This is a genomic window from Micromonospora sp. NPDC007230 (assembly GCF_042869115.1).
Taxonomy (GTDB): Bacteria; Actinomycetota; Actinomycetes; order Mycobacteriales; family Micromonosporaceae; genus Micromonospora.
The window spans coordinates 1-57,671 of the sequence record NZ_JBIAFE010000010.1 but is presented as its reverse complement, the minus strand read 5'-3'; the positions used below and the strand labels follow the sequence as shown (position 1 = coordinate 57,671).

49 protein-coding genes and 2 pseudogenes (1 of these 51 running past the window's edge) are annotated in these 57,671 nt (G+C 73.3%); 32 read left to right on the top strand and 19 right to left on the bottom strand.

Annotation, left to right across the window (positions count from 1 at the left end):
• Positions 1-704, top strand: partial view of a GH25 family lysozyme gene (locus ACFYML_RS16155; protein ID WP_357437692.1) — the 3' portion only. It extends 49 nt beyond the left edge of the window; only the last 704 of its 753 coding nucleotides appear in the window; its start codon lies off the left edge, out of view; its stop codon occupies positions 702-704.
• A gap of 88 nt (positions 705-792) precedes the next feature.
• Here ACFYML_RS16155 and ACFYML_RS16150 read toward each other — a convergent pair whose 3' ends face one another.
• Both ACFYML_RS16150 and ACFYML_RS16145 read right to left on the bottom strand, forming a co-directional pair.
• The gene (locus ACFYML_RS16150; protein WP_387421361.1) at positions 793-1,023 is read right to left on the bottom strand and encodes a hypothetical protein; all 231 of its coding nucleotides are present in this window, start codon (positions 1,021-1,023) and stop codon (positions 793-795) included.
• 89 nt (positions 1,024-1,112) lie between these two features.
• On the bottom strand, positions 1,113-3,116 hold the full coding sequence (locus tag ACFYML_RS16145) for a protein kinase (protein WP_387273249.1): 2,004 nt from the start codon (positions 3,114-3,116) through the stop codon (positions 1,113-1,115).
• 91 nt (positions 3,117-3,207) lie between these two features.
• Between ACFYML_RS16145 and ACFYML_RS16140 the strand changes: the two genes are divergently transcribed.
• Together ACFYML_RS16140 and ACFYML_RS16135 are read left to right on the top strand one after the other, a co-directional pair.
• Positions 3,208-3,420, top strand: coding sequence for an acyl-CoA carboxylase subunit epsilon (locus ACFYML_RS16140; protein ID WP_387421360.1), 213 nt, complete (start codon positions 3,208-3,210; stop codon positions 3,418-3,420).
• Positions 3,421-3,520: 100 nt separating this feature from the next.
• Positions 3,521-3,973, top strand: a complete 453-nt coding sequence (locus ACFYML_RS16135; protein WP_387421359.1) for a hypothetical protein — start codon at positions 3,521-3,523, stop codon at positions 3,971-3,973.
• A 74-nt stretch (positions 3,974-4,047) separates the two neighbouring features.
• Here the strand turns inward: ACFYML_RS16135 and ACFYML_RS16130 are convergent, their stop codons facing one another.
• Positions 4,048-4,515 carry a hypothetical protein gene (locus tag ACFYML_RS16130; protein ID WP_387421358.1) on the bottom strand — a complete coding sequence of 156 codons (468 nt, stop codon included), beginning with the start codon at positions 4,513-4,515 and terminating at the stop codon, positions 4,048-4,050.
• An 866-nt stretch (positions 4,516-5,381) separates the two neighbouring features.
• Here ACFYML_RS16130 and mycP point away from each other — a divergent pair.
• Genes mycP through ACFYML_RS16115 form a run of 3 tightly spaced genes read left to right on the top strand, consistent with a single transcriptional unit; the run spans position 5,382 to position 7,827 of the window.
• On the top strand, positions 5,382-6,497 hold the full coding sequence (gene mycP, locus ACFYML_RS16125; protein ID WP_387421522.1) for a type VII secretion-associated serine protease mycosin: 1,116 nt from the start codon (positions 5,382-5,384) through the stop codon (positions 6,495-6,497).
• 10 nt (positions 6,498-6,507) lie between these two features.
• Positions 6,508-7,164 carry a Maf family protein gene (locus ACFYML_RS16120; protein WP_387421357.1) on the top strand — a complete coding sequence of 219 codons (657 nt, stop codon included), beginning with the start codon at positions 6,508-6,510 and terminating at the stop codon, positions 7,162-7,164.
• 9 nt (positions 7,165-7,173) lie between these two features.
• A complete protein-coding gene (locus ACFYML_RS16115) occupies positions 7,174-7,827 on the top strand; it encodes an O-methyltransferase (protein ID WP_387421355.1) in 654 nt (217 codons plus the stop codon).
• Between the two features lie 254 nt (positions 7,828-8,081).
• Here ACFYML_RS16115 and ACFYML_RS16110 read toward each other — a convergent pair whose 3' ends face one another.
• The 4 genes from ACFYML_RS16110 to ACFYML_RS16095 all read right to left on the bottom strand — a co-directional run bounded on the left by ACFYML_RS16110 (position 8,082) and on the right by ACFYML_RS16095 (position 11,912).
• The gene (locus ACFYML_RS16110; protein ID WP_387421354.1) at positions 8,082-9,383 is read right to left on the bottom strand and encodes an MFS transporter; all 1,302 of its coding nucleotides are present in this window, start codon (positions 9,381-9,383) and stop codon (positions 8,082-8,084) included.
• 63 nt (positions 9,384-9,446) lie between these two features.
• A complete protein-coding gene (locus ACFYML_RS16105; RefSeq protein WP_073839888.1) occupies positions 9,447-10,202 on the bottom strand; it encodes an ABC transporter permease in 756 nt (251 codons plus the stop codon).
• An 18-nt stretch (positions 10,203-10,220) separates the two neighbouring features.
• On the bottom strand, positions 10,221-11,180 hold the full coding sequence (locus tag ACFYML_RS16100) for an ATP-binding cassette domain-containing protein (RefSeq protein WP_387421353.1): 960 nt from the start codon (positions 11,178-11,180) through the stop codon (positions 10,221-10,223).
• Positions 11,181-11,300: 120 nt separating this feature from the next.
• Complete coding sequence (locus tag ACFYML_RS16095; RefSeq protein WP_387421521.1) at positions 11,301-11,912, bottom strand: PadR family transcriptional regulator; 612 nt, start codon at positions 11,910-11,912, stop codon at positions 11,301-11,303.
• Between the two features lie 146 nt (positions 11,913-12,058).
• On the opposite strand from ACFYML_RS16095, the gene ACFYML_RS16090 reads away from it, so the two are divergent.
• Entirely contained in the window at positions 12,059-13,810 is a 1,752-nt protein-coding gene (locus tag ACFYML_RS16090) for an acetyl/propionyl/methylcrotonyl-CoA carboxylase subunit alpha (protein ID WP_387421352.1), read from the top strand.
• A gap of 58 nt (positions 13,811-13,868) precedes the next feature.
• Here ACFYML_RS16090 and ACFYML_RS16085 read toward each other — a convergent pair whose 3' ends face one another.
• Positions 13,869-14,765, bottom strand: a complete 897-nt coding sequence (locus ACFYML_RS16085) for a LysR family transcriptional regulator ArgP (RefSeq protein WP_387421351.1) — start codon at positions 14,763-14,765, stop codon at positions 13,869-13,871.
• Between the two features lie 78 nt (positions 14,766-14,843).
• Here ACFYML_RS16085 and ACFYML_RS16080 point away from each other — a divergent pair, with 78 nt between their 5' ends.
• The 5 genes from ACFYML_RS16080 to ACFYML_RS16060 all read left to right on the top strand — a co-directional run bounded on the left by ACFYML_RS16080 (position 14,844) and on the right by ACFYML_RS16060 (position 21,575).
• A complete protein-coding gene (locus ACFYML_RS16080) occupies positions 14,844-15,440 on the top strand; it encodes a LysE/ArgO family amino acid transporter (RefSeq protein ID WP_387421520.1) in 597 nt (198 codons plus the stop codon).
• A gap of 77 nt (positions 15,441-15,517) precedes the next feature.
• Entirely contained in the window at positions 15,518-16,957 is a 1,440-nt protein-coding gene (locus ACFYML_RS16075) for a GuaB1 family IMP dehydrogenase-related protein (protein ID WP_387421350.1), read from the top strand.
• 181 nt (positions 16,958-17,138) lie between these two features.
• Positions 17,139-17,666, top strand: a complete 528-nt coding sequence (locus tag ACFYML_RS16070; protein ID WP_387421349.1) for a MarR family winged helix-turn-helix transcriptional regulator — start codon at positions 17,139-17,141, stop codon at positions 17,664-17,666.
• Positions 17,660-19,393 (top strand): ABC transporter ATP-binding protein, encoded by a 1,734-nt coding sequence (locus tag ACFYML_RS16065; RefSeq protein WP_387421348.1) that lies wholly within the window; start codon positions 17,660-17,662, stop codon positions 19,391-19,393. The genes ACFYML_RS16070 and ACFYML_RS16065 overlap by 7 nt, the downstream gene beginning before the upstream one ends.
• 256 nt (positions 19,394-19,649) lie before the next feature.
• Positions 19,650-21,575: an ABC transporter ATP-binding protein gene (locus ACFYML_RS16060; protein WP_387421519.1), complete on the top strand. Its 1,926-nt coding sequence runs from the start codon at positions 19,650-19,652 to the stop codon at positions 21,573-21,575.
• Positions 21,576-21,640: 65 nt separating this feature from the next.
• Here ACFYML_RS16060 and thrS read toward each other — a convergent pair whose 3' ends face one another.
• Positions 21,641-22,873, bottom strand: coding sequence for a threonine--tRNA ligase (thrS, locus tag ACFYML_RS16055; RefSeq protein WP_387421518.1), 1,233 nt, complete (start codon positions 22,871-22,873; stop codon positions 21,641-21,643).
• A 553-nt stretch (positions 22,874-23,426) separates the two neighbouring features.
• Between thrS and ACFYML_RS16050 the strand changes: the two genes are divergently transcribed.
• The 3 genes from ACFYML_RS16050 to ACFYML_RS16040 all read left to right on the top strand — a co-directional run bounded on the left by ACFYML_RS16050 (position 23,427) and on the right by ACFYML_RS16040 (position 25,847).
• On the top strand, positions 23,427-24,074 hold the full coding sequence (locus ACFYML_RS16050; RefSeq protein ID WP_387421347.1) for a DedA family protein: 648 nt from the start codon (positions 23,427-23,429) through the stop codon (positions 24,072-24,074).
• Between the two features lie 144 nt (positions 24,075-24,218).
• Entirely contained in the window at positions 24,219-24,974 is a 756-nt protein-coding gene (locus tag ACFYML_RS16045) for a DUF998 domain-containing protein (protein WP_387421346.1), read from the top strand.
• 36 nt (positions 24,975-25,010) lie between these two features.
• Positions 25,011-25,847, top strand: coding sequence for an SDR family oxidoreductase (locus ACFYML_RS16040; RefSeq protein ID WP_387421345.1), 837 nt, complete (start codon positions 25,011-25,013; stop codon positions 25,845-25,847).
• 40 nt (positions 25,848-25,887) lie between these two features.
• Here ACFYML_RS16040 and ACFYML_RS16035 read toward each other — a convergent pair whose 3' ends face one another.
• Positions 25,888-27,291 (bottom strand): NAD(P)H-quinone dehydrogenase, encoded by a 1,404-nt coding sequence (locus ACFYML_RS16035; RefSeq protein WP_387421344.1) that lies wholly within the window; start codon positions 27,289-27,291, stop codon positions 25,888-25,890.
• A gap of 106 nt (positions 27,292-27,397) precedes the next feature.
• Here ACFYML_RS16035 and ACFYML_RS16030 point away from each other — a divergent pair, with 106 nt between their 5' ends.
• Positions 27,398-27,853 (top strand): gamma-glutamylcyclotransferase, encoded by a 456-nt coding sequence (locus ACFYML_RS16030; RefSeq protein ID WP_357437637.1) that lies wholly within the window; start codon positions 27,398-27,400, stop codon positions 27,851-27,853.
• A gap of 74 nt (positions 27,854-27,927) precedes the next feature.
• On the opposite strand, the gene ACFYML_RS16025 is transcribed toward ACFYML_RS16030, so the two are convergent.
• From ACFYML_RS16025 to ACFYML_RS16010, 4 genes are read right to left on the bottom strand one after another with little or no spacing between them, the layout of a single operon-like run.
• Positions 27,928-28,890, bottom strand: a complete 963-nt coding sequence (locus ACFYML_RS16025) for a GNAT family N-acetyltransferase (protein ID WP_387421343.1) — start codon at positions 28,888-28,890, stop codon at positions 27,928-27,930.
• Between the two features lie 42 nt (positions 28,891-28,932).
• Entirely contained in the window at positions 28,933-29,673 is a 741-nt protein-coding gene (locus ACFYML_RS16020) for a hypothetical protein (RefSeq protein WP_387421342.1), read from the bottom strand.
• Positions 29,674-29,716: 43 nt separating this feature from the next.
• Positions 29,717-30,655: a hypothetical protein gene (locus tag ACFYML_RS16015; RefSeq protein ID WP_387421341.1), complete on the bottom strand. Its 939-nt coding sequence runs from the start codon at positions 30,653-30,655 to the stop codon at positions 29,717-29,719.
• A gap of 5 nt (positions 30,656-30,660) precedes the next feature.
• Positions 30,661-31,290 (bottom strand): MBL fold metallo-hydrolase, encoded by a 630-nt coding sequence (locus ACFYML_RS16010; RefSeq protein ID WP_387421340.1) that lies wholly within the window; start codon positions 31,288-31,290, stop codon positions 30,661-30,663.
• 272 nt (positions 31,291-31,562) lie between these two features.
• Here ACFYML_RS16010 and ACFYML_RS16005 point away from each other — a divergent pair, with 272 nt between their 5' ends.
• Positions 31,563-32,555 (top strand): DUF4349 domain-containing protein, encoded by a 993-nt coding sequence (locus ACFYML_RS16005; RefSeq protein WP_387421339.1) that lies wholly within the window; start codon positions 31,563-31,565, stop codon positions 32,553-32,555.
• Here the strand turns inward: ACFYML_RS16005 and ACFYML_RS16000 are convergent.
• A complete protein-coding gene (locus tag ACFYML_RS16000) occupies positions 32,512-33,771 on the bottom strand; it encodes an amidohydrolase (protein WP_387421338.1) in 1,260 nt (419 codons plus the stop codon). The two genes, ACFYML_RS16005 and ACFYML_RS16000, sit on opposite strands and share 44 nt — an antisense overlap.
• A gap of 743 nt (positions 33,772-34,514) precedes the next feature.
• Positions 34,515-36,098: a methylmalonyl-CoA mutase gene (locus tag ACFYML_RS15995; RefSeq protein WP_387421337.1), complete on the bottom strand. Its 1,584-nt coding sequence runs from the start codon at positions 36,096-36,098 to the stop codon at positions 34,515-34,517.
• 203 nt (positions 36,099-36,301) lie between these two features.
• Between ACFYML_RS15995 and ACFYML_RS15990 the strand changes: the two genes are divergently transcribed.
• Complete coding sequence (locus tag ACFYML_RS15990) at positions 36,302-38,404, top strand: protein kinase (protein ID WP_387421336.1); 2,103 nt, start codon at positions 36,302-36,304, stop codon at positions 38,402-38,404.
• A gap of 49 nt (positions 38,405-38,453) precedes the next feature.
• Positions 38,454-40,121: a phospho-sugar mutase gene (locus tag ACFYML_RS15985; RefSeq protein WP_387421335.1), complete on the top strand. Its 1,668-nt coding sequence runs from the start codon at positions 38,454-38,456 to the stop codon at positions 40,119-40,121.
• Positions 40,122-40,202: 81 nt separating this feature from the next.
• Here ACFYML_RS15985 and ACFYML_RS15980 read toward each other — a convergent pair whose 3' ends face one another.
• A complete protein-coding gene (locus ACFYML_RS15980) occupies positions 40,203-40,880 on the bottom strand; it encodes a GPP34 family phosphoprotein (RefSeq protein WP_387421334.1) in 678 nt (225 codons plus the stop codon).
• A 156-nt stretch (positions 40,881-41,036) separates the two neighbouring features.
• Positions 41,037-41,669 (bottom strand): uracil phosphoribosyltransferase, encoded by a 633-nt coding sequence (gene upp, locus ACFYML_RS15975; RefSeq protein ID WP_387421333.1) that lies wholly within the window; start codon positions 41,667-41,669, stop codon positions 41,037-41,039.
• A gap of 136 nt (positions 41,670-41,805) precedes the next feature.
• On the opposite strand from upp, the gene deoC reads away from it, so the two are divergent.
• The 10 genes from deoC (at position 41,806) to ACFYML_RS15925 (ending at position 53,480) form a co-directional block, all read left to right on the top strand.
• On the top strand, positions 41,806-42,765 hold the full coding sequence (gene deoC, locus ACFYML_RS15970) for a deoxyribose-phosphate aldolase (RefSeq protein WP_387421332.1): 960 nt from the start codon (positions 41,806-41,808) through the stop codon (positions 42,763-42,765).
• Between the two features lie 5 nt (positions 42,766-42,770).
• Entirely contained in the window at positions 42,771-44,201 is a 1,431-nt protein-coding gene (locus ACFYML_RS15965; protein WP_387421330.1) for an aldehyde dehydrogenase family protein, read from the top strand.
• On the top strand, positions 44,194-45,018 hold the full coding sequence (locus tag ACFYML_RS15960) for an aldehyde dehydrogenase family protein (RefSeq protein WP_387421328.1): 825 nt from the start codon (positions 44,194-44,196) through the stop codon (positions 45,016-45,018). Before ACFYML_RS15965 ends, ACFYML_RS15960 begins: the two co-directional genes overlap by 8 nt.
• Positions 45,019-45,304: 286 nt before the next feature.
• Positions 45,305-45,736 (top strand): BlaI/MecI/CopY family transcriptional regulator, encoded by a 432-nt coding sequence (locus ACFYML_RS15955; RefSeq protein ID WP_357437597.1) that lies wholly within the window; start codon positions 45,305-45,307, stop codon positions 45,734-45,736.
• A gap of 10 nt (positions 45,737-45,746) precedes the next feature.
• Positions 45,747-46,652, top strand: a complete 906-nt coding sequence (locus ACFYML_RS15950; protein WP_387421326.1) for a M56 family metallopeptidase — start codon at positions 45,747-45,749, stop codon at positions 46,650-46,652.
• Positions 46,653-46,751: 99 nt separating this feature from the next.
• Positions 46,752-47,999 carry a cytochrome ubiquinol oxidase subunit I gene (locus ACFYML_RS15945; RefSeq protein ID WP_387421325.1) on the top strand — a complete coding sequence of 416 codons (1,248 nt, stop codon included), beginning with the start codon at positions 46,752-46,754 and terminating at the stop codon, positions 47,997-47,999.
• A gap of 11 nt (positions 48,000-48,010) precedes the next feature.
• Positions 48,011-49,018 carry a cytochrome d ubiquinol oxidase subunit II gene (locus tag ACFYML_RS15940; RefSeq protein WP_387421324.1) on the top strand — a complete coding sequence of 336 codons (1,008 nt, stop codon included), beginning with the start codon at positions 48,011-48,013 and terminating at the stop codon, positions 49,016-49,018.
• The gene (gene cydD / locus ACFYML_RS15935) at positions 49,015-50,691 is read left to right on the top strand and encodes a thiol reductant ABC exporter subunit CydD (RefSeq protein WP_387421323.1); all 1,677 of its coding nucleotides are present in this window, start codon (positions 49,015-49,017) and stop codon (positions 50,689-50,691) included. The genes ACFYML_RS15940 and cydD overlap by 4 nt, the downstream gene beginning before the upstream one ends.
• Positions 50,691-52,748 (top strand): thiol reductant ABC exporter subunit CydC, encoded by a 2,058-nt coding sequence (cydC, locus tag ACFYML_RS15930; protein ID WP_387421322.1) that lies wholly within the window; start codon positions 50,691-50,693, stop codon positions 52,746-52,748. The genes cydD and cydC overlap by 1 nt, the downstream gene beginning before the upstream one ends.
• A gap of 60 nt (positions 52,749-52,808) precedes the next feature.
• Positions 52,809-53,480 carry a permease prefix domain 1-containing protein gene (locus ACFYML_RS15925; RefSeq protein WP_387421321.1) on the top strand — a complete coding sequence of 224 codons (672 nt, stop codon included), beginning with the start codon at positions 52,809-52,811 and terminating at the stop codon, positions 53,478-53,480.
• Positions 53,481-53,562: 82 nt separating this feature from the next.
• Here ACFYML_RS15925 and ACFYML_RS15920 read toward each other — a convergent pair whose 3' ends face one another.
• Entirely contained in the window at positions 53,563-53,904 is a 342-nt protein-coding gene (locus tag ACFYML_RS15920) for a PadR family transcriptional regulator (RefSeq protein WP_387421320.1), read from the bottom strand.
• Positions 53,905-54,051: 147 nt separating this feature from the next.
• Between ACFYML_RS15920 and ACFYML_RS15915 the strand changes: the two genes are divergently transcribed.
• The 3 genes and pseudogenes from ACFYML_RS15915 to ACFYML_RS15905 all read left to right on the top strand — a co-directional run.
• Positions 54,052-54,990 (top strand): DNA primase, encoded by a 939-nt coding sequence (locus ACFYML_RS15915; RefSeq protein WP_387421319.1) that lies wholly within the window; start codon positions 54,052-54,054, stop codon positions 54,988-54,990.
• Between the two features lie 40 nt (positions 54,991-55,030).
• Positions 55,031-56,831: pseudogene (locus ACFYML_RS15910) on the top strand (transposase); the annotation flags it as partial.
• A 74-nt stretch (positions 56,832-56,905) separates the two neighbouring features.
• A pseudogene (locus tag ACFYML_RS15905) lies at positions 56,906-57,370 on the top strand (transposase); the annotation flags it as partial.
• Between the last annotated feature and the right edge of the window lie 301 nt (positions 57,371-57,671).

Here is a 57,671-nt window from a genome sequence, read left to right as displayed (position 1 = left end):
CCGTCGCCGCCACCGCGATGGCGGCCCTCGTCGCCACCGCCGGACCGGCAACGGCCGCCACCACCCCCGGCATCGACGTCTCGAACTACCAGGGCAGCATCAACTGGACCAGTGTCCGGAACGCCGGCATCCAGTTCGCCTTCATCAAGGCCACCGAGGGCACCACCTACAAGGACCCGAGGTTCGGCGCCAACTACGTCGGCGCGTACAACGCGGGCGTGATCCGCGGGGCGTACCACTTCGCCCGGCCGAACATCTCCTCCGGGGCCACCCAGGCCAACTTCCTGGCCAGCAACGGCGGCGCCTGGTCGGCTGACAGCCGCACCCTGCCCGCCGCGCTCGACATGGAGGCCAACCCGTACAGCGGCGGCTACTGCTACGGCCTGAGCACCACCGGCATGCGCAACTGGATCCAGGACTTCCTCAACACCTACAAGTCCCGGACCAGCCGGTACGCGGTCATCTACACGACCACGAGTTGGTGGAACCAGTGCACCGGCAGCTGGACGGGACCGTGGGCCAACCACCCGCTCTGGCTGGCCCGCTGGGCGAGCACGCCCGGCACCCTGCCGGCCGGCGCCCCGTTCTGGAGCTTCTGGCAGTACACCAGCACCGGCAGCGTCTCCGGGATCAGCGGCAACGTGGACCGCAACTACTGGAACGGTGACCGGACCCGCCTGATCGCGCTGGCCAACAACACCTGACGGCCCTCACGAACCGGTCGGCGGCAGCGGGACCGGCTGTCACGTGACAGCCCGTCCGGCTGCCGCCGATGTCGTCTGTGGCGCCCGGTCAGGCCCGGCGTCGCGTGCCGGCCGGCACGGGAATCGCAGCCCGCCCGGCCAGGGTGGTGCGCCGGGCCAGCCGCCAGGCCACCACCCCCGCGACGACGAGAGCCACGACCGCGAGCACCGCGACCGGCGCGGCGAGGCCGGCGCTCACCAGCAGCAGGACGATGTCCCCGAGCGCGACCAGCATCCACAGTGCCAGCCGGGGCCCGGTGTCCTTGTGTCGGTAACCCATGTCGTACCTCCTTCCGTCGTCGCAACTTCCATTACCCTCGACGACGGAAGGCCATGCGGATCAGTTTGGCGATGCCGCCCGACCTGGTCTCAGTTCGCTCGGTCCGGCTTGAAGTTCTTGGTGATCACGTCCCAGTTGGCCAGGTTGGCCGCCCAGTCCTTCTCCGGCACCTCCCACCGGAGCGCGTAGCCCCGGTTGCTGGCCGTGGCCACACCCCGGTTGCGCACGTGGATGCGCATGCCGTCCCGGGTCTCCAGCCAGTCCCAGTCGGCGCAGGTGCGGTAGTAGCCGTCACAGCGCTTGATGTCCAGGTACTGATAGTTGTTGACGTAGTTCTTGCGCGCCGGCTCCTTCGACTTCCAGTCAGCGTACGCGTCCTTCTCGGGCCGGTCGGTCCACTGGATGAACAGCTCACGCAGACCGTTGGGCTCGGTGATGGTGACGGAGCCGGAGCGGGCGCTGGCGTGCCAGCCGTCCGGAATCGGCACCTGAAAGCCGTTCGAGCCCTTGTAGTAGTGCCAGCCGGTGGGCAGGGTGCCGGCGGAGGCCGAGGGGGTCGCGGACGGGGTTTGGCTGGGGGCGGCGCTGCTCGGGGTGGCCGAGGTCGGCACGGCACCTGTCGGGGGCGGCACGGCGGCCGAAGTCGCGGCAGCCGGAGGATTATCGTCACCGCCGTCATCGCCGCTGTTGAGCAGTGGCACGGCCACCGCGAGGCCGATCAGCAGCACCGCGACCAGCGCACCGATCAGCAGGTTGCGGCGGTTGCGCTCCGGCTTCGTACCCGGGACGACCGCGGCCCGGCCGGTCGACGGCGCCGGACTCACCGGCGCCGCCAGAACCGAGGTCGGATTCTTCGGCGGGGCCAGCGGCTCCGCCCGGTCGTCGGCGACAGGCTCGCCGTCCACCTGCGTCTCGTCGAGGGCCGGATCGATTCCGTCCACCCGGGTCTCGCCGGCGGCCAGTTCCGGTCCGTCCACCCTCGTCTCGTCGAGGACGGGCTCCGGCGTGGGATCGAGTTTCGCGGTCGGCTCGGCGGCCGGCGGGGTCAGCTTCGCGGTGGCCGCCTCCGCGCCGCCGGAAACCTTCGCGGTGGCGGCGGCCGCGCCCGCGGCAGCGGCCGGGCCCAGGTTGGGCTTGCGCGGGGCCGGGGTGGACGACCGTTCGGCGCGGCCGTCGACCGGACGCGGCCCCGGGACCAGCGGCGGGCGCGGCTCGCGCGGACCGTTCGGCCCGGGCCGGCGTACGCCGTCCAGCAGCGAGATGCTCTTCGCGCGCCGCCCGGCAGCCTTGCGGAGCAGGCGTTCCGCCACCTCGGCGGTGATCCGCTCGGCCGGGTCCTTGCGCAGCAGGCCCTGCAGGACCGGCTTGAGCGGCCCGGCGTTCTTCGGCGGCGGCATCGGCTCGGTGGCGAGCGCGGCCAGGGTGGCGATCGCCGACGGCCGGGCGTACGGCGACTTGCCCTCGACCGCCGCGTAGAGGGTCGCGCCCAGCGACCAGAGGTCGGCCTCCGGCCCCGCGGTGCCGTCCCGCGCCCGCTCCGGCGCGATGTACGCGGGCGAACCGAGCACCATGCCGGTGCGGGTCACGTTCGGGTCGCCGGGGATCGTGGCCAGGCCGAAGTCGGTGAGCACCACCCGGCCGTCGTTGCCGAGCAGCACGTTGCCCGGCTTGACGTCGCGGTGCATGATGCCGGCCTTGTGCGCGGCCTTCAGCGCGCCCAGCACCCCGAGGCCGATCTGGACGGCCTTGGCCGTGGACACCGGACCGTCCTCGGCGATGGTGTCCTGCAACGACCTGGACGGCACGTACTCCATGACGATCCACGGATCGCCGTCGGTGCGCAGCACGTCGAAGATGCGGACCACGTTGATGTTGTTGAGCCGGGCAATCGCCCGCGCCTCCCGCAGCGAGCGTTCCCGCATCTCGCGGCGCTCCTCCGGGGTGAGGCTCGGCGGCGGGACGAGCTCCTTGATGGCCACGTCCCGGTGCAGCACCTCGTCACGCGCCTTCCACACCCGACCCATGCCGCCCTGGCCGAGCGGCGAGATGAGCCGATACCGGTCAGCAACGAGTTGGGGAAGCGCGTCAGACATCGCTGAGACGGTACCCGGATGCTCCGACGGTCACACCGCCGGCACGCCACTGTGCGGCGAAGGTCAAGTTCTCGACGCGTACCCTTGGGCCATGTCTGCCGAAGAGCCGCTGTTCCGGATCGTCCGCGGGGTGCCCACCGCCGAGGAGCTGGCCGCCCTGGTCGGGGCGCTCGTGGTCCGGACCCGGCCGGCCGCCGCTCCCGCCCCGGCCGCCGTGTCGCGGTGGACGCGCAGCGCCCGTCCGGTGGGCACCGCGCTTGTCGCGAGCCCGGGCGCGTGGCGCGCCTCCGGCCTCCCCCGCTGACCCTTCCCGGGGCACGACCAGGCGGGCGGGACTGCCGAGATCCGTGGTGAGCCATTAACCTCACTCAGGGAGACGGTGCGGTGACAGGCAGGGAGGGTCGATGATCCCCGAGGAGAGCCAGCCAGCGGGTTGGTTGCGTGGCTACGGCGGCATCGAGGCGGACATCCGGCAGATGCGCGAGTTCGCCGACCGTCTCCAGGACGAGGTCGTCCGCAACTACGCCCCACACCTGTCGTACATCGCCGACGACATGAAGGCGGCTGTCCCCAACCCCGCCGACGCCTTCATCGAGCTGGTGCAGTTCCTCCAGGCGCACCACGAGACGCAGACGGCGACCGCCGAAGTGGTCTGGGGCCTGGTGCCCGCCACCGGCCACCTGGCCGGCGCCGCACACCTGATCGCCACCAGGTACGCGGACTCCGACGCGTTCTCCTCCGCCCGGGTCGCGGACGTGCAGGAGGCCCTCGCCCGCTCCGCCAGCGGCGGGAGCCGCCCACTGCCGGCGCTCACCGACCCCACGGCCGATGACGACCGGCCGGTGGTGCTGCCGTGATCGAACGGGGCGGCGGGCGCACCTCCGGGCTCACCGACTGGCACCTGATGGACGTGCTCAGCATGTGGGCGTGCCTACAGGACCAGGACACCAGCGGGCAGTGGAAGCAGGTCGCCGGTTGGCGCAAGGTCTGCGACCTCGCCCTGACCCACCTCGGGCGGTTGCAGGAATACCGCCGCGGCCTCGCCGCGGCATGGCCGCCGGACACCAACGCCGCCGCGCGCGCGTACCTCGGCGAGCTGGACCAGCTCATCGACAAGGTGCAGCGCACCCACGACGCCGCCGCCGCGAACTACGACGCGCTCGCCGCCGCCACCCGCGCCATCGGCAGCACCCGGGCCGAACTCAAGCCGCTCTACGACGAGTACGCGTCCAAGCTCGAGCAGAAGCAGGCGTACGAGGCGACACTCGCCGACCCGAAGGCCGTGGCCGGCAGCCGCCTGCCACAGCAGCCGCCGGTGACGGACGCGGACCTGGAACGGCTGAACGTGCAGGCGCGGGGGTTGATGACGGGGTTGAGCGGCGAACTCCAACAAGCCCAAGTAATGCTCCGCCAACCCCCACCGCGAACTTGGCCAAGCATCGATCATTCAGCAGGGCCATCAGAGCCTTCAGCGCAGCCTCCCGTCATCCCCCCGGTGGTGCCTGTTCCTTTCGCAGCCTCCAGGACTGCAGGTCGCGTTAACCCGCGAACGTCGGGAGGGCAGCCCGTATCGGCTCCTGTCGCACCCGGCATCGGTCCCATCCTTGGCGGGGCAGGAGCAGGGCTAGCACCGGCTAACCCAGGCGCAGCCCCTCTCATGCCGTCAACATCGCCGTCTCAGCCAAGCGTCGGCGCCCCACCATCCCCTCCAACGTTCCCAGGTTCCCCAGGCCGCCCGACGTCGCCAAGCCAGTTCCGCGAACCGAGTGGGCCCATGAGCCGGCCAAAGGCAGAAAGCGCGAAGGGTCTCACCTCTGCCAGCCCGGTTAAGGGCCTACCGCCTGGTGGACTGATCGGCGGCGCGCTTGGGAACAACCTTGGCCACCCAGGAGCGGCTGTACCTCCGCGTCGTATAAATCCGGTTGGCGGAGTCATCGGTGGCGGCGGCGCAGGGACCGCGCCGTCAGGTGCCGCTGGTTCCCGCCCGGGCGCAGGGAGAGCTTCGCAACTTGCTGGACCGCATGGCATCACTCCCATCGGGGGATCGCCCGGCTCAGTTAATCCGGGAGGTGGTGGCACTTCCACTCGTTTGCCGCAGGGATCTCGCGGGGACGATTGTCCTCGACCATGGGATCCAGATAATCCATGGGAGACCGACAAAGGGGTACCGCCTGTCGTTCGCCCACCAGATGACAAGGGCCCCATCGATCCCGGTCCGGCCATCGGGTTTGATAGGTGAAGGGCCCTAGAGCTCAAGTCGCCGCCATATCAGCTATATGTGCAATAGCGCTTACCTCGACGCCGCCCGCCTTCGCGACTCCCTCATCGCCTGACACTGCAACGGTTCGGCAAAATCAATGGCATCTGCGCTACTTGAAGGCAGAGGAGGCACAGAAAATAACTCAAGGGGCCGGCGTCACTGTAGCTGTTCCCGACACAGGTGTGGCACCCCACCCAGACCTACAAAGGAACTTGCTTGTGGGCATGGAAACCACAGCAGGCAGTGCAGGTGATGGGCGCACCGACTCCGACGGTCATGGAACTGGCATGGCAGGCCTCATCGCTGCGCATGGCCAAAACGGCAATGCCGGCGCCTTGGGGGTAGCACCCGAAGCGAAGATACTTCCAATCCGCGGAAAAAACTCGAGTGAAGGCGGAGATACAGAAGACCTAGCAGCAGGCATCGAATTCGCCACAGCTCAAGGGGCCGATGTAATCAGCATTTCCGCCGTTGCTGGCGCAACCATCCGTCTACAACGAGCAATAAGGGCGGCCCTGCAAGCAAACATTGTAGTTGTCGCTGGCGCAGGAAACTTCCCCGCTGATCTCAACGTCGGCTATCCGGCTAGTGAGCCGGGCGTTATTGCCGTCGGGGGCGTCGACAGGAAGGGGAATCATGCGGCCATCTCGGTCACTGGTCCACAGATCGACGTGGCGGCCCCGGCGGAGGACATCTACAGCACCAGCATCAACGGCACGTATCGCGTGGGGACCGGCACTTCTGATGCGACAGCGATCGTTGCCGGGGCCGCTGCGCTCATCCGGTCCAAGTATCCCCACCTCCCCGCCGAGGAAGTCGCGCACCGGCTGACCGCCACCGCGATCGACAAGGGGCCGCCCGGCCGGGACGACGAGTACGGCTACGGCGTCATCGACCTGGTCGCGGCGCTCACGGCGGACGTACCCCCGCTGGGTTTCGGGTCGACGGCGGCGACCGCGCCCGTTCCGACCAGGGCGGCGCCGGAGGATGAGGGCGGGGACGGCGGCGCGACTGCGCGTGGCCTGGCGACGCTGGGCGTCCTGCTGGCGGCGGGCGGTGGCTATCTCGTGTGGCGGCGGCGTCGACGTGCCGACGACCCGCCACCGCGGATCAGCCGGTAGCGTCGCTCACGTGTCGACCTCCATGCCGCTGCGCCTCGTACTCGCCTCGCAGAGCCCTGCCCGCCGCAAGCTGCTCCAGGCTGCCGGGATCGAACCCGACGTGCTGGTCAGCGGCGTTGACGAGTCGCAGGTGGTCAGCGACCGGGCGGAGGAGCTGTGCCTGGAGTTGGCCCGGCTGAAGGCGCAGGCGGTGCGGGGCCGGTTGCGCGTCACGCCGGATGAGCGGACGCTGGTGCTCGGCTGCGACTCGGTGCTGGCGTTCGACGGGGAGATTCTGGGCAAGCCGGCGGACGCGGCGGACGCCACCCGCCGTTGGCAGCGGATGCGCGGGCGTAGCGGGGTGCTGCACACCGGGCACTGCCTGATCGACGTGCGCCACGGGTCGCGGGCGGAGGCGGTCGCGTCGACCACGGTGCACTTCGCGGACATCAGCGACGAGGAGATCGCCGCGTACGTGGCGACGGGCGAGCCGCTGGCGGTGGCCGGGGCGTTCACCATCGACGGGCTGGGCGGCGCGTTCCTGACCGGCATCGAGGGCGACCCGGGCACGGTGGTGGGGTTGAGCCTGCCGCTGCTGCGCAGTCTGCTCGGCGAACTGGAGCTGAGTGTCACCGACCTGTGGACGAAGGTCGCGCCTGGCGGCCAGGAGATCGAGCATCTCGGTTAACGTCCGGTCATGACCACCAAACCGCTGCCGCTCACTCCGGAACTTCACGCGTACCTCGTCGCGCACGGGTCGGCGCCGGACGAGATCGTCCGTGAACTGACCGAGGAGACCCGGGCTGCCCTGCCGGAGCAGGCCGGCATGCAGGTCGCGCCGGAGCAGGCCGCGTTCCTGACCTTCCTCACCCGACTGCTCGACGTGCGGCGGGCGGCGGAGGTGGGCACGTTCACCGGGCTGTCCGCGCTGGCGATCGCCCGCGGGCTCGCCGATGGCGGCCGGCTGACCTGCTTCGACATCTCCGAGGAGTACACCGGCATCGCCCGGCGGTACTGGGCGCGGGCCGGTGTGCAGGACCGGATCGACCTGCGGATCGGCCCGGCCGCGGACCGGCTGCGGGAGCTGCCCTGGGAGCGGCATCTCGACCTCGCGTTCATCGACGCGGACAAGGTCGGCTACCCGGTGTACTGGGACGAGCTGGTGCCCCGGATGCGGCCGGGCGGGGTCATCGCGGTGGACAACACCCTGCGCGGCGGCCGGGTGCTCGCCCCGGAGAATGCCGACGACCGGGCCATCGCCGCGTTCAACGACGAGATTCTGGCCGATGTCCGGGTCGACGTGGTCATGCTGCCCATCGCCGACGGCGTCAGCCTCGCCCGGGTGCGCTGAGACGCGACCCGCCGGATCGCCGAGCTGGCGGTGTCCCGACCCACCGGAAGCCGCCACCTCGGCGAACTGGACGCCTACCGTCGGGGCTCCCGTGGCGCATCGCCCCGCGATACCGCCACATCGGCGACGTGTGCCGGCGCACGCGAGGTCGGCGAAGTCGCGGTATCCACTGGCCCGCGATACCGCCATATCGGCGAACTGAGCCGGCGGCAGCGAGGGCGCCAGCGACGTGGGCCGACGCCGACGAGGGGCGGTCAGGCGGCGAGCGGCTGGGGGGTGGCGGCCGGGGCGCGCAGCGCCCGGCCGAGCCGCAGGGTGAGCAGCACGGCGGCGGCGATGAAGCCGGGCAGCAGCAGGAAGGCCAGGTGCGGTCCGATGCCGTCGGCCACCCAGCCGAGGGCGACCGGCGCGATCCCGAAGCCCACCCCCATCGAGTACGACGACCAGCCGGCCGCCTTGTCCGCGCCCGGCCCGGCGGCGGCGAGGGCGATGGAGAGCGCCAGCGGGTAGTGCAGGGCGTTGCCCAACCCGAGCACGACCAGGCCGGTGACCGCCAGCCAGCCGACCGGGGCGGACCAGAAGACGAGGAACCCGACCAGGGAGACGGCCAGCGCGGCGAGCAGCAGCGGCACCGGCGGCCAGCGCAGCGCGAACCGGCCGCCGACCACCCGGCCGACGAACATCCCGCAGACGATCGCGGCGACGGCCGCCGAGGCGCCGCCGGCGCCGAGCCCGGCGTGGGTACGCAGCACGTCGGCGGTCCAGAGCGACAGGCACACCTCGATCGAGCCGGTGACCGACATGAGCACCCAGGCGATCCAGTACGCCCGGGGCAGCCGGTGGGCCGCCCGGTCACCGGCACGTCCGTCCGGTGCGGCGGGAGCCGGGGCGACCAACGCAGGATCGGCCGCCGAGGAGGGCACAACCGGGTCGGCGGCGGCCGGGGCGGTCACGCCGACCGGGTCGGCGGCAGCCGCGGCGGCGGGGCCGTTCTTCGGCAGGCGTACCCGGAAGGTCAGGGCGGCGAGGGCGACCAGCGCGATCAGCCCGACCTCGACGGCCAGCACCGGCCGCCAGCCCAGACCGGCGTTCACGGTGGCACCGATGACCAGCGGGGCGAGGATGCCCATGCCGGCGCCGACGGCGTTGGCCTCGGTGAGCGCGGCGGGCGCCGCCGGCCCGTGGTGGGCGGTGAGCAGCACGCTGACCCCGCTGATCACCATCATGCCGAAGGTCGCGATCACCGCGACGGCGGCGAGGGTGGCGGGCAGTGGGCGCAGCAGCCCGAGGGCGGTGACGCCGGCCGCCACGCCGGCGAGGCCGAGCCAGGTGGCCCGGCCGCGGCCGAGGCGGCGGGCGGCCGGTGCGAAGAGGGCCCCGCCGAGGATCGCGCCGACGGCGATGCCGGTGCTGTGCAGGCCCGCGACGGCGGCGCTGGTGCCCTGTTCGTCACGGAGTAGCGGTACGACCGGGCCGAAGCCGTAGAGGAAGAAGCCCCAGAGCCCCAGCTGGGCATAGGTCAACCAGGTCGTCTTGTCACGGCTGAGGTGGGGCACTGGCCTTACGCTACGCGCGTCGGGCCGGCGCCCCACCTCTGGTGAGAGGCAGCTCTCGTCGGGTCAGCGGACGCTGCGGGCGAACTGCCGCGCGGCCCAGACCACCCCGGCGACGGCGAGCACCGCGATGATCGTCAGCCCCTGCCAGACCTTGTCGTTGCTCAGGTCACCGGCGAAGAGCGCGCGGACCCCGTCGACCGCCCACGAGAACGGGTTCCAGTTGGCGATGCCCTGGAGCCAGCCGGGGGCCAGGGCGAGCGGCAGCAGGATGCCGGAGAGCAGCAGCACCGGCTGGGCGACGGTGTTCATCAGCGGGGCGAGTGCGTCCTCGCTCTTGACCTTGAGCGCGACACCGTAGGAGACGGCCGAGGTCATCAGCGCGATCAGGGCCAGCATCAGGTATGCCAGCAGCAGGTAGCCGATGAAGACGCGCAGGTCGAACAGGAGCGCCAGCAGCGTGATGATGATCGCCTGCGCGATCAGCGAGACCACGTCCCGCAGCGAACGGCCGAGCAGCAGGGCGAGCCGGCTGACCGGGGTGACCCGGGAGCGTTCGATGACCCCGGCGCGCAGCTCGGCGATCAGGCCGAAGCCCTGGAACAGGCCGCCGAAGATGGCCAGCAGCACCAGCAGGCCGGGGACGAAGATCTTGTACGCCGCGGCCTGGGTCGGCGCGTTCAGCGCCGCCTTGAGCAGCGGGGCGAAGAGCAGCAGGTACATCACCGGCTGGAAGACGCCGACGAAGAGCCAGACCGGGTTGCGGAGCAGCAGCTGGAACTGGCGCTGGAAGATCAGCCAGGTGTCGCGGGCGAATTTCATGACAGCTTCTCCGGTTGGTCAGGACTCGCGCAGCGAGCGGCCGGTCTTGGTGAGGAAGACGTCGTCGAGGCTGGGGCGGTGCAGCTCGATGGAGCGCAGGTCCAGTCCGGCGCCGTCGAGGCGGCGCAGCACCTGCGGGATGGCGGTGGCCCCCTCGTCGACGTAGAGGCGCAGGCCACCCTCGTCGACGGTCTCCAGCTTGCTGACGTACGCCTCGGTGTCGAGCAGTTCGGCGGCGCGCGGGGTGGCCGCGGCGTCGAGGCCGACGAGCACCACCTCGCCGGAGATCTCCCGCTTCAGCTCGGCCGGGGTGCCCTCGGCGACCACCTCACCGTGGTCCATGATCGCGATCCGGTCGCAGAGCGCGTCCGCCTCGTCGAGGTAGTGCGTGGTGATGAAGACCGTCATCCCCTCGGCGCGCAGGCGGCGGATCTCGTCCCACATGTGCGCCCGGCTCTGCGGGTCCAGGCCGGTGGTCGGTTCGTCCAGGAAGACGATCTTCGGCTCGTGGATGATGCCGAGCGCGATCTCGACCCGCCGGCGCTGGCCGCCGGAGTAGGTCTTGCACTTGCGGTCCGCGTAGTCGCTGAGCTGGAAGGCGTCCAGGGCGCGGGCGGCGCGGCGGTGCGCCTCGGCCTTGCCGATGCCGTAGAGCCGGGCATGCAGCACCAGCTCCTCGCGGGCGGTGGACTCGTCCCAGGTGCTGCCGCCCTGGGCCACGTAGCCGATCCGGCGGCGCACCTCGGCCGGATCCTTGCGCAGGTCCGCCCCGGCGATGGTGGCCTCGCCACCGTCGGGCTCGATGAGAGTGGCGAGCATCCGCAGCGTGGTGGTCTTGCCGGCGCCGTTCGGGCCGAGGAAGCCGAAGATCTCCCCCTCGGCGACGTCGAGGTTGACGCCCCGAACCGCGTCCACGGTCTTCGTCTCGCGACCCGCGCGGGAGCGGAACGACTTCCGCAGCCCCCTGGTCTCGATCATCTCTGCTCCTGGTCGTCCGGGCCGGACGTGACCGGCCGCTGATCGTCCGCAGGGAGGACACACCACTCCCCGCGGTTCACGCCGACACTAACGCGATATAGCTCGCGTGGTCAACGTTGATTATTTCGCGTCTTCGTCCCGAGATGCGGCCCGGTCCTTCCACTCGGACCACTCCGCAGCCTGCTCAATGGAAGCGGGCAGGTACGACACTCCTGACTCGATCCGCTCGGCGATCCGCCCGCACCAGGCCATGTCGGCCTCGGCCCGAGCCAGCCACAGCTCGAACATCCAGCCGACGTGCACCGGCTTCGAGTTGCGCACCCAGTCCGACTCCAGCGAGGCACGCATCGACTCGATGCCGGCCCGGATCAGGTTCGCCCGGTTCCGCAGGGCCGCCGCCGCCTCGTCCCGCGGCATGGCCGGCAGGAAGGAGAAGGCCGCCACGAACGGATCCGGCACCTCGTGGAGCTGCCACCACTGCGCGCGCAGCAGGCTCTCGAACTCGTCCACCCCCTTGGCCGTCACCTCGTACGTGGTGCGGGCCGGACGAGCCCCGACCTGCTCGGTCGACACCGCGCGCAGCAGCCCCTCGTCGGTGAGCTTGCGCAGCGCGTGATAGATCGACCCCGGCTGCACGTTGGCCCACTTGTCCGCGCTCCAGCTCAGCAGCTCACGGCGTACGTCGTAGCCGTGCACCGGCTGCATCCACCTGACCAGACCCAGAATCATCATCCGCGTTGCCGACACCGGACAAGCGTAATAAGCAAATTTGACTAAGGCGCGGTGCGACAGTGCCGCATCCCACACTGAGCGATCGTTAGGGCCGCCAGGCCGGCCGATAAACTCCCGGCATCGACCTCCGGGGAGGAGCCACCAAGGTGCGCAAGGTACTCATCGCCAACCGCGGCGAGATCGCCGTACGCGTCATCCGCGCCTGCCGCGACGCCGGTCTGCGGAGCGTCGCCGTCTACGCGGACTCCGACCGGGACGCCCTGCACGCCACCCTCGCCGACGAGGCGTACGCCCTGGGCGGCGACACCGCGGCGGACAGCTACCTGCGCATCGACAAGCTGATCGACGTGGCGGCCCGGTCCGGCGCCGACGCGGTGCACCCCGGCTACGGCTTCCTCTCGGAGAACGCCGATTTCGCCCAGGCCGTCATCGACGCCGGGCTGACCTGGATCGGCCCGACCCCGCAGGCGATCCGCGACCTCGGTGACAAGGTGACCGCCCGGCACATCGCCCAGCGCGCCGGCGCGCCCCTGGTCCCCGGCACCCCGGACCCGGTCGGCAACGCCGACGAGGTGATGGCCTTCGCCGTCGACCACGGCCTGCCGGTCGCCATCAAGGCGGCCTTCGGTGGTGGCGGACGCGGCCTCAAGGTGGCCCGCACCATGGAGGAGATCCCGCACCTGTTCGAGTCGGCCACCCGCGAGGCGGTCGCCGCGTTCGGCCGGGGCGAGTGCTTCGTCGAGCGATACCTGGACCAGCCCCGCCACGTCGAGGCGCAGGTCCTCGCCGACCAGCACGGCAACGTGATCGTGGTGGGCACGCGTGACTGCTCGCTGCAGCGCCGGCACCAGAAGCTGGTCGAGGAGGCCCCCGCGCCGTTCCTCACCGAGGCGCAGCGCACCCAGATCCACACCAGCGCCAAGGCGATCTGCCGGGAGGCCGGCTACCACGGCGCCGGCACGGTGGAATACCTGGTCGGCGCCGACGGCACCATCTCCTTCCTGGAGGTCAACACCCGGCTCCAGGTCGAGCACCCGGTCACCGAGGAGACCGCCGGCATCGACCTGGTCCGCGAGCAGTTCCGCATCGCCGACGGTGAGAAGCTGCGCTTCACCGAGGATCCGACCCCGCGCGGGCACTCGATCGAGTTCCGGATCAACGGCGAGGACCCGGGCCGCAACTTCCTGCCCGCCCCGGGCACCATCACCGCGCTGCGGCTGCCGACCGGTCCGGGCGTCCGGGTGGACACCGGCATCTCGGCCGGCGACGTGATCGGCGGCAACTTCGACTCGCTGCTCGCCAAGGTGATCATCACGGGCGAGACGCGTGCCGAGGCGCTGGAGCGGGCCCGCCGGGCGCTGGACGAGATGGTGGTCGAGGGCATGGCCACCGCGCTGCCCTTCCACCGGCTGGTGGTCCGGGACGCGGCGTTCACCGCCGAGCCGTTCACCGTCCACACCCGGTGGATCGAGACCGAGTTCCACAACACGGTGCCGGCCTTCACCGCCCCCGCCGGCACTGTCGAGGGCCCGGCCGAGCGCGAGACCGTCGTGGTCGAGGTGGGTGGCAAGCGGCTGGAGGTCAGCCTCCCCGCCGGCCTCGGCGCGGGTACGGCCGCCGGCGCGCCCGCCGCGAAGAAGCCGGCCCGCCGGGGCGGTGGCGCCAAGGCCGGTGCGGCGGTCAGCGGCGACACTCTCGCCTCCCCCATGCAGGGCACCATCGTCAAGATCGCCGTGGCGGACGGGGACACCGTCGCCGAGGGCGACCTGGTCGTCGTGCTGGAGGCGATGAAGATGGAGCAGCCGCTGCACGCCCACAAGGCGGGCACGGTCAGCGGCCTTGCCGCCGAGGTGGGCGCGGTCATCACCGCCGGCGCCCCGATCTGCACCATCGCCTGAGCGGCAGGAGGGGCACGTCCTCAACGCGGGCCCCTCCTCGTCGCGCAGCCCGACCGGCTCAGCGGAGCGCGACGGCCGCCTCCGCGCGGACCGCGTCGGTCAGCGCGCCGAGCACGCGTGACTCCAGCCGCCAGTGCTGCCAGTACAGCGGCACGTCGACGTGCCGTCCCGGGTCGAGGTCGACGCAGGCGCCGTCGGCCAGGTCCGCCTCGGCCAAGCGCTCCGGGACCAGCCCCCAGGCGAGGCCGCGCCGGATCGTCTCGCTGAACGCGGGCACCGAGGGCACGTGGTGCACCGGCGGGTCGAGCTCCCGGCCGGTCACCGACCGCAGGAAGCGGTGCTGGACCTGGTCCTTGCGGTCGAAGACGAGCATCGGCGCCGCGGCCAACGCCTCGGCCGTCAGCCCGTCGGGAAACCAGCGGTCGACCAGCGCCGGGGCGGCGAGCGCCCGGTAGCGCATCGCGCCGAGCGGGCGTACCCGGCAGCCCTGGACCGGCTCCCGCTGGGCGGTCACCGCCGCCAGCACCGCACCGTCGCGCAGCAGCTCGGCGGTGTGGTCCTGGTCGTCCTGGCGTACGTCGAAGCAGACGGCCAGCTCGGCCGGCACCCGGGCCAGCGCGGGCACGAACCAGGTGGCCAGCGAGTCGGCGTTGACCACCACGGGGACCCGGATGGGCCCGGCCGTCCCGTCCACCGCCCCGCACGCCTCGGCGAGCGCCTCCCGTTCGAGCAGGGTCAACTGGACGGCCAGCCGGAGCAGCGGTTGGCCCGCGCCGGTCGCCTGGCAGGGGCGGCTGCGCCGGACCAGCACCTGCCCGACGACCTCCTCCAGCGCGCGGATCCGCTGGCTCACCGCCGACGGGGTGACGTGCAGGACGCGCGCCGCGCCCTCGAAGCTGCCCTCGCCGACCACTGCGGCCAGGGTGCGGAGTTGGGCGGTGTCGAGTCCTTCCATAAGACAAGCTTACGAAGCATCAGAAAGATTAGTTGGACTGCACTGGCGGCGTTCTCTAGCGTCGGACCCGTGCCTGACCTGCTCCCCTCCGCCGCCGCCGGGTTCTCCGTCTCACTCGCGCTGATCGTCGCCATCGGCGCGCAGAACGCCTTCGTGCTCCGTCAGGGGCTACGCCGGGAGCATGTGCTTCCCGTGGTGGTCGCCTGCGCCGCCTCGGACGCCCTGCTCATCGCGGCGGGCATCGCCGGTCTCGGCACGGCCGTGGCGGACCGGCCGGGGCTGCTGACCGCCATCCGCTGGACCGGGGCCGCCTTCCTGCTCGGGTACGCCGTCCTCGCCGCCCGCCGGGCGCTGCGCCCCGGCGCCCTCACCCCCACCGATCGCCCGCCGGCCACCCTCCGGGCGACCGTGCTGGCCTGCCTCGCCTTCACCTACCTCAACCCGCACGTCTACCTGGACACCGTGCTGCTCCTCGGCGGCGTGGCGCAGCAGTACGAGCAGCGCTGGGCGTTCGGCGGCGGCGCGGCGCTGGCCAGCGTGGTCTGGTTCACCGCGCTCGGCGGCGCGGCGCACCGACTGGCGCCGCTGCTCGCGCGTACCGCCGCCTGGCGGGTGCTGGACGGCGCGGTCGCCGTCGTGATGACCGTGATCGCCGCGGCGCTGCTGCTCGGCTGACCCCGCCACCCGGCCGACCGGGGTGTTTTCCGTGACCATCGCGGGCGGGGACGGGCGCTGGCGGGAATGATGTTCCGGTGCGGTTCCTTCATGGCGCGGTCCCCGCGCACGACCTGACCTACAACGACGTCTTCATGGCGCCCAACCGTTCCGAGGTGGGTTCCCGGCTGGACGTCGACCTGGCCACGGCCGACGGCACCGGCACCACCATTCCGCTGGTGGTGGCGAACATGACGGCGGTCGCCGGCCGGCGGATGGCCGAGACGGTGGCCCGGCGCGGCGCCATCGCGGTGATCCCCCAGGACATCCCGATCGAGGTGGTGGCCAACGTCGTCGCCTGGGTCAAGCAACGGCACCTGGTGCACGACACGGCGATCACGCTCGGCCCCACCGAGACCGTCGGCGACGCGATCCACCTGCTGCCGAAGCGCGCGCACGGGGCGGTGATCGTGGTCGACGAGGCCGGCCGCCCGGTCGGCGTGGTCACCGAGGCGGACACCGTGGGCGTCGACCGCTTCGCCCAGCTCCGGCACGTGATGTCGACCGAACTGCACACCGTGCCGGCCGACGCGGACCCGCGTACCGGTTTCGACCGGCTCTCCGCGGGCCGGCGCCGGCTCGCCCCGGTGGTGGACGCCGAGGGACGGCTGGTCGGCGTGCTGACCCGGCAGGGCGCGCTGCGCGCCACGCTCTACAAGCCGGCGGTGGACGACCGCGGCCGGCTGCGGATCGCGGCGGCGGTGGGGATCAACGGCGACGTGACCGGCAAGGCCGCCGCGCTGCTGGAGGCCGGGGTGGACACCCTCGTGGTGGACACCGCGCACGGCCACCAGGAGCGGATGATCTCCGCGCTGCGGGCGGTCCGCAAGCTCGACCCGGCGGTTCCCGTCGCGGCCGGCAACGTGGTCACCGCCGACGGCGTACGGGACCTGATCGAGGCGGGCGCCGACATCGTGAAGGTCGGCGTCGGACCGGGTGCGATGTGCACCACCCGGATGATGACCGGCGTCGGCCGGCCGCAGTTCTCGGCGGTGCTCGACTGCGCCGCGGCGGCGCGCAGGCTGGGCCGGCACGTCTGGGCCGACGGCGGCGTACGCCACCCGCGGGACGTGGCGCTGGCCCTGGCGGCGGGCGCCTCGAACGTGATGATCGGTTCCTGGTTCGCCGGCACCTACGAGTCCCCGGGCGACCTCTACACCGAAGCCGACGGCCGGCGCTACAAGGAGAGCTTCGGCATGGCGTCGGCCCGGGCGGTCAGCGCCCGGACCGGCGAGGACAGCGCGTACGACCGGGCCCGGAAGGCGATCTTCGAGGAGGGCATCTCCTCGGCCCGGATGTACCTCGACCCGGAGCGGCCGGGCGTGGAGGACCTGATCGACGAGATCATCTCCGGGGTCCGCAGCTCCTTCACCTACGCGGGCGCCCGCAACCTGGAGGAGTTTCACGAGCGCGCCCTGGTCGGCGTGCAGAGCGCCGCCGGCTACACCGAGGGCATGCCGCTGCCGACAAGCTGGTAACTCCCCTCGGATCCGCAGTTGATCAAGAGGTTGACGTCGCCGGAAGGCCACGGGCCGACGCAAACCTCTTGATCAACGACTGCGGGCCGCGCCTCCCGCCGGAGCATGTCTTGCCATTGCCAAGATGCGGGTCTCCGAAATTAGTTTGGGACCTGACGATCCGGGGGCTAATCTAGCGCCCGTGAACACGGGACCGATCGTCCGCTTCCCCGACGCGCTGCAGCACGCGCCGCTCGGCCGGCTGATCTCGATCGCCGGCCACGTGGTCGAGCAGCACTGGGGGCGCTACCTCGCCGAGCACCACGGGCTCACCTCCGCCGGCATGCGGGTGCTGCTCATCCTGCTCCGAGCCGGCGACAGCAGCCACCGGGAAATGGCCGAACGATGCTTCGTCCGACCGGCCACGCTCACCGGCATCGTCGACACGCTCGAACGCGACGGTTTCGTCACCCGGCAGCGGGACCCGAACGACCGGCGCAGCGTCCAGCTCACCCTGACCGACAAGGGCCGGAAGCAGGCCCTCGCCATCATCGACCTCATCCACAGCGACCGCCCGCTCACCTCGGTCGACGCCGACCCCGCGAAGAAGGCGGTGGTGCGGGAATTTCTCACGGAAATCATCACGACCATGTCCGATGGGGACCTTCGCCGGTTGAACCGGGACAGCGAACCCAACACCGAGAACCCATCGGGGAGCCATCCGTGCTGATCCGCCTGCTCCGCACGCACCTGCGCCCGTACCGGCGGTTGCTGGCCGCGGTGGTGGCGTTCCAGTTCGTCGGCACGATGGCTTCGCTCTACCTGCCGAGCCTCAACGCCGACATCATCGACCGTGGCGTGGCCCTGGGCGACACCGACCAGATCATGCGTACGGGCGGCTGGATGCTGCTCGTCAGCCTGCTCCAGATCGCCTGCTCGATCATCGCCGTGTATCTCGGCGCGAAGACCGCGATGGGGTTCGGCCGGGACGTCCGAGCCGGCATCTTCCGCCACGTCAACCGCTTCTCGGCCCGCGAGGTGGCCCGGTTCGGGGCCCCCTCGCTGATCACCCGGAACACCAACGACGTGCAGCAGGTGCAGATGCTCGTGCTGCTGAGCTGCACCATGCTGGTCGCCGCGCCGATCATGAGCGTCGGCGGCGTGGTCATGGCGCTGCGCGAGGACGTCGGGCTCTCCTGGCTGATGCTGGTCTGCGTGCCGGTCCTGGCGATCGCGCTGGGCCTGATCATCCGGCGGATGGTGCCGGGCTTCCGGCTCATGCAGACCCGGATCGACACGGTCAACCGGGTGCTGCGCGAGCAGATCAGCGGCATCCGGGTGGTCCGGGCATTTGTCCGCGAGCCGTACGAGACGAAGCGGTTCGGTACCGCGAACGCCGACCTCACCGCGACCGCCCTGCGCGTCGGCCGGCTCCAAGCGCTGATCTTCCCGGTGGTCATGCTGGTGCTGAACGTCTCCAGCGTCGCGGTGCTCTGGTTCGGCGCGGAGCGGGTCGACGCCGGGCAGATCCAGATCGGCGCGCTGACCGCCTTCCTGCAGTACCTCATGCAGATCCTGATGGCGGTCATGATGGCCACCTTCATGCTGATGATGGTGCCGCGCGCGGCGGTGTGCGCCGAGCGGATCGTCGAGGTGCTGGACACCGAATCGTCGGTGACGCCGCCGGCCGAGCCGATGCTCGCGATGACCAGGCCCGCCGAGCTGGAACTGCGCCGGGTCGGCTTCCAGTACCCGGGGGCGAGCGCGCCGGTGCTGCACGACGTCTCGTTCCGGGCCAGCCCCGGCCGGACCACGGCCATCATCGGATCCACCGGAGCCGGCAAGAGCACCCTGCTCTCGCTCATCCCCCGGCTGGTCGACCCCACCGACGGCGCGGTGCTGGTCGACGGGATGGACGTGCGGCTGATGGAACTGGACGAGGTGTGGCGCCGGATCGGGCTGGTGCCGCAGCGGCCTTACCTGTTCACCGGCACGGTCGCCAGCAACCTGCGGTACGGCAACCCGGACGCCACCGACGCCGAACTCTGGGCGGCACTGGAGATCGCCCAGGCCCGGGACTTCGTCGCGGAGATGCCGGGCGGGCTGGACGCGCCGATCGCGCAGGGCGGCACGAACGTCTCCGGCGGCCAGCGGCAGCGGCTGGCGATCGCCCGGGCGCTGGTCCGCAAGCCGGAGATCTACCTCTTCGACGACTCGTTCTCGGCGCTCGACCTCGGCACCGACGCCCGGCTGCGGGCCGCGCTGAAGCCGGTCACCGCGGACGCGGCGGTGGTGATCGTGGCCCAACGGGTCTCCACGATCGTCGACGCCGATCAGATCATCGTGCTCGAGGACGGGGGCGTCGTGGGCATGGGGCGACACGAGGAACTACTGCAAACCTGCCCGACCTACGCCGAGATCGTGGCGTCCCAGCAGACGGCGGAGGTGACGGCATGAGCGAGCGCAGCGAGCGACTCAGCCAGCTCAGTGCGACCGGTCATGGCGGCGCCGAGCGAAGCGAGGTGACGGCATGACCGCCGTACCCGAGCAGAAGCCGGCCGCCGGCGGCCAGGGACCCAATGGCCAGGGACCCAACGGGCAGGGCCCGGGCGGAATGGGCCCCGGCGGGGCCGGGCCTGGCGGGAAGGGCCCGGGCGGGCCGCCGAACCGGCTGCCCCCGGCGGGGCGGCGCCCCGGCGGCGGCCCGCCGTGGATGGGCGCCGCCATGCCGGCGGAGAAGTCGATGAACTTCGGGCCATCGGCCCGGCGGCTGCTGGGTCGCCTGCGGCCGCACCGCCTGCAGCTGGCCGCGATCATCACCCTGGCACTGGCGAGCGTCGGGGCGAGCGTGGTCGGTCCGAAGATCCTCGGCCACGCCACCGACCTGATCTTCAGCGGGGTGATGGGCCGCCAGATCCCCGCCAGCCTCACCACAGAGCAGGCGGTGGCCGCGGCCCGGGCGGCCGGCCACGACAACTACGCCGACATGCTGGCCCGGATGGACGTGGTGCCCGGGGCAGGCATCGACTTCACCGCGCTGGCCCGCACGCTCGCGCTGGCGCTCGCCCTCTACCTGGGCGCCAGCCTGCTGATGTGGTGGCAGGGCTGGCTGCTCAACGGGGTGGTGCAGCGGACCGTGCTGCGGCTGCGCGCCGACGTGGCGGAGAAGCTCAACCGGCTGCCGCTGCCCTACTTCGACCGGCAGCCCCGGGGCGAGCTGCTCAGTCGGGTCACCAATGACATCGACAACATCTCGCAGACCCTGTCGCAGACGCTCAGCCAGTTGCTCAGCGCACTGCTGACCGTGGTCGGCGTACTGGCGATGATGTTCTGGATCTCGCCGCTGCTGGCCCTGGTCGCCCTGGTCGCGGTGCCGCTGTCGGTGATCGTCACGCAGCAGATCGCCAAGCGCTCGCAGCGCAGGTTCATCGCCCAGTGGCAGCACACCGGTGAGCTGAACGGCCTGATCGAGGAGGCGTACACCGGTCACGAGCTGGTCAAGGTCTTCGGCCGGCAGCGCGAGGTGCAGGCCGACTTCGAGGCCAAGAACGACGAGCTGTTCAAAGCCAGCTTCGGGGCCCAGTTCATCTCCGGGATCATCATGCCGGCGATGATGTTCGTCGGGAACCTCAGCTACGTCGCGATCGCCGTGGTCGGCGGGCTGCGGGTGGCGTCCGGGTCGATGAGCCTCGGCGACGTGCAGGCGTTCATCCAGTACTCGCGGCAGTTCACCCAGCCGCTCACCCAGGTCGCCTCGATGGCGAACCTGCTCCAGTCCGGGGTGGCGTCCGCCGAACGGGTCTTCGAGGTGCTCGACGCCGAGGAGCAGGCCCCCGACCGGGCCCTACCGGCCCGGGTCACCGGCCGGGTCGAGTTCGAGCACGTCTCCTTCCGGTACGACCCGGACAAGCCGCTCATCGACGACCTGTCGCTGGTCGCCGAGCCCGGTCACACGGTGGCCATCGTCGGCCCGACCGGCGCCGGCAAGACCACCCTGGTCAACCTGATCATGCGGTTCTACGAGCTGGACGCCGGCCGGATCACCCTGGACGGGGTGGACATCAGCGCAATGCCCCGGGAGGAGCTGCGCAGCCGGATCGGCATGGTGCTCCAGGACACCTGGCTCTTCGGCGGCACCATCCGGGACAACATCGCGTACGGGCGGCCGGACGCCACCGAGGAGGAGATCCTGGCGGCGGCCCGGGCCACCTTCGTGGACCGGTTCGTCCGCAGCCTCCCCGACGGGTACGACACCGTGATCGACGAGGAGGGCAGCAACGTCAGCGCCGGTGAGAAGCAGCTCATCACCATCGCCCGGGCGTTCCTCGCCGAGCCGTCGCTGCTGATCCTGGACGAGGCGACCAGCTCGGTGGACACCCGGACGGAGGTGCTGCTCCAGCGGGCCATGGCGGCGCTGCGCTCGGACCGCACCAGCTTCGTCATCGCGCACCGGCTCTCCACCATCCGCGACGCGGACCTGATCCTGATGATGGAGAACGGCCGGATCGTCGAGCAGGGCGCGCACGACCAACTCCTCGCCGCCGACGGGGCGTACGCCCGGCTGTACCGGTCGCAGTTCAGCGGCGCTGCGGTCGACGACGAGGGGCCGGTCCCGGCCGGCGCGCCGGCCCGGAGCTGACGGTGGACGGATCAGCCGCCCCCGGTCCGGCCCCCGCCGCGAGGCGGGGGCCGGCCGGCCGGGCGTCAGGCCCCGGGCAGCAGATCGGCCGAGCGGGCGGCGACCACCCGCCCGATCAGCCCCAGCGCGTCGGGCACCGGCATCGCGTCGAGCCCGCGGCCGTCGCGCAGCCGCAGGGACAGCGACCCGTCGGCCGCCTCCCGGGGGCCGACCACCCCGAGGTACGGCACCTTCCGGCGGGCCGCGTCGCGGATCCGGGCACCCAGCGAGCCGGCGTGGTCGACCTCGACGCGGAGCCCGGCCGCCTCGGCCCGCCGGGCCAGGTCGCCGGCCGCGTCCGCCTGGCCGTCGTCCACCGGCAGCAGCACCAGTTGCACCGGCGCGTACCAGGCCGGGAAGGCGCCGGCGTGCACCTCGATCAGATACGCGAAGAGCCGTTCCATGCTGCCGACCAGGCTCCGGTGCACCATCACCGGCCGCTTGCGGCTGCCGTCCGCGTCGGTGTACGACAGGTCGAACCGCTCCGGCTTGTCGAAGTCGAGCTGGATGGTGGAGATGGTCGACTCCCGGCCGGCCGCGTCGACGACCTGGATGTCGATCTTCGGACCGTAGAAGGCCGCCTCGCCGGGCCCCTCGGTGAAGTCCACCCCGTCGAGCGCGGCGCGGAGCAACTCCTCGGCCCGCGCCCACTGGGCGTCGTCGCCGACGTACTTCTCCCCCGGCCCGCGCAGCGACAGCCGGAACCCGGCCGGCCGGACGCCGAGCGCGGCGTGCGCCTCGCCGATCAGCCGCAGGATCTCGCGTACCTCGTCGCCGACCTGGTCCAGGGCGCAGAAGTTGTGCGCGTCGTTGAGCGAGATGGCGCGGACCCGGGAGAGCCCGCCGAGCACCCCGGAGCGCTCCGCCCGGTACATCCCGCCCAGCTCGGCGACGCGCAGCGGCAACTCCCGGTAGGAACGACCCCGTGCCCGGAAGACCAGCGCGTGGTGCGGGCAGAGCGCCGGCCGGAGCACGAACTCGTCGTCGGCGGACAGCCGCATCGGGGGGAACATGTCGTCGGCGAAGTAGCCGAGATGCCCGGACAGCTCGAACAGCTCCCGTTTGCCCAGCGGCGGGGAGTAGACGTGCTGGTAGCCGGCCCGGCGCTCCAGGTCCCGCACGTACTCCTCGACCGCGTGCCGGGCGGCGGCGCCGGCCGGCAGCCAGATGGGCAGCCCGGCCCCCGACAGGGGATCGGAGACGAACAGCTCCAGCTCCCGGCCGAGTCTGCGGTGGTCGATCATGTCGCTCTCCTTGATCGGGTACGACCCGGAGGCGAGCTGGCCCGGAACGCCGCGAGGCCCCGGGGCGGTTCGCCCCGGGGCCTCGTCGACGGATACGTCAGTGCGGCGCGCCGGGGATTCCCGGCGTCGTGGTCACCACCGCGCTGCGCATGCGGCGACCGTACGCGCGACGGGTCGGTTCGCGCACCCGGATTTCGCGCCTGCGGGGACCGGGCGGTGGTGGCGAGGCGCGATGCGGCCCCGCCAGTCCGTGCCACGCGAGCTCTGCGGGGAGCGGGAGCGGGTCGCCGGCACGGGACCTGCCGGCGACCCGCGACGGCCCGGACGCCGGAAACGGGGGATCCGACGTCCACGCGGCCGCGTCCCGACAACGGTACGCCGATGACCGCCGATCCGCCGCCCGCACGGGTGGCCGGCGCCACGCCAGGGAAGCGTCACATTCGCCGGCCCAGAATCGTTGTCCACGGGTGGCCCTGTCGTGTCAGGGGTCACCACCGGCCCGGGCACCCCGGGGTGACGCGGGACATGCCGTCAGGCTCGGTGCGATCGAACGGGGGAATCCGGCGAGGTGGCGGTCTTGCCCGAACTCATCGCTGACGTCGCGTCGCCGACGTGGGCGTACGCCGTGCTGTTGGGGTTGCTGATCGCCGACGCTTTCGTGCCGGTCGTGCCGACCCAGGTCGTCATGATCACCACCGGCGCGCTGACCGTCTACGGCGGGCTCAGCCTGCCGCTCACCATCGCCGTCGGCGCGCTCGGCGTCATCGCCGGCGATCTCGCCTGCTACCTGCTCGGCCGGACCGCACCGGACCGCCGGGCGCCCCGACACGCGACGCCCAGCCGGGCCCGCCGGGCCGTCGCCCGGGCCACCCGCGGGCTGCGCGAGCCGGGACCACTGGTGATCCTGCTCTGCCGCTTCGTACCGGGCGGCCGGATGGCCACCTGCTTCTCGGCCGGGCGCAGCCGCTACCCGTACCGCCTCTTCCTGCTCTACGAGACCTTGGCGGCGACGGGCTGGGCGACGTACGGCAGCCTGGTCGGGCATCTGGGCGGCCGGGCGCTGACCGAATCGGCGTGGCGGCTCGTGGTGATCGGCGGGGTGGCGGCGGCCGGGTTCGCGGCGGCCGGCTGGGCGATGAGCGCGATCAGCGCCCGCCACACCCGTACCGAGCCCAACGCGGAGGTCCGGGTCGGGGTCGAGGTTTCGGCCGACTGATCGGCATATCAGCGATCTGGCGGTGTCCTGAACACCGGATACCGCAAAGTCGCCGATATGTGGGGCCTCTAGGGGACGACCCGGGGGCGGAAGTGGGTGGCCGCCCCGGATCCATTTCGGACCGGTTCGGCGACAGGCTGGGGCATGCTCGAAAACCGGAGACGCGCCCTGTTGGCCCTCGGCGGGATCGCCCTGGCGGCGGTGCTCGCCGTACTCGGTCACCTCGAGGTGAACGACGATCTGAGCCCCTGGTCGCTGACCGTCAGCGACTTCGCCGTCTCCGACCGGGGCGGCGCCATCGACGTGGCCATGGCGGTGCTCGCCGCCGCGACGGCGGTGCTGATCCCGGCCCTCTGGCGTACCGGATCGGGGGCGGACCCCGGCGGGTCGCGGCGAGCGGGTGGCGGACGGGCGCCGACCGGCGGCGGGGCACCCGCCTGGCCGGGACGGCGGCCGCAGGTGGCCGGGATGCTGCTGTCCGCCTGGACCGCCGGCCTGGTCACCTCCGCCGTGGTACCCACCAACGAGCCCGGCCTGCCCATGGACACCGCGGCCTACCTGCACCGGTACGCCTCGGTGGTCGCCTTCCTCGCCCTGCCGGTCGCCGGCTGGCTGCTCGCCGGGCACCTGGGCGGTCGCGCCGCCGGCTGGCTGCGCGTGCTCACCCTGGCCAGCCTGCTGCTGGCCGGGGCGATGATCTGGTCCGCCTACCCGGGCGAGCGGATGCTGATCGGGCTCGCCGAGCGTCTGCTCATCGTCGCCGAGGTCGCCCTGCTCAGCGTGGTCGCGGTGGCACTGGCCCGCCGACCGGCCGGTCGCGTCGCCGAGGCCGTCCCGGAAACGGCGGCGGCGCCCATGCCCTTGACCTCAAGGGAGCTTCAACTCTTAGCGTCCGATTGACGGGTCGACGGCGACCGGTCGGACGAGGAGGCGGAGATGATCCTGGTGACGGGGGCGACCGGCACAGTCGGCCGGGAGGTGGTGTCGCTGCTGCTCGCGCGGGGCGAACAGGTCCGGGCGGTGAGCCGCGACCCGTCCCGGGCGGACCTGCCGGCCGGGGTCGAGGTGGTGGCCGCCGACCTCGGCGACCCCGCCTCGCTCACGCCCCACCTGACCGGCGTCGAGGCGGTCTTCCTGATCTGGCCGTTCACCGACCCGGCCGTGGCCCAGCGGGCCGCCCCCGAGGTCGCCCGGACGATCGCCGAGCACGCGTCCCGGATCGTCTACCTCTCCGCCCCGGGCGCCGCCGACCAGCCGGCGTCGTTCTGGGCGCAGGTCGAACGGGCGGTCGAGGCGTCCGGCGCGGCATGGACCTTCCTCCGGCCGGTCGGCTTCGCCGCCAACACCCTGATGTGGGCCGACCAGATCCGCGCCGGCGACGTGGTGCGCTGGCCGTACGGGGGCGCGGCCCGGTCACTGATCCACGAGCGGGACCTGGCCGAGGTGGCCGTGGCGGCGTTGACCTCGGACGGCCACGCCGGCGCGCGGTACCTGCTCAGCGGTCCGGCGACGCTGACCCAGGAGGACCAGGTACGCGCCATCGGCCGGGCGGTCGGCCGGGAGCTGCGCTGGTCGGAGATGCCGGTCGGCGAGGCACGGCAGATGCTCTCCGCCGCCTTCGGCGACCCGGCCTTCGCCGACGCCGCGCTGGCCGGCTGGGCCGCCTTCGTCGCCCGCCCCGAACAGGTCACCGACACGGTACGGCGGCTGACCGGCCACCCCGCCCGCACGTACGCCGAGTGGGCCGCCGACCACGCCGCCGCCTTCCGCTGATGCGCCCTCGGCCGGTCGCCCCGGCCGAGGACGCGGCGGGTCACTCCAGTTCGTGCAGCATGAGCTGACGGGCCGCCTCGGTGATCGAGCCCGACAGCGAGGGATAGATGGTGATGGTCTGGGCCAGCTCGTTGACGGTGAGGTTGTTCTCCACCGCCATGGTGATCGGCAGGATCAGTTCGCTGGCCTTCGGCGCCACCACCACGCCGCCGATCACCTGGCCGCTGGCCGGGCGGCAGAAGAGCTTGACGAAGCCGTCGGCGAGGTCGTCCATCTTCGCCCGGGCGTTGCCGGCGAGCGGCAGCATCACCTGGCGGGCCGGGACCTTGCCGGCGTCCACCTCGTTCTGCGAGACGCCGACGGTGGCCAACTCCGGGTCGGTGAAGACGTTCGCGGCGACGGTACGCAGCCGCAGCGGGCGGACCGCCTCACCGAGCGCGTGCCACATGGCGATCCGGCCCTGCATGGCGGCGACGCTGGCCAGCGGCAGCACCCCGGTGCAGTCACCGGCGGCGTAGATGCCGGGCACATTGGTCCGGGAGACCCGGTCGACGGTGACGTAGCCGCCCCGGGCCAGCTCGACGCCGTACTCGGCGAGGCCCAGGTTGGCGGTGTTGGGCACCGAGCCGACCGCGATCAACGCGTGGCTGCCGGACACCTTGCGGCCGTCGGAGAGCTCGACCTCCACGCCGTCGCCGCTCCGGCGAACCGCCTCGGCACGCGAGTTGTTGAGGATGCTCATGCCCCGGTTGCGGAACACCCGCTCGATCGCCATCGCCGCGTCGGCGTCCTCGTGCGGCATGACCCGGTCCCGGCTGGAGACCAGGGTGACCTTGACGCCCATCGCCAGGTAGGCGCTGGCGAACTCGGCGCCGGTCACGCCGGAGCCGACCACGATCAGGTGCTCCGGCAGGTCCGGCAGGTCGTACACCTGGCGCCAGGTCAGGATGCGCTCGCCGTCAGGGACGGCGGTGGGGAGCTGGCGCGGCGTGGCGCCGGTGGCGATCAGGACGGTGGACGCCGCGATCGAGTACTCCTCGTCACCGTCGGCCGGGGTGACGATCACCCGGTGGGTGTGACCGAGCGTGTCCTCGCCCAGCCGGGCGGTGCCGGCGACGAACTCCACCCCGGCCTTGACCAGCTTGGCGTGGATGTCGGCGGACTGGGCCAGGGCGAGCCGCTTCACCCGCTCGTGCACCGCCCGGGCGTCGACGGTGACCGCCTCCAGCCCGTCCGAGTGCACCCCGAACTCCTCGGTGTCCCGGTAGCCGGTCACCACCTCCGAGCTGGCGATGAAGGTCTTCGACGGGACGCAGTCGGAGAGCACGCAGGCGCCTCCGGCCCCCTCCGCCTCGACCACGGTGACATCAGCGTCCAGCTGGGCGGCGACCAGCGCCGCCTCGTACCCGGCCGGTCCCCCGCCGATGATCACGATCTGGCTCACAGCGCTCGCCCCTCGTCCGTGCTCACAGTGACTTTCTTCTCCCCATCGCGCTCGACACGCACCGTCGTATTCTCCCCCACCCGCCGACCGGGCTATCGTCATCGCCGTGCGTCTGTACGCCGCTTACGGCTCAAACCTGGACCCCGCCCGCATGCGCGCCTACTGCCCGCATTCGCCGATGGTGGGTACCGGCTGGCTGGAGGGGTGGCGGCTCACCTTCGCGGGCGAGGGCGTCATCGGCTGGGAGGGCTCGGTCAGCACGGTGGTCGAGTCCCCGGGTGACCGGGTCTTCGTGGCGCTCTACGACATCCACCCGTACGACGCCGCGCAGCTCGACGAGATCGAGGGCGTGACCGCGGGCACATACCGGAAGCTCACCGTCCGCGTCTCCACGCTGGACGGGGACGTGACCGCGTGGGTCTACGTCTTCGACGGCTACGAGGGCGGCCTGCCGACATCGTGGTATCTGTCGGAGATCGCGAACGCGGCGGAGAAGGCGGGCGCGCCGGACGACTACGTCACCGAGCTGCGGTCCCGCCCCACCGGCACCGCGTCGGCCTAGAGGCTCTCCCACGCGTCCAGTCTCCCCCGGCCGGTGCCCCGGCCGGCCGGCGACCCCGGAGCGCGGGTCGCGTGTCACACACCCGTGGCGGTGACCGTGCGCTCGTACATGTCGGTCCAGCGCACCTCATTGAGCCCCACCGAGCGGTAGAGGGTCACCGGGGTGGTCGGGTTGGCCAGGTCGACGCCGAGCCCGGCGGACGCCCGGCCCTTCGCGGCATACGTGGCGAAGGCCCGGCGCAGCAGCGCCGCGCCCACCCCGCGCCGCCGGTACGCGGGCAGCACCGACAGCGTGCGTACCCAGCCCATGTCGTGCTCCAAGGCCTGGTCGGAGGACTGGAGGGCGCCGGCCGGCGCCCCGTCGACCTCGGCGACGAACCACTCGTCCCAGACCTTGCCGTACGACGGGATCTGCTCCCGCCACGCCTCGAAGCCGAGCGGCTCGTAGTCGGGGGTGTCCCGGAACGCGGTGTCGAAGATCCGATGGAACAGCCGCAGGTCGGCCTCGTCGCCGGCGCGCAGCGGGCGGACGGTCACCCCGGCCGGCGGGGCCGGCTCGGCGGGCAGGTCGGCGAGGGGGCGGGTCATCCGGATGTACCGCTTGACCCGGGTGAAGCCGGCCTCGACCAGATCGGCCGCCCAGCGCGTCTCCGGGGCGAAGACACCGGTGCGAACAGTCAGGGCGTGCAGGCCGCGCTCGGCGGCCCGCTCGGCGACCCGGTCGAGCAGCCGGGCCAGCAGCGGGGCGCGCAGGTCGGCTCCGCGCTCGGGGTCCACGAGGACGTCCACCCACTCCCGACCCACCCCGGTCGGGTTGGCCAGGATCGCCCAGGCGACGGCGGCGCCGTCCGGGTCGGTGACCAGCCACGAGTCCCGGGCCGGGTCGACGAAGGGGGCGGTCAGCGCGGACTCGACGTCCTCGGCGTCGAAGTCCGGGTAGCCGATCGCGAAGGTGTCGGCGGCGTGCACCACCTTCAGGATCGCGGGCACGTCGTCGAGGGTGGGGCGGCGGGCGGCCCAGCCGGCGGGGAGCGTCACGCCGCTGATCCTGGCAGCCCACCCGGCCCGCGCGCCCCTCATTTATCCGCTGCGGAGGTGCAGCCGGGTGGCGGTGAGCAGGTTGAGCAGTTCCGCCCCCTCGCCGGGGGCCAGCGCCCGGAACGCGGTGGCGGCCAGCCGGTCGGTCACCGCCTCGGCCCAGAGCCGCCGCCGCACCAGCGGCCCGACCGGCGGGTACGGGGGCGACCAGCCGCAGGCGGCGGCCCCCGCCTCCCCCTCCGGCCCGGCCAGCACCGCCTCCAGCGGGGTCATCCCGGCGGCCCGCACCGCCAGCAGGTACGCCCCCGCGAAGTGCTCGCGGAGCAGCAGCAGCGCGACGGCCGCCCGGGCGCCCGGCGAGCGGTCCGGCACCGGCATGGCCCGCCAGGCGGCGAACAGTGGCATCCCGCTGCCGTCCGCCGCGTCGACCGCGCGTTCCAGCAGGCCGGCCAGGCGGGGCGACTCGGGGGCGTCGCTCAGGTGCTGGACGCCCCACCGGCAGCACTCGGCCAGGTTCGCCTCGGCGACCGCCAGTGGGCGGGCCGTACGGGCGGCGGCGTCCCAGCCGTCGGCGACCGCGTCGGGGGCGATGAAGCCGAGCGCGGCGGCGACCGTCTCGGCGCGGACGTCGCCGAGCGCGCCCGCCCGGCCGGTGATGTAGAACGCCCAGCCGGAGATGCCGAGCAGCCGGGCGCGGCGCAGCGTCGCCGGGCAACGGGAGAAGGCCTCCCCGAGCTCCAGCACCAGCGGCTTGCTGGCGGCGGCGACCTGCTCGGGGGTCATCGACGGCACACCGCCGTCCGTCCACCGTGGTCGTCCATCCCGATCAGTCTGCCCGGTTGCCCTCCTCGTCGGCATCCCCCTCTTCGGCGTCCAGCGCCTCCATCGCGGCCTCCACCTCCCCGGTACGCCGGCGGGCGGTGGTGAGCGACCGCTCGGCGCCCCGCCGGGCCAGCTTGGCCCGGCTCAGTTCCTGCTCGGCGACGGCCCGGCGGCGTTCCAGCTCGGCCAGCTCGGTCTCGATCCGGTCCAGGCTCGCGGCGCCGTCCCGCTCGGACCGGGCGGCCTCGGCCAGTTCCGCCTCGGCCCGGTCCTGATCGCCGCGGGCCAACGCCTGCTCGCGTTCCAGCGCCCGGCGGCGTTTCGCCCGCTCGGCCCGGGCCGCTCGCGCCGCGGCCCGCTCGTCGCGTTCCCGGCGGGCCCCGGCCCGTCCGGCCGCCGGCTCCTCCGGCTCCGGTTCCTCCGCGCCCCCGGTGACCAGCCGCAGCTGCGGGCGGGGCACCTCGCCGAAGCCGGCATAGTGGGTGGCCCGGAGCAGCCGCCCGGTGCGGACCTGCTCGGCCACCTCGGCGTCGGAGAGGGCGGCGTTGAGGGTCGCCTCGACCTCGGCCAGCGGAAGCTTCCCGGCCGACGGGGCGCCCGGCTCGGCGGCAGCCAGCTTGCGAGCCTCGTCGACCAGCGCGCCGACCACGGCCCGGCGCTGGGCGGACAGCTCGCGCAGCTTGGCGCCGCGCAGGTCGCGCTGGGCGGTGCGGAGCGACTCGGCGAGCTGCGCCAGGTCGGCGACCAGCTCGGGCCGGCGGATGGCGAGCAGGTTGACCAGCCAGGCGGCCACGGTGGGCCGGCGCAGCTTGCCGATCTCGCGGGCGGCCTTCTGGTCGCCGGCCCGGCGCGCCTCGGCCACGGCGGCGTCGCGGGCCGCGACGAACCGGTCGGGTGGGGTCGCGTAGAGCCGCTGGACCAGCTCGGGGGTGGGTCCAGGCACGGCGGTCAGGCGTCGATCCGGGTGCCCGGTTCGAGGCGGCGGTAGTCGGTGTTCGACAGTGCGGTGTACTGCCGGTCGAGCACGCCGAAACCGTTGTCGTTGAGCAGGCCGTCGTGCAGCGCGTACGCCCGGCGCGGGGCGACCGCCCGGATGAAGTCGACCACTTCGGAGAACTTGTTCCAGGGCGCGTGGATCGGGGCGAAGAGGGTGTCCACCTGGACGTCGTCGGGGACCACCAACGAGTCCCCCGGGTGGTAGACGACGTCGTTGATCAGGAAGCCGAGGTTCTCGATGACCGGGATGTCGGGGTGGATGACCGCGTGCTGGCCGCCGTACGCGCGGATCGCCACGCCGGCGGCGGTGAACGACTCGCCTGGCGCGACCACGGTCAGCGCCTCGGCCGCGTCACCGAGGACCTCGGCGAGCGAGGCCGGGCCGTTGATCCGGAACGGGTGCCGGTCCAGCGCCCGGGTCACCGCCTCGACGTTCACGTGGTCGGGGTGCTGGTGGGTGATCAGCACCGCGTCCGCCCCGTCCAGCGCCTCCGGTTCGCTGTAGACACCGGGGTCGACGACCAGCACTCCCCCGTCGTGCTCCACGCGGAGGCAGGAGTGGGCGTACTTGGTGACCTGCATCGTGACTCCTCGATTATCGAATCGTGACGTCCTCAGCGCAGTCTGCCGGAACCGGCGCGATAGCGCGTCGCGTCCGACGTATCGACCCCGGGGCGGGGCCGTCGAAGATCGGAGCGGGGACATGAGCGAGCGAATCATCAGCAACAGGGCCCTGGTGCCTCATGCCGACGCCGAGCGCAGCGAGGTGACGGCATGAGCGAGCGTCAGCGAGCGAATCATCAGCACAGCGTCGTGGTGCCTCATGCCGACGCCGAGCGCAGCGAGGTGACGGCATGAGTGAACGAGGGGGACGCCGCCGGGCCGTGTCACTGGCGGCGGTGGGGCTGGCGGCGGTGCTGGCCGCGGGGGCTTGCGGCGCCGACAGTGGGCAGAACGACCAGGCCACGTCGGCGCAGGCACCGGCGGCGGGCGCGGCCCAGACCAAGGGCGCGGACCGGGACGCGGCGGCGCCCGCCCCGGCCGGGTCCGGCGGAGCCCAGCCGGACCTGCGGGTCGACCAGCGGTCGATCATCTACACCGGCACGTTGCAGGTCCGGGTGGACGACGTGGAGAAGGCCGCCCGCGCGGCGACCGACGCGGCGACCGCGGCGGGCGGGTTCGTCGGCGGCGACCAGCGGCGCAGCGAGGCGGCGGACGCCCGCGCCGAGCTGACCCTGCGGGTGCCGGCGGACCGGTTCACCGCGGTCGTCGACGAGCTGTCCCGGCTCGGCCAGCCGGAACAACGCCAGGTACGCACCGAGGACGTCACCGAGGAGACCGTCGACCTGGACGCCCGGATCGCCACCCAGCGGGCCCGGGTGGACAGCGCCCGGAAGCTGCTCGCCCGGGCCAGCTCGATCAACGAACTGGTCACCTTGGAGAACGAGGTGGGCCGGCGGGAGGCCGACCTGGCGTCGCTGGAGGCGAAGAAGCGTCGATTGGCCGACCTGACCGCGCTCTCCACCATCACGGTGACCTTCGTGGGCACCGACGCGACGACCGCCGAGGAGGGGCCGGAACTCGGCTTCCTGGTCGGGCTGCGGGGCGGCTGGGACGTCTTCGTCACCACGATGTTCGTGGTGCTGACCGTGCTGGGCGCGGTGCTGCCGTTCGCGGTGGTGATCGGCGTACCGGTGGTGCTGCTGGTGCGGGCGGCGCGCCGACGTCGGGCGCGCCGGGCGCCACCGGCCGGTCCGGCCCCGACGATGCCGGGACCGACCGGTCCGGTGGGTGGTCCGGCGCCTAGCGCGCCGCCGCCAGTGCCCGCAGCGCGGTCTGGACCATGAGGCGTACGCCGACCGGGATGGCGCGCTCGTCCACGTCGAACGAGGCCCGGTGCAGGTCCACGTTGGGCCCGTTCCGGCCGACGCCGAGGCGGGCGAGCGCGCCCGGCACGTACTCGAGATACCAGGAGAAGTCCTCGCCGCCCATGCTCTGCGGGGTCTCCGCGATCCCCTCGGGCCCGAGGGCGGCCGCGGTGGCGGCGGTGAGTACGCCGATGGCGCGGGCGTCGTTGCTGACCGGCGGGCGACCGCGCAGGTATTCCAGGTCGACCGTCGCGCCGGTGGGGGCGATGACGTCCCGGACGACCTGAGCCACGATCTTCGGGGCCTGCTCCCAGGTGTCGCGATCCATCACCCGCAGCGTGCCTGCGGCGCAGGCCTCGGAGGGGATGACGTTGTAGCGGGTGCCGGCCGAGGCGTGGCCGAACACCAGCAGCAGCCCGCTGTTGGCCGCCACCCGCCGGCTGACCAGGGCCGGCACCTCGGTGACCAGCCGGCCCAGCGCGTCGACCAGGTCGACCGTGAGGTGCGGGCGGGCGGTGTGGCCGCCCGGGCCGGTGAGCCGGACCGTGACGTTGTCGGCGGCGGCGGTGATCGGGCCGACCCGGAGACCGACCCGGCCGACCGGGAGGTTCGGGTCGCAGTGGACGGCGAAGATCTGCACCACGTCCTCGAGGCCACCGGCCTCGATGACCTCCAGCGAGCCGCAGGGCAGGATCTCCTCGGCCGGCTGGAAGATGAGCCGGACCCGGCCGTCGAGCTGGCCGAGGTCGGCGAGCTGGGCGAGCAGCATGCCGACGCCGAGCATCACCGTGGTGTGCACGTCGTGCCCGCAGGCGTGGCAGACGCCGTCCACGGTGGACCGGTACGGCACGTCTTTCGGGTCGGTGAGCGGCAGCGCGTCGATGTCGGCGCGGAGCGCGATCACCGGGCCGTCCGGGCGCCCGTCGATGTCGCAGATAACGCCGTTGCCCTTGGGCAGCAGGCGGGGCTTCAGCCCGGCGAGGGAGAGCTCCCGGTGGATCAGGGCGGCCGTCTCGAACTCCTCGCCGGACAGTTCCGGGTGGGAGTGGATGTGACGGCGGGTGGCGATGAGCCCGGGTACCCGGAGGGCGAGCAGCTGGTCGAGCTCGAAGGGCAGGGGCTGGGACCCGGTCGGCGCCTCCGGCCAGGACGACGCCAGCAGGCTGCCGGAGGGCAACGTCAACGCACTCGTCACGTCGAATTCTCGATCACTAGAGATGGATGGATCTTCGGGGAGAACAGCAGACAGCCTAGACCGCCGGCGGTGACGCTGCGCAACATCTTTCGGGTAGCGGTCGGACCGCACAGCGTCACGAATGCCCTGGTGGGAAGGCTCGAATATCTGCGGGACAGCAGGTAGATCGCGGTCGAACGCCGTCATCTGCCCCACACCTCCTACAACGCGTAACCGATTCAACGGTCACCAAATCCCGGGCCGTCGTTCCGAATTGTCGCATTAGTCCCGGCAATTAACTGCCGGTCGGACAATTGCGCGACAACAGTCGGCTGCCGGACGACTCCCCACGGTCACATGCCGGTCCGCTGTGCGACCGCACAGGCTGTCCGTCCCGTTCACCCGACCGGGTTACCCGCATTCCGACCGACCACTCCGGCTCGGCGTGTCTGACGCCACGCCGCGACCCGGAGCAGTCGTCCGCACACGCGCGCAAGGGCGGGCCCCACTGCCCCACGGCTCAGCGGACGGGCCGGGCGACGCCGCCCGGAGGGTCCGCACCGAAGGTGCCGCCAGGCAGCCCGCCGGCACCTTCGCAGAGCCGTCTCCGCTTCCGCTCGCGTGCGGGGAGACCATCGACTGTACGCCGCCGCGAGGCCCTGCGGCGAGACCCGTACGCCCAGCTCAGGCGGCTCTCAGCCGGGCCGGCACAGGCGCGGCCACCCCTTCCCGGGGCACCGCCCGGGCCGCCGCCGAGAACCAGGTCAGAACCGGTCGCTCGGCCGGTACGTGCCCCACACCTCGCGCAGCGTCCCGCACACCTCGCCCACCGTGGCCCGGGCGCGCAGCGCCTCCTTCATCGGGTAGAGCACGTTCGCGCCGCCCTCGGCGGCGGCCCGCAGTTCGGCCAGGGCGCGCTCGACCGCCTCGGCGTCCCGCTCGGCGCGCAGCTTCGCCAGCCGCTCCGCCTGGGCGGCCTCGATCGCCGGGTCCACCCGCAGCGGCTCGTACGGCTCCTCCTCGTCGATCTGGAACCGGTTGAGCCCGACCACCACCCGCTCGCCCGAGTCGATCTCCTGGGCGATCCGGTACGCGGACTGCTCGATCTCCCGCTTCTGGAAGCCGGCCTCGATCGCGTCCACCGCCGAGCCGTGGTCGAAGACCCGCTTCATCAGTTCGTCGGCGGCCGCCTCGATCTCGGCGGTCATCGCCTCCACCACGTACGATCCGGCGAACGGGTCCACGGTGGCGGTCAGGTCAGTCTCGTACGCCAGCACCTGCTGGGTCCGCAGCGCCAGCCGGGCCGCCTTCTCGGTGGGCAGCGCGATCGCCTCGTCGAAGCTGTTGGTGTGCAGTGACTGGGTGCCGCCGAGCACCGCGCCGAGGCCCTGGATCGCCACCCGGACCAGGTTCACCTCCGGCTGCTGGGCGGTGAGCTGGACGCCCGCGGTCTGGGTGTGGAACCGCAGCATCATCGACTTCGGGTTCCTCGCCCCGAACTCGTCGCGCATCAGCCGGGCCCAGAGCCGGCGGGCCGCCCGGAACTTGGCGACCTCCTCGAGCAGGGTGGTGCGGGCGACGAAGAAGAACGACAGCCGGGGCGCGAAGTCGTCCACGTCCAGCCCGGCGGCCAGCGCCGCCCGGACGTACTCCACGCCGTTGGCCAGGGTGAACGCGATCTCCTGCGCGGGCGTCGCACCGGCCTCCGCCATGTGGTAGCCGGAGATGGAGATGGTGTTCCACTTGGGCACCTCGGCCCGGCAGTACGCGAAGGTGTCGGCGACCAGGCGCAGCGACGGCTTCGGCGGGAAGATGTACGTCCCCCGGGCGATGTACTCCTTGAGGATGTCGTTCTGGATGGTGCCGTTGAGCGCCCCGCCCGGGACCCCGGACTCCTCGGCCACGAGCTGGTAGAGCAGGAGCAGCACGGAGCCGGGCGCGTTGATGGTCATCGAGGTGGAGACCTTGTCCAGCGGGATGCCGGCGAAGAGCTGCCGCATGTCCTCGATGGAGTCGATGGCGACGCCGACCTTGCCCACCTCACCGTGCGCGATCGGGTCGTCGGAGTCGTAGCCCATCTGGGTGGGCAGGTCGAAGGCGACCGAGAGGCCCATGGTGCCGGCGCGCAGCAGCTGGTGGTAGCGCGCGTTCGACTCGGTGGCGGTGCCGAAGCCGGCATATTGCCGCATGGTCCACGGGCGGGAGGTGTACATCGTCGGGTACACCCCGCGGGTGTACGGGTACTCGCCCGGGGCGCCCAGCCGCTCGGCCAGTTCCCCGGGGAGATCGTCCGCCGTGTAGACGCCCTTGATCGGGAAACCGGACTCGCTTGACCGCCGTTCGCTCATTACCGGATGGTAGGACGCGGCCGGGCGTCGATGGATGAGGGATACCGCACACTGCGCCGGCCGCTCGACGGCAGGTGAGTAGCTGGCCACATACCGTCGAGTAGGTAAACGTCCGCCGCGTCGGGTTTCGCATCGGGCGTCGGAACCAGCAAGATAGGGGGGTTGTGTCCCAGCCCCCTCGATATCCCCCGGTGGCTTTTCAAGTGACTCAGATCCCGACGTGGAGCGGCGGACCGGTCAGTCCCCCCACTGGACGCGCGGCACCCGGCACCACCATAGGTGGTCGCTACTCGCTGCGGTCTCCGGTGGGCAACGGCGGCATGGGCACGGTGTGGCGCGCGACCGACACCCTGCTGCGCCGCGATGTGGCGGTCAAGGAGGTCGTGCTGCCGCCGGGGCTGGCCCCCAGCGACCGTGACGCGCTGTACGAGCGGACCCTCCGCGAGGCCCGCGCGGCCGCGGCGATCCAGCACCCGGCCGTGGTCCAGGTCTACGACGTGGTCACCGAGGGTGGCCGCCCGTGGATCGTGATGGAGCTGCTGGACGCGCGCAGCCTGGCCGACATGGTGATCGAGGACGGGCCGGTCGCGCCCCGCGTGGTTGCCAAGATCGGCATCGCGCTGCTCGGCGCCCTGGAGGTGGCGCACGCGATCGGCGTGCTGCACCGCGACGTCAAGCCGGCCAACGTGCTGATCTGCTCCGACGGCCGATGCGTGCTGACCGACTTCGGCGTCGCCCGGATGCCCACCGACGTGCAGCTCACCACGCCCGGCATGGTGCTCGGGTCGCCGCACTTCATCTCGCCCGAGCGGGCGATGGGCCAGGATTTCGGCCCGCCGAGCGATCTGTTCTCGCTCGGCGTCACGCTCTACACCGCCGTGGAGGGCCGCCCCCCGTTCGACAAGGGCGACCCGATCGAGACCATGCACGCGGTGGTCGAGGACCCGCCGGCCACCCCTCAGCGCAGCGGCCCGCTGACCGGCGTGCTGATGGGCCTGCTGGAGAAGGATCCGGCCCGCCGGTACGACGTGCACACCGCCCGGCGCATGCTGCGCGAGCTGCTCGCCGGCCCGCTGACCAGCAACGCCGCCGCGGTCAACTCGGTCACCGACCCGTACTCGGTGGTGCCGGTGCAGCGGCCGCCGATTCCGCTGCCCGCCGCGCCCGAGCCGAAGCCGACCGGGCAGATCGGCGGCCGGGCGATGATCGGCCCCGGCGAGTCACTGACCGACCGGCTCGCCGCCCTGCGCCGGGGCGAGCGCCCCGAGCCCAGGGCCGCCGCGGGCAGCGCGGCGCTGGACGAGACCAGCGCGGACGCGCTGGCCGGTCCGCTGCACACCCCCACCGGCGCGATGCCCGCGCCGGGCGCCGCCCCGGAGGCCACCCAGCGAATCTCGCCGGACGCCACCCAGCGGTTCGGCGGCGCGGGACCGGAGGCGACCCAGCGGTTCGGCGGCGGCGCGGGACCGGAGGCCACCCAGCGACTCGGGGGCGGGCACCCCGACGCCACGCAGCGGGTCGACGTCGGCCGCCCGGACGCGACCCAGCGGGTGTACGGCCGCGGCGCCGACGCCACCCAGCCGGTGTACGGCGGCAACCAGTGGTCGGTGCCGGGCACCGGCCAGCCGTGGGCCACCCCGCCCGCCGCGCCGGCCGACGGCGGTGCCCTCGGCAAGGCCCGCGGCGCCGGCAGGCAGCTCGTCGGCACGGTCAAGGGCTGGCCGCGCAAGGTCCAGCTGGCCGCCGCCGGGGGCGTGGCCGTGCTGCTGCTGATCGTCGTGATCGCCCTCAACAGCGGCGGCGACGAGACCCCGCCGCCGATCGTGGGCACGCTGCCCACCGCCACCGCCGAGGCCCCGCCGGTCGAGATGCAGGAGGTCTCGGCCAAGGACGTCACCATCCAGGTGCCGAAGGGCTGGGAGCGCAAGACCGGCGGCGTCTTCGTCGACTACGTCGACCCGCAGGACAGCCGGCGCAAGGTCCGCATCCTGGCGGAGAAGTGGAGCGGCACGTCGACGAGCTGGGCCGAATTCGCCTCCCGGAACCTTGCCGGCAACAGCAAGTCCTGTGCCAAGCCGTACAACGAGCTCGCGATGTCGGAGAAGACGCTGGCCGGCAAGCCGGCGGCGGAGTTCGAGTACACCTGCGGCGAGGGCGACTCGATGCGGCACGGCGTCTGGCGCGGCGTGGTCGAGGACGGGAAGGTGTACTCGTTCTATCTGACCGCCAACGACGCGAAGTTCGCCGAGAGCAAGCCGATCTTCGACGCGATGGCCGGGTCGTTCCAGCTCACCGGGGCCAACTGAGTCGAGGCCGACGGGCAGTGGTGCTCCGCCGCCGTGCTATCAAGAGGCCATGGCGGCGGAAACCACTGATCTTGACGAGCTTCGCGACCGGGCCCAGCGGTGGCTCGACGACGACCCCGACCCGGCCAGCCGGGACGAGCTGCGCGCGGTCCTGGACGGACTGCCGGGCAGCGGCCCGGAGCTGGCCGACCGGTTCGCCGGTCCACTGACCTTCGGCACCGCCGGGCTGCGTGGTCCGCTGCGCGCCGGCCCGAACGGGATGAACCTCGCGGTGGTCACCCAGGCCGCCGCCGGGCTGGTCGGCTGGCTCGCCGACCAGGGCGGTGAGGGGCCGCTGGTCATCGGGTACGACGCCCGCTACGGCTCGCGGGCGTTCGCCGAGCGCACCGCACAGGTCGCCACCGGCGCGGGTCGCCCGGCCCTGCTGCTGCCCCGCCCGCTGCCCACCCCGGTGCTGGCGTTCGCGGTGCGGCACCTCGGCGCGGTGGCCGGCGTCATGGTCACCGCCAGCCACAACCCGCCCCAGGACAACGGCTACAAGGTCTACCTCGGCGCGCAACTCGGCGGCGAGTTGGGCGCGGGCGCGCAGATCGTGCCCCCGGCCGACGCCGGCATCGAGGCGGCCATCCGGGCGGTCGGCCCGCTGGCGAAGGTGCCGCTCGGCCCGGCCGGCAAGGTGCTCGGCGACGACCTGGTCGCCGCGTACGTGGAGCGGGCCGCCGCAGTGATCGATCCGAGCGGCCGGCGCGACCTGAAGGTGGCGTACACCCCGCTGCACGGGGTGGGGGGCGCGGTGCTGACCGCCGCCTTCGCCCGGGCCGGGTTCGCCGTGCCGGGCGTGGTGCCCGACCAGGCCGAGCCGGACCCGGACTTCCCCACGGTGAACTTCCCCAACCCGGAGGAGCCGGGCGCGGTGGACCGGCTGGTCGCGCTGGCCCGCGACCGGGACGCGGATCTCGCAATCGCCAACGACCCGGATGCGGACCGCTGCGCGGTCGCCGTCCCGGACGGTGCCGGCAACTGGCGGATGCTGCGCGGCGACGAGGTGGGCGCGCTGCTCGCCGACCACCTGATGCGCCGCGGGGTGACCGGCCTGTACGCCACCACCATCGTGTCCTCGTCCCTGCTGCGGGCCATGTGTGCCGCGCGAGGCCTGCCGTACGACGAGACGCTGACCGGGTTCAAGTGGATCGTCCGGGCCGGCGGCGGGAGCGAGCCGCTGGTCTTCGGGTACGAGGAGGCGCTCGGCTACTGCGTCGCGCCGGAGCACGTCCGGGACAAGGACGGCATCACCGCCGCGCTGAGCGTCGCCGAGCTGGCCGCCGGCCTCAAGGCCCAGGGCCGTACGCTCACCGACCGGCTCGACGAGCTGGCCGCCGAGTTCGGCGTGCACCACACCGACCAGCTGTCGGTCCGGGTGGACGACCTGCGGGAGATCGCCGGGATGATGGCCCGGGTCCGGGCGGCCACCCCGGAGACGCTGCTCGGGCACCGGGTCACCGAGACGAAGGATCTGCTCCCCGGCGCGGACGTGGTGACCCTGCGGACCGACGCGGCCCGGGTGGTGATCCGCCCCTCCGGCACCGAGCCGAAGCTCAAGGCGTACCTGGAGGTGGTGGAGCCGGTCGCGGACGGCGACGTCCCCGCCGCCCGCACCCGCGCCCAGGCGGCGGTCACCACCCTCCGCACCGAGGTCTCCACCGCCCTCGGCCTCTGACCTGTCACGAGTTGATCAAGAGGTTTGCGTCGGCCGGGCGCCACCCAGACGCAAACCTCTTGATCAACGAGCAGTCGGGGGTCAGGCGCGCTTGCCGAGAGCGGCGTCGATCGCCTGGCCGAGCGCGGCGACCACCAGGCCGATGGACGGGCGGACCACCGAGTCGTCCAGGCTGACGTTGCCGGAGAAGCCGGCCCCACCGGCGATCGCCTCCAGCCGGCGGCGGGCGTCCCGGGCGTCCTCGCCGGCCAGGCCGAGCGCCGGTTCCATCCGGAGCACCGCCACCAGGGTGGCGAGCGCGGCCGTCCGCTCATCGGGGGCCTGGTCGTCGGTCAGCGCCTCGGCCAGCCGGCGGCGGATGTCCGCCTCCACGGAGGCGTCCGCCACCGGGTAGCGGTGCACGTGGATGAAGCCCAGCTCGGTCTCGTCGATGTCCCGGACCACGCCCCGCCCGCAGAGGTCGCCGAGGATCCGGTCGCGCAGGCCGTGCCGCAGCCGCTGCACCCACGACGACGGGGTGTGCGGCGTGTCGGCGGCGATCCGGGCGAGGACCTCGTCGGCGATCGGCTCGCCGGTCGGGGCCGGGTCGATCACCACCAGGGAGCCGTCGGCGTACGCGATCCGGCCGGCCAGGGCCAGCTCGACCAGCACCGCGGCGGCCATCCCGAGGTCCAGGCTGATCCGGGGCATGGTCGCCTTGCCGGTTTCGTCGTCGTAGGCGAGGAGCAGCAACTCTTCGGCGAGTGCAACACCAGTCATGGCCCGGAACGGTAGCGGCTCCCCGCACCCCCGCGCACGGACTCGCCCACGCGGTGCCCCGACCCGACTGATTCACGGAAAGAGGGCCCATTCCGCACTGGATGGGCCCTCTTTCCGGGAATCCGCGCCGCGCCGGGAGGGCTCGGCCTGGGTGGGTCAGAAACGGGGCATGCCGCCGAACTGGCGGTCGCCGGCGTCACCGAGGCCCGGAACGATGAACATCCGGTCGTTGAGGCCGTCGTCGATCGAGGCGGTGACCAGGCGCAGCGGCAGGCCGGACCGCTCCAGCCGCTCGATGCCGACAGGCGCGGCGAGGACGCAGAGCACGGTGATGTCGGTGCAGCCGCGGTCGGCGAGCAGCCGGCAGCAGTGTTCCAGCGAGCCGCCGGTGGCCAGCATCGGGTCGAGCACCAGCACCGGCAGTCCGCTCAGGTCACGGGGCAGCGACTCCATGTACGCGCGGGGCTCGAACGTCTCCTCGTCGCGGGCCAGGCCGACGAAGCCCATGGACGACTCGGGCAGCAGTCCCAGGGCGGCATCGGCCATGCCGAGACCGGCCCGCAGCACCGGCACGAGCAGCGGCGGGTTCGCCAGCCGGGTGCCCTCGGTCGCGGTGACCGGGGTCTGGATCGGGTACTTCTCGACGGGGAAGGAGCGCGCCGCCTCGTACACCAGCATGGTGGTGAGTTCGTGCAGCGCGGCCCGGAACGACGCCGAGTCGGTCCGGGCGTCCCGCATGGCGGTCAGCCGTGCCTGGGCGAGCGGGTGGTCAATGACGTGTACGTCCACGAACGCTCAACCTACCGGGCAGACCGGCCACGCACCGCACCTGCCGGCTGACCAGCGACGCCGCTCACGTGTGGCGCTCACGATCAGGCCACCGTGGCCAAGATCACACCCCGGCGGGATGCGTACTATTCACGCCATGACGGCGACAGCGACGTCGGCCCGGTCGGACCTCTCCGAGCTGGGACGATCCGAGACCGCTCTGCGGACCTTCCTGCACGGCCTGCCGGGCGTGGATCAGGTCGGCGCGGAGCAGCGGGCGGCACAACTCGGCACCCGCTCCATCAAGACCACGGCCAAGGCCCAGGCGATCGACCTGGCGATCCGGATGGTCGACCTGACCACCCTCGAAGGGGCCGACACCCCCGGCAAGGTGCGGGCGCTCGCCACCAAGGCGCTGCGCCCCGACCCGGCTGACCCGTCCTGCCCGCATGTCGGCGCGGTCTGCGTCTATCCCTCGATGGTCCCCTACGTGGCGGAGGTGCTGCGCGGCAGCGGCGTGCACCTGGCCAGCGTGGCGACCGCCTTCCCGTCCGGCCAGGCGCCGCTGGGGGTCAAGCTCGCCGACACCCGGGCCGCGGTTGCGGCCGGCGCCGACGAGATCGACATGGTGATCAACCGGGGCGCCTTCCTGGCCGGCCGCTACCAGGAGGTCTACGACGAGATCGTGGCCACCAAGGAGGCCTGCGGGGACGCCCACCTCAAGGTGATCCTGGAGACCGGCGAGCTGGCCACGTACGACAACGTGCGGCGGGCCTCCTGGCTGGCCATGCTGGCCGGCGGCGACTTCATCAAGACCTCCACCGGCAAGGTGCCGGTCGCGGCCACCATGCCGGTGACCCTGGTGATGCTGGAGGCGGTCCGCGACTTCCGCGCCGCCACCGGGCGGCAGGTCGGCGTGAAGCCGGCCGGGGGGATCAAGACCAGCAAGGACGCGATCAAGTACCTGGTCATGGTCAACGAGACCGTCGGCCCGGACTGGCTGGACCCGGACTGGTTCCGGTTCGGCGCGTCCAGCCTGCTGAACGACCTGCTCATGCAGCGCACCAAGCTGACGACCGGCGTCTACTCCGGTCCCGACTACTTCACCCTGGACTGAGCGCGATGTTCGAATACGCACCCGCCCCCGAGTCGCGCTCGGTGGTGGACATCAAGCCCTCGTACGGGCTGTTCGTCGACGGCACGTTCGTCGACCCGGCCGACGGCGGCAGCTTCAAGTCGATCAACCCGGCCTCCGAGGAGGTCCTCGCCGAGATCGCCGAGGCCGGCAGCCAGGACGTGGACCGCGCGGTCCGCGCCGCGCGCAAGGCGTACGAGAAGGTCTGGGGTCCGATGCCGGGCCGCGACCGGGCCAAGTACCTGTTCCGGATCGCCCGCCTGATCCAGGAGCGCTCCCGCGAGCTGGCCGTGCTGGAGTCGCTGGACAACGGCAAGCCGATCAAGGAGTCCCGGGACGTCGACGTCCCGCTGGTCGCCGCACACTTCTTCTACTACGCGGGCTGGGCCGACAAGCTCGACCACGCGGGCTTCGGGCCGGCGCCGCAGCCGCTCGGGGTCGCCGCGCAGGTCATCCCGTGGAACTTCCCGCTGCTGATGCTGGCCTGGAAGATCGCCCCCGCGCTCGCCGCCGGCAACACGGTGGTGCTGAAGCCGGCCGAGACCACCCCGCTGACCGCACTGCTCTTCGCCGAGATCTGCCAGCAGGCCGACCTGCCGGCGGGCGTGGTCAACATCGTCACCGGCGCCGGCGACACCGGCCGGGCGCTGGTCGAGCACCCGGGCGTGGACAAGGTCGCGTTCACCGGCTCCACCGAGGTCGGCAAGGCCATCGCCCGCGCGGTCGCCGGCACCCGCAAGAAGCTCACCCTCGAGCTGGGCGGCAAGGCCGCCAACATCGTCTTCGACGACGCCCCGGTCGACCAGGCCGTCGAGGGGATCGTCAACGGCATCTTCTTCAACCAGGGGCACGTCTGCTGCGCCGGCTCGCGGCTGCTGGTCCAGGAGTCGGTCGCCGACCGGGTGCTGGAGTCGCTGAAGCGCCGGATGGCCCAGCTGCGGGTCGGCGACCCGCTGGACAAGAACACCGACATCGGCGCGATCAACTCGGCCGCCCAACTGGAGCGGATCCGCGAGCTCTCCGAGGCGGGGGCCGCCGAGGGCGCCGAGCGCTGGTCGCCGGCCTGCGAGCTGCCGGACCGGGGCTTCTGGTTCGCGCCGACCATCTTCACCGGGGTCACCCAGGCGCACCGGATCGCCCGGGAGGAGATCTTCGGCCCGGTGCTCTCCGTGCTCACCTTCCGCACCCCGGCCGAGGCCGTGGAGAAGGCGAACAACACGCCGTACGGCCTGTCGGCCGGGATCTGGACCGACAAGGGCTCCCGGATCCTGTGGCTGGCGGACCGGCTCCGGGCCGGCGTGGTCTGGGCCAACACGTTCAACAAGTTCGACCCCACCTCGCCGTTCGGCGGCTACAAGGAGTCGGGCTACGGCCGCGAGGGCGGCCGGCACGGGCTGGAGGCGTACCTCAATGTCTGAGCGGGTCGCGGTACGCAAGACGTACAAGCTCTTCATCGGCGGGAAGTTCCCGCGCAGCGAGTCGGGACGGTCGTACATCGTGCAGGACTCCAATGTCGTACTGGCCTCCCGCAAGGACGCGCGCGACGCGGTCGTGGCCGCCCGGGCCGCCGTGAAGGGCTGGGCCGGGGCGACCGCGTACAACCGGGGTCAGATCCTCTACCGGGTCGCCGAGATGCTGGAGGGCCGCCGCGAGCAGTTCGTGGCGCTCGGTGTGCCGGCCGACGAGGTCGACGCGGCGATCGACCGCTGGGTCTGGTACGCCGGCTGGTCGGACAAGCTCCCCCAGGTGTACGGCGGCGCGAACCCGGTGGCCGGGCCGTACTTCAACCTGTCCGCCCCCGAGCCGACCGGCGTGGTGGCCGTGGTGGCCCCGGAGGCGCCGGCGCTGCTCGGCCTGGTCAGCGTGATCGCCCCGGCGATCGTCACCGGCAACACCGTGGTGGTGGCGGCGTCGCCGGCGCAGCCGCTGCCGGCGGTGACCCTGGCCGAGGTGCTGGCCACTTCCGACCTGCCGGGCGGGGTGGTCAACATCCTCACCGGCCCGATCACCGAGACGGCGCCGACGCTGGCCGCGCACATGGACGTCAACGCGATCGACCTGACCGGGGTGAGCGACGCCGAGCTCGCCGCCGAGCTGGAGGTCAAGGCGGCGGAGAACCTGAAGCGGGTGCTCCGGCCCGCCCCGGCCAGTCACGACTGGTTCGCCGACCCGGGCCTGGCCCGGATGACCACGCTGCTGGAGACGAAGACGGTGTGGCATCCGAAGGGTGTCTGAGCTTGTGGGGTTTCCGGGGGAGCCCGCCCGCTCCGGGCGGTCAGGCTTGATCCCTCCGCGGGCGGGCTCCCCCGGAAACCCTCGGTGGGCACCGTCCGTCCGGGGGTTCCGCCTCAGTGGCTGACGCCCAGCGTCGAGTCCTCGGTCAGCGGGGTTCCCTCCTCAAGATCGCACTAGTTCACGGAAAGAGTGGCTTCCGCGCGTCGGATGGCCACTCTTTCCGGGTAAAAGGGCCCTCGCACGCCGCGGAGGCACGGGGGTCTACTACGGGGGGTAGGATTGGGGCGTGACTCGGCTGGGTGATCTCGAACGTGCGGTGATGGACGTCCTGTGGGACCTGGTCCCCGGCACGTCGGACGGGGTGACCGTCCGCGAGGTCGCCGACGCCCTGGACGGGCGCGAGCTGGCGTACACGACCGTGATGACGGTGCTGGACCGGCTCGCCGGCAAGGGCATGGTGCAGCGCCAGCGGGAGGGTCGGGCCTGGCGGTACCGGGCGGCGGCCAGCCGGGAGGCGCACATCGCCCAGCTCATGCTCGACGCCCTCGACCTCGGCGGCAGCCGGGACGCCGCGCTGGTGCGCTTCGCCCGCTCGGTGACCGGCACCGAGGCGGAGGTGCTGCGCGCGGCGCTGAGCGCCGAGGCCGGGCTGACGGACCGGGTCGAGGACCCGCGGGCCGGGCAGCCGAGGCTGGCCGACGAGGCGACGGACCGGTAGGGCGGCGGCCGTGGCGTACGCCCTGCACTTCGCCGCCAGCATCCTGGCCTGTTGGCTGACCGCGGAGGTGCTCGCCGCCTCGACATGGACCTGGCGCGCCCCGCGGGTGGCGATCGTCTGCTGGCAGGCGGTCGGGCTGGCGCTCGGCCTCTCCGCGATGGGCCTGCCGATGGCGCTCGGCCTGGCCGCGTACGACCAACCGACCGGGAGCGCCCTGGTCGCCCTCGGCACCGACCTGGCTCACGGCACCCTGCCGGCCGGGGTCGGGGCGGTGCACCTCGGCCTGGTCGGGGTGGGCTTCGGCATCGGCGCGGTGCTGCTCACCACGACCATCCGCAGCGTCTATGGCACGGTCCGGGCCCAGCGCCGGCACCGGGAGCTGCTCAGCCTGGTCGCCCGCCGGGATCCGACTGTGCCGGGCGCGCTGGTGCTCGACCACCCGAGCGCGGCGGCGTACTGCCTCCCGGGGGTGAAGCCCCGGGTGGTGGTCAGCGCCGGCACGCTCAGTCTGCTGGACAGGGCCGAACTGGCCGCGGTGCTCACCCACGAGCGGGCGCACGCCCAGGAGCGGCACGATCTGGTGCTGCTGCCGTTCACCGCGCTCGGCCGGGCCCTGCCCTGGTTCCGCTGGGTGCGGCACGCACAGGAGCGGGTGGCGCTGCTGGTCGAGATGCGCGCCGACGACAAGGCCCGCGAGCTGCACGCCGAGGCGCCGCTGGCCGGGGCGTTGCGCCGGTTCGCCGCCGCCGGGCACCGGATCACGCCGGCCGGCGCGCTCGGCCTCGGCGACCGGGACCTCGACGTACGGGTGCAGCGGCTGCTGGTCCCGGACCGGACGCCCCGACTGCTCGGCGCCACCGCGCTGACCGTCACGACCACCCTGGCCGCCCTGCCGATCTCCCTCTTCCTGAACTGACCGAGCCACGACCAGCCGTGCCGCCAGGCCGCCCGCATAGGTAGGCAGGCTACGTGTAGGCTTGCTATGAAAAGCGAGCCAACCCGTGGGAGAACGACCATGGACCCCCTGCTCCTCGCCCGTCTGCAGTTCGCCACCACCACCTCGATCCACTTCCTCTTCGTGGTGGTCACCCTCGGCCTGGTCACCCTGCTGGTCGCGCTGCAGACCGCCGGCTTCATCACCGGCAAACCGGTGTACGAGCGGCTGACCCGCTTCTGGGGCCAGCTCTACGTGATCAACTATGTGCTCGGCATCGCCACCGGCATCGTGATGGAGTTCCAGTTCGGGCTGAACTGGAGTGGCCTGTCGCGGTACGTCGGCAACGTCTTCGGCGCGCCGCTGGCCATCGAGACGCTGGTCGCGTTCTTCCTGGAGTCCACGTTCCTCGGCATGTGGATCTTCGGGTGGCACCGGCTGCGCCGCGGCGTCCACCTCGCGCTGCTCTGGGGCGTCGCGCTCACCGCGTACGCCTCGGCGTTCTGGATCATGGTGGCCAACGCGTGGCTCCAGCACCCCGTCGGGTACGAGGTCCGCGACGGCGTCGCGCACCTCACCGACTTCGGCGCGCTGCTCACCAACCCCACCCTCACCTTCGCCTTCGGGCACGTGGTGTCGGCGAGCCTGGTCACCGGTGGGATGCTGATGGCCGCCGTCAGCGCCTGGCACCTCATCCGGCGTACCCACGACTTCGTGCTCTTCCGGAAGTCCCTGCGGCTCGGGCTGCTCACCTTCGCGGTCGCGGTGGTCTTCCTGATCGGGTTCGGCTTCGCCCAGTTCGGCCCGGTCGGGGAGCTCCAGCCCACCAAGTTCGGCGGCGGCGCCGACCGGGACGCGCTGGTCGCCGAATGGACCGCCCGGTTCGGCCCCGGCGACTACACCCCGCCGACGCTGTCCAACGTGGGTCTCGGCTTCATGATCCTGATCGGGATGGCGCTCTTCTTCGGCATCCTGGTGGTGCCGCTGCTCTGGCGGGACTGGATCATCCGGCTGCAGTTCCCGCTCTGGCTGATCCTGCTCGCCGTGCCGCTGCCCTTCGTCGCGGTGATCCTGGGCTGGATCGCCCGCGAGGTGGGGCGCCAGCCCTGGGTCGCGTACGGGCTGCTGCCGACCGGGCAGGCCGTCTCGCCGGTCGGCCCCGGGCTGATGCTCACCTCGCTGATCGGCTTCACCCTGCTGCTCGGCACCCTCGCCGTCACCAACTGGGTGCTGCTGGCCCGGCACGCCGCCCGAGGCGCGCACGACCCCGCCCTCGGCCGCCCGCCCGCGCCCGACACCGACACCCGTCCCCACCCCGTGTTCGCCTGAGGGAGCCCGCCATGGAACTCGCCTGGTACGCCCTGCTCGGCCTCTTCTTCGCCACCTACCTAGTCCTCGGCGGCTACGACTACGGCGTCGGGCTGCTCCTCGCCCGCGGCGGCACCCTCGCGGCGCGGCGGGCCGCGCTCACCGCCGTCGGGCCGTTCTTCCTCGGCAACGAGGTCTGGCTGGTGGCCGCCGTCGGCATCCTCTTCGGTGCCTTCCCCACCCTGGAGGGCGAACTGCTCTCCGGCCTCTACCCGGCCGTGCTCGGCGCGCTGGCCGGGGTGGTGCTGGTGACCGCCGGCGTGCAGTTGCGCAGCCGGCCGCACGCCGGCTCGGCCCGCGCCGGCTGGGACCGGGTGATCGTGGCCGGCAGCGTGCTCGCCGCCCTCGGCTGGGGCGCCGTGCTCGGCGGGCTGCTGCAGGGCGTACCGCTGGCGGCCGACGGGCACGTGGTCGGCGTGGGTCACCTCTTCACCCCGTTCGTGGCCGCCGTCGCGCTGGCGACGCTGGCGCTGGTCGCCGTGCAGGGTGCGACGTTCCTCACCCTCCGGCTGCCCGCCGCCGACACCCCGTCGGTCGCCCGACTGGCCCGGAGGCTGGTGCCGGCGGCGCTCGCCGCGGTCGCCACGGCCACCCTGCTGGGCCTGCTCTCCGACCGGGTACGCGCCGCCGTGGCGCGCCCGCTGGTCGCCGTACTCCTGCTGTCGGCGCTGGTCGCGGCGTTGCTGGTGGCCCGCACGGCGCTCGGCCGCGGCCGGGCCGGGGTGGCCTTCACGGCGACCAGCGCGGCGCTGGCGCTGCCGGTGGCGCTGATCGGGGCGGCCCTCTGGCCCCGGGTGCTGGTCTCCACGGTCGACCCGGCCGCCTCGCTGACCGTCGCGGACGCCGCGGCGAGCGGGCCGACCCTGTCCCTGCTGGGCTGGCTCGCGCTGCCGCTCGTGCCGGCCCTACTAGGCTTTCAGGCGATGTGCTGGTGGGTGTTCCGGGGACGGACCGACGGCAGGGCACCGGTGTACTGGTGAATCGCCGCCCGTTCGACCCGCGGCTGCTGCGCCGGGTCCCCGCGGCCCGGCGCGACCTCGCCGTGCTCGCGGTGCTGGGCGGGCTGACCGCGCTGCTGGTGGTCGCGCAGGCCACCGCGCTGGCCACGCTGCTCGCGACCGCGATCGACGGGCGGCTGCACCGGGCCGCGCTGGCCGGCTTCGGCGCGGCGGTCGCCGCCCGTGCGCTGGTGAGCTGGGCGCAGGGCACGGTGGCCGCCCGGGTGGCGGCGACGGTGAAGGCCACCCTCCGGGCCGATCTGCTCCGCGCGGTCGGACGGCACGGCCCCACCTGGGTCGCCGGGCAGCGGGCCGGGCAGCTCGCCACCCTCGCCGGCCGGGGCCTGGACGCGCTCGACCCCTACTTCACCGGCTACCTGCCGCAGCTCGTGCTGAGCGTGACCGTGCCGCTGGCCGTGCTGGCCCGGATCGTCCTCGCCGACTGGAGTTCGGCGCTGATCATCGCGTTGACCATCCCGCTCATCCCGATCTTCGGCGCGCTGCTCGGCTGGCAGGCGCAGGCCGCCACCGAGCGGCAGTGGCGGCGGCTGTCGCTGCTCGGCGGGCACTTCCTGGACATGGTGGCCGGGCTGCCCACGCTGCGCGCGTTCGGCCGGGCCCGGGCCCAGGTCGACGTGGTACGCCGGATGGCCGACGGACACCGGCAGGCCACCATGAAGACGCTGCGCATCGCGTTCCTCTCGGCGCTGGTCCTCGAACTGGTCGCCACCCTGTCGGTGGCACTGGTCGCGGTGCCGGTGGGCATCCGGCTGCTCGGTGGCGGGATCACGCTCTCCACCGCGCTGCTGGTGCTGCTGCTCACGCCGGAGGCGTACCTGCCGCTGCGTGCCGCGGGCAGCCGGTTCCACGCCAGCATGGAGGGGCTGACCGCGCTGGACGAGGCGCTCACGGTCTCCGCCCCGCCGGCCTCCGCCGCGCCGGCCGGCGTACCGGCGCCACCGCCCGACGGCCACGGCGAGATCCGCTTCGAGGGCGTCACCGTCACGTACGAGCGGACCACCGCGCTGCGCGACGTCACGCTGACCATCCGGCCCGGCGAACGGATCGCCGTCATCGGACCCAGCGGGGCCGGCAAGAGCACGCTGCTCGGCCTGCTGCTCGGCTTCGTCACCCCGACCGCCGGCCGGGTCACCGTCGGCGGGGTGGACCTCGCCGACGTCGACCTCGACGCGTGGCGGCGCCAGGTGGCCTGGGTGCCGCAGCTGGCCCACCTGTTCGCCGGCTCGCTGGCCGACAACATCCGCCTCGGCGCCCCGGACGCCGCCGACGCGGCCCTGGCCCGGGCGGTCACCGACGCGGCGCTGGACGAGGTCGTCGCCGGGCTGCCCGAAGGCCTGGCCACCCCGCTCGGGGAACGCGGCCACGGCCTGTCCAGCGGGCAGCGGCAGCGGGTCGCGCTGGCCCGGGCGTTCCTCCGGGACGCCCCGCTGGTGCTCCTCGACGAGCCGACCGCCCGGCTGGACACCGCCAGCGAGGCGGTCGTGCTGGCCGCCACCCGGCGGCTGGTCGCCGGGCGTACCGCGCTGCTGGTGGCGCACCGGCCCGCGCTGCTGACCGACGCCGACCGCATCCTGCGCGTCGAGGACGGCCGGGTCACCGAGCTGAGCCGGGTGCCGGTCGGGAAGGTGAGCTGATGAGCGGCCCCGACCAGCCCGGCGCCGTGCCCGGACCCGGGCGGCCGGACGACCCGGTTCCCGGGCGGCCCGAGCCGCAGGACGGCATGGTGGCGGGCAGCCCCGAGCAGCCGGGGGTCGTCTCCGGCGGCGACGTGGCGCCCGGGCGACCCGACCAGCCGGTGCGGGCCGTGCCGGGCGGCGTCTCGCGGGACGGCGTGACCCCGGCCGCACGTGACGTCGGCGCGCCGACCGCCACCGAGGCGAGCGCCCCAGAGCTGTTGCCGGACGGACCCGCCCCGACCGCCGCCGGCACGCCGGCCGCGGCAAGCAGGGGCGGGGCGCACGCCGAGTGGGCCGTGCTGCGGCTGGCCCGGCCCTGGCTGGGCCGGCTGGTGGGGGCCGGGCTGCTCGCCGCGGCCACCGAGTTCGCCGGGTTGGCCCTGATGGCCACCGCCACCTGGCTGCTGATGAGCGCCGCCGGGCGGCCGACGCTGGACCGGTTGACCGTGGCCATCGTCGCGGTCCGGGCCCTCGCCGTCAGCCGGGGCGTGTTCCGCTACACCGAACGGCTCGCCGGGCACGACGCGGTGCTGCGCATGATCACCGACGTCCGAGCCCGGGTCTTCGCCACCCTCGCCGCCCGGCGGGACGCCGCCGCCCAGCGGACCGGGGACGCGTTGAGCCGGCTCGTCTCCGACGTGGAAGCGGTGCAGGACCTGCTGCTGCGCGTGCTCGTACCGGGGTCCGCCGCCGCGCTGGTGAGCCTGCTCGCCGTCGGGGGCGCCGCGCTGATCTCGCTCCCGGCGGCCGGCGTGCTCGCCGTCGGGCTGGTGGTGGCCGGGGTGGCGCTGCCCACGCTGGCCACCGCGCTCACCCGCCGGGCCGCCGACGAGGTGGCCCCGCTGCGCGGGGCGCTCGCCGTGGACGCGGTCGACCTGACCCACGGGGCCGCCGACCTGGCCGCGTTCGGCGCGACCGACCGGGCGCTGGCCGCCGCCGAGGGGCGCGCCCGGCGCCTCGCCCGGCTGGAGCGCCGGCTCGCCGCGACCGGCTTCGCGGTCGACGCGACCGGTGTGCTGGTCAGCGGGCTCACCGCTGCCGCCGTGGTCGTCGTGGCGTTGCGCGCCGGCGTCGGCGGGGTGCTGGTCGGCGTCCTCGCCGTCGGCACCCTCGCCGCGGTCGAGATCGCCCTCGCCCTGGTCGGGGCCGCCCGGCAGCGGACCCAGCTCCGCACCGGACTGGCCCGGGTGGCCGCCCTGCTCAGCGCCCCGGCACCGCCCCCCGCCGCCGGTCCGGCGGCCCGCACCGGCGACCGGCACGACGTCCGGTTCGCCGGGGTGACCGTGCGGTACCGGGCGGGGGCGGCACCCGCCCTGGACGGGGTCGAGTTGGACCTGCCGGCCGGCCGCCGGGTGGCCGTGGTCGGGCCGAGCGGGGCCGGCAAGAGCACCCTGGCGGCGGTGCTCACCGGCGCGGTACGCCCCGCCGCCGGCCGGGTCACCCTGGACGGGGTGGAGGTGTCCGCGTACCCGGCCGAGGAGCTGCCCCCGGCGATCGGCGGGCTGCTCGCCGAGGCGTACGTCTTCCACGCCTCGGTCGGGGAGAACCTGCTGCTGGGCCGACCGCGGGCGACCGAGGAGGAGCTGGCCGCCGCCACCCGCGCGGCCGGCCTGCTGGACTGGGTACGCACCCAACCCGACGGCTGGGACACCGTCGTCGGCGAGCAGGGCGGACAGCTCTCCGGCGGCCAGCGGCAGCGGCTCGCGCTGGCCCGTGCCCTGCTGGCCGCCCCGGCGGTGCTGGTGCTGGACGAGCCGACCGAGGGTCTCGACCCGGCCGCCGCCGACGCCGTGCTCGCCTCGGCGCTGGCCGCCACCCCGGCCCACCACTCGGTGCTGCTGATCAGCCACCGGCTGAGCGGTCTGGCGGAGCTCGACGAGATCGTCGTGCTCGACGCCGGCCGGGTGGTGCAGCGCGGCCGGCACACCGAGCTGGTGGCGCAGCCGGGCTGGTACCGCGACCAGTGGCTGCGCCAGGAGGCGGCGGAGCGGGGCTACCTGGCGCTGGCACCCTGAGATACCCTTCCGGGAAATTCCCGGACGCGGTCCGCGCCGCAGGGTGGCAGGGTGGGTCCCATGCGGGGGTACACGGACGTGCTCGTGGAGGAACGGCTGCGGGAGCTGGCCGGCCAGCTGCACGGTCCGGCCAGCCTCAAGGCCGACCTGCTGACCGAGGCGCGGCACGCGTTGCTGGACGCCGCCGAGGCGTACCGGGAGGACGGGCTGCCGGCGGTGGAGGCCGGGCGGCGGGCGGTGGCCGAGTTCGGCAGCCCCGGCCAGCTCGTGCCCGACTACCAGGCCGAGCTGGCAGCCGGGGCGCTGCGCCGGCTGGCGCTCCGGGCGCTGGCGCTCGCGGTCCTGCTGATGGCCGGTGGCGACCTGACCTGGCGGGGGTCGAGCTGGAGCGACGGACCCCGCCCACCGGGGGGCTACCTGCTCCTGTCCGCCTCGCTGACCGCGATCTGGCTGCTGATCGCCGGCCTGGCGCTGGCCGGCCTGCTGTTCGGGGTCCTCGCGGCCCGATACCGGTCGTCCCGGCTCCCCCGGCTGGCCCGGGCGGCGGGCTTCGGGCTGACCGGCGGGCTGGCACTCGGCGCGGTCGCCGTCAGCGCCCTGTTCGGCTGGTCGGTCGGCCTCTGGAACGCGGCCCTGACCTGGCCCCCGATGATCATCGGCGCGGTGCTGGTGAGCGTCGGCTGGTTCGCGCTCGCCCGGGCGGCGCGCTGCTGGCTGCTGGCCACCCGCTGACGCCGTCGACGCGTGCTATGGCGGATTCGCGCGGCTCGCTCCCTCGGCCCGTCCGCGCCGGCCCGGCGGCCGGTCGGGGCAGTCAGGCCGGTGCGCCCGGCGGCTCGCCGGGGCCGAGGAAACGACCGACCGTGGCGCTGAACTCGCGCCAGCCGGCCCGTTCGCCGGCGAGCGCCCGCCCCCCGGCATCGGTGAGCTGATAGGTGCGCCGCTCCCGGCCGTTGACGGTGCTCCACGAACTGGCCACGTAGCCGGCGCGCTCCAGGCGGCGCAGGGCCGGGTAGATGGTGCCGGTGGGGAGGTCCAGGGTGCCGCCGCTGCGGGCCCGGAGCGCCTCGATGATCGCGTAGCCGTGCAGGGCGCCCTGCTCCAGCACGGCAAGCAGCAGCGCGTCGAGGTGTCCGTGCAGCGCCTGGGCCTTCATGTGTAGCAAGACTACTTGTCTGCCGGTCGGGATGCCACCGGGGTGCGGCTCCCGGCCGTACCGGGTCGCCGTTTAGGGTATGTGCGCAGAGTCACTCGGCGGCCGGAGGCCGCCGGGTGGGCAACCCGACAGCACACGGAGGTCAGCGTGGCCCGCCAGTCGCCCCACCGGCCCGACGCCGACGAGCCCGAGCTCGACGACACCACCCCGTCGGCCGCCGAAGACGAGGTCGAGGTCGACCGTCCGGCGGCGGACCGCGCGCTCTGGGACGAGCTGCGGGTCGACCCGGTGGAGATCGCCCTGCCCGCCGGCACCGGCTTCACCCTGCGGGCGTACCGGCCGGCGCGGGAGCTGACCCCGACCGACGTCGCCGAACGCGACCAGGACGACCCCTTCCTGGCCCGGCGCCAGGTCGTCGAGACCGAGGACGACGAGGAGGTGGTGATCCTCGACGAGGAGTTCGCCGCCCTCACCGCCGAGGACGAGGACGAGGACGAGGAGCGCCCCAAGGGTCGCCGGCGCGGCACGGCCGAGGCGGCGGACGAGGACGCTGAGGACGCCGACGAGGACGAGGACGAGGCGGACGAGGACGCGGGCGACGAGGAGGTGCCCGTCTTCCTCAGCCACCGCGGCAAGCTGCTGCTGTTCAAGTCCCCGGAGTCGCTGGTCAGTTTCATCCGTTCCGGCGCGCCCAACGACCTGTCTCAACTGGACAGCTGGAATGAATTGTCCGAACGGGTGGAACCGGGCGACATCGCCCCGCTGGACGAGGACACCTACGAGCTCGACCTCGTGGTGGAGAACCTCCGCGGCGGCCACGACGCGTGGGACCCCACGCTCCTCATCGAGGCCGGCGAGATCGCCCGTGACCTGGCGTACGCGCTGCAGCTACCAGCCGTGCTGGACATGCTCTCCGCGGGCTCGAGCCTCGACGATCTGGACGAGTCGCTGCGGGCGAGCGTCAACGGTGGACTCGGTGGTTTCCTGGGTCGGCGCCGGCTGAAGAAAATCGGGGCACAAACCGCAAGTTTGGGTTGGCGCACCATTGTCGGCAAGATCTCTGCCGTTGTGGACTGGCGCGACTGACCCGGACCGGGGAGCATCAGTCTCTGGCAGAGCATGACCTGTGTCCCGGGAGGAGGACGACGCCGTGGCGCTCGTGCGCGTGTACTGCGGTCTGGCCTCGGCGGATCCGGCCGACCGGCCTGCTTCGGCCGGTTCGACGCTGACGTCCGCTGTGGTCGACGACGCAGGCCGTCTGCTGCATGTCTACGAGATCGGCGACGACCCCGCTGGCTACGCCCAGCTGGTCGCGCTGCTCGTGGAGCGGTCGGGCGGGCCGAGCGGTGCGGCCATCGCCGCCGACAGTGACGACCACACCGTCACCTCGCTGCTCAGTGCGGCCGGTCGGCCACTGGCGATCGCGGACGACGACTCGGTCGACGACTTCGCCGAGCGCTTCGCCGACGACGACTCGCTGGAGGAGATGCAGTCCCCGCCGGCCGAGCGCCGCGCGGTCGGGCTGGCCCGGGCACTGCAGGCGGGCGCCCTCTCCGCGGTCACCCTGCCGGCCCCCCGGGATCTCGCCGGCTACAAGCAGGTCCTCGCCGCGCACGCCGCGCTGGCCAGCGGGCGGCACTCCGCCGCCGTGGCGCTGCGCGAGGTGCTCCGCGAGCTCTACCCGGCCGCCCTCCGCGCCTACCCGGACCCGGCCGAGCCGGTCTCCCTGGCCATCCTCGACGCGTTGCCGGAGCCCGGCATGCTCAGCGGCACGGTGGCCCGGGGCCGCGAGGGCGCCGCGGACGCGGTCGCCGCGCACCTCGCCAACGAGGGCGTCGCGGACGCCGACACCATCAACGACGCGGTCACCGCGCTGCGGGTCGCCATCGCCGAGACGCCTCGACGGGCCGCCGTCAACCGGGCGCTCACCGCCGCCGTCGCGGAGACGGTCCGGCAGGCCGTCTCCGCCGTCCGGGCCTGCGACGCCGGCTGCGAGGCCCTGGTCGACGCGCTCAGCGCCCGGGTGACCACGCCCGCCCCGGCACCGGGCCGCCGGGCCGTCGCCGGGCGAGGCGAGCCGGTCGACGATCGGCCCGCCCTCGGCAACACCGGCACCGGCCTGCGTACGGTCCGGCCGGCGGAGCCCGAGCCGGTCGGCCGGCGCACCCGCCCCGAGCCGGTCTCCGGGCCGGCCGCGCCCGCGTCGCCCCGTCCGCTCGGCCCGCCGCCGGTCGCCCCGGCACCGGTCGCGCCGCCGCCCGTCGCCCCCGCCCCGGTCACCCCGGCCGCCGCCAGCGGCCGGCCGACGTCCGCGCCGCCGTCGCGTACCGAGCCGACCGGCGCGCCGCTGCCGCAGCGGGCGGACGCCCCGGCCAACCGGCCGATCTCCGCACCGCCCCCGCCGCCGCCCGGTATCACCCCGATCGCCCCTGCCCAGCGGGGCAAGGTGCCGCCGGCCGAGGCCGGCGAGCCGTTCCGCCCGACGCTGACCACGGCGGCGATCAACAGCGCCCGGGCCGAGCGGCAGCGGACCGTCATCCCGCCCCGGCCCAAGACCAACCAGGAGCCGCCGACCGGCGGCTTCAGCGCCACCGACCTGAACGTCCCGGTGCCGACCCCGCGCCCCAACCAGGAGTCCGCTCCCCCGGGCTCCCGGGCCAACTGGCCGCTGGTCAACAACAGCGACGACCAGGACGACCGCGCCGTCCAGGCGCCGCCCGCCTACCCCTATGGCGGGGCCGTGGACGCGCCGAGCGACCCGGGCACCAGCCGGGTCACCCCGCCGTGGCTCGCGGACGACCTGCCGCAGGAGCCGCCGATGCTCCGCCTGGTGGAGCCGCCGCCGCTGGCCGACCGGGCGCTACGCGACGAACTGGACGCGCCGACCGACCCGGGCCTGGACGCGCCGTCCCTGCGGCTCGTCGAGCGGCAGGAGGCGACCAGGCCGGGCCGCCCGGCGCCCCGCGCCGAGCTGCCCACCCCGCCAGAGCGGCGGCCCGAGCCGAAGGAGCACCGGCCACCGCCGGTGTCCGACGAGGGCGACGGTGATCTGCTGATCTTCGCCCAGGCGAAGTCCGCCTGGTTCGTCGGGCACGGTGACGAAGCCGACCTGGACTGGTCGAGCACCGCGGACACCGGCTGGCAGGCCGCTCAGCAGGCGGCCCGCCCGTCGGTGGGTACGGAGACCAAGGCCGGCCTGCCGAAGCGGGTCCCGCAGGCCAACCTGGTGCCGGGTTCGCCGCTGCGCGAGGAGCGTCCACTGCGGATCGTCCGGAACGCGGCCAGCCTCGCCGAGAACACCACGGGTTACTTCCGGGGTTGGCGGCGCGGCCAGGAGATCGGCGGCTTCGCCGTCGGCGGCCGCCCCGGCCGGGAGGCCGCCGGTGGCTGGGACTTCAGCCGGGACACCGGCGACCGCGACGACGAGCGGGAGTACGAGTACCGTTCCGCCGGCTACCGGTCCTGACCCGCGCCGTACGGCTTCCCACCCGCGTGTTCCTGCCCGAGGGTGAATCGTGCTGCGCTGGCCCGGCGCACGTACGTCTACGGCTGCGGGCGTACCTGCCGATGCAGTTGTGACCGAGGGCATCAGCGAGGCGTTCGGTTTCGCGGCCGTGCGGCACGACGGTATGGACAGCGAGAAGCGGGCGGGGGGGGGCGGCCCCCCCCCCCCCCCGGGCCCCCCCCCCCCCGGGGGGGTTCCCCCCGGCCCCCCCCCCGGGGGGGCCCAAAAACAACCCCCCGCTGAAACAAAACTGGGGGGGGAC

Excerpts from the sequence above, each read along its gene's own strand:
- ACFYML_RS16150 (WP_387421361.1), bottom strand. The coding sequence starts at position 1,023 with ATGGGTTACCGACACAAGGACACCGGGCCCCGGCTGGCACTGTGGATG.
- ACFYML_RS16145 (WP_387273249.1), bottom strand. The coding sequence starts at position 3,116 with ATGTCTGACGCGCTTCCCCAACTCGTTGCTGACCGGTATCGGCTCATC.
- ACFYML_RS16140 (WP_387421360.1), top strand. The coding sequence starts at position 3,208 with ATGTCTGCCGAAGAGCCGCTGTTCCGGATCGTCCGCGGGGTGCCCACC.
- ACFYML_RS16135 (WP_387421359.1), top strand. The coding sequence starts at position 3,521 with ATGATCCCCGAGGAGAGCCAGCCAGCGGGTTGGTTGCGTGGCTACGGC.
- ACFYML_RS16115 (WP_387421355.1), top strand. The coding sequence starts at position 7,174 with ATGACCACCAAACCGCTGCCGCTCACTCCGGAACTTCACGCGTACCTC.
- ACFYML_RS16105 (WP_073839888.1), bottom strand. The coding sequence starts at position 10,202 with ATGAAATTCGCCCGCGACACCTGGCTGATCTTCCAGCGCCAGTTCCAG.
- ACFYML_RS16100 (WP_387421353.1), bottom strand. The coding sequence starts at position 11,180 with ATGATCGAGACCAGGGGGCTGCGGAAGTCGTTCCGCTCCCGCGCGGGT.
- ACFYML_RS16095 (WP_387421521.1), bottom strand. The coding sequence starts at position 11,912 with ATGATGATTCTGGGTCTGGTCAGGTGGATGCAGCCGGTGCACGGCTAC.
- ACFYML_RS16085 (WP_387421351.1), bottom strand. The coding sequence starts at position 14,765 with ATGGAAGGACTCGACACCGCCCAACTCCGCACCCTGGCCGCAGTGGTC.
- ACFYML_RS16060 (WP_387421519.1), top strand. The coding sequence starts at position 19,650 with ATGGGCGCCGCCATGCCGGCGGAGAAGTCGATGAACTTCGGGCCATCG.
- ACFYML_RS16045 (WP_387421346.1), top strand. The coding sequence starts at position 24,219 with ATGCTCGAAAACCGGAGACGCGCCCTGTTGGCCCTCGGCGGGATCGCC.
- ACFYML_RS16040 (WP_387421345.1), top strand. The coding sequence starts at position 25,011 with ATGATCCTGGTGACGGGGGCGACCGGCACAGTCGGCCGGGAGGTGGTG.
- ACFYML_RS16020 (WP_387421342.1), bottom strand. The coding sequence starts at position 29,673 with ATGACCCCCGAGCAGGTCGCCGCCGCCAGCAAGCCGCTGGTGCTGGAG.
- ACFYML_RS16010 (WP_387421340.1), bottom strand. The coding sequence starts at position 31,290 with ATGCAGGTCACCAAGTACGCCCACTCCTGCCTCCGCGTGGAGCACGAC.
- ACFYML_RS16005 (WP_387421339.1), top strand. The coding sequence starts at position 31,563 with ATGAGTGAACGAGGGGGACGCCGCCGGGCCGTGTCACTGGCGGCGGTG.
- ACFYML_RS15995 (WP_387421337.1), bottom strand. The coding sequence starts at position 36,098 with ATGAGCGAACGGCGGTCAAGCGAGTCCGGTTTCCCGATCAAGGGCGTC.
- ACFYML_RS15985 (WP_387421335.1), top strand. The coding sequence starts at position 38,454 with ATGGCGGCGGAAACCACTGATCTTGACGAGCTTCGCGACCGGGCCCAG.
- ACFYML_RS15980 (WP_387421334.1), bottom strand. The coding sequence starts at position 40,880 with ATGACTGGTGTTGCACTCGCCGAAGAGTTGCTGCTCCTCGCCTACGAC.
- deoC (WP_387421332.1), top strand. The coding sequence starts at position 41,806 with ATGACGGCGACAGCGACGTCGGCCCGGTCGGACCTCTCCGAGCTGGGA.
- ACFYML_RS15965 (WP_387421330.1), top strand. The coding sequence starts at position 42,771 with ATGTTCGAATACGCACCCGCCCCCGAGTCGCGCTCGGTGGTGGACATC.
- ACFYML_RS15960 (WP_387421328.1), top strand. The coding sequence starts at position 44,194 with ATGTCTGAGCGGGTCGCGGTACGCAAGACGTACAAGCTCTTCATCGGC.
- ACFYML_RS15945 (WP_387421325.1), top strand. The coding sequence starts at position 46,752 with ATGGACCCCCTGCTCCTCGCCCGTCTGCAGTTCGCCACCACCACCTCG.
- ACFYML_RS15940 (WP_387421324.1), top strand. The coding sequence starts at position 48,011 with ATGGAACTCGCCTGGTACGCCCTGCTCGGCCTCTTCTTCGCCACCTAC.
- cydC (WP_387421322.1), top strand. The coding sequence starts at position 50,691 with ATGAGCGGCCCCGACCAGCCCGGCGCCGTGCCCGGACCCGGGCGGCCG.
- ACFYML_RS15925 (WP_387421321.1), top strand. The coding sequence starts at position 52,809 with ATGCGGGGGTACACGGACGTGCTCGTGGAGGAACGGCTGCGGGAGCTG.
- ACFYML_RS15920 (WP_387421320.1), bottom strand. The coding sequence starts at position 53,904 with ATGAAGGCCCAGGCGCTGCACGGACACCTCGACGCGCTGCTGCTTGCC.